The following is a 56452-nucleotide window of genomic DNA, read 5'->3' on the forward strand; positions in this document are numbered from 1 at the left end:
CTCGGCGTGCAGGTCGGCGACCAGGTCGAGCACGTCGAGCTGGTGGCGCAGGTCCAGGAAGGTGGTCGGCTCGTCGAGCAGCAGCAGGTCGGTCTCCTGGGCGAGCGCGAGCGCGATCCAGACCCGCTGGCGCTGCCCGCCGGAGAGCCGGTCGACCTGCCGGTCGCGCAGTTCGGCGGTGCCGGTGCGCGCCAGGGCCCCCTCGACGGCGGCCTGGTCGGCCTTGGACCACGGGCTGAGCATCCGCTGATGCGGGTAGCGCCCGAGTCGGACCAGCGCCTCGACGGTGACCGCCTCGGGCGTGACGGGCTGTTGCGGCAGCAGGCCCATGCGCTTGGCGAGCGTCCGGGCCGGCATCCGGTGGATGTCCGCGCCGTCGAGGGTGACGGTCCCGGCGGCCGGGTCGAGCAGCCGGACCAGCCCGCGCAGCAGGGTCGACTTGCCGCAGGCGTTCGGCCCGACGATGGCGGTGACGGCGTTGCCGGGCAGTTCGAGGTCGAGCCCGTCGACGATGGTCCGGTCGCCGTAGCGCAGGCCGAGGCCGTGGGCGGCGAGCCGGTTCGCGGTCACGGGGGTGGCGATGCCCTCGGGCGCGACGGCCGTGGTGGCACCGGCGGTGACGTCAGGGGCGACGGCCGAGCCGGCGGCGGGGTTCACGACGGAGGTCATCAGCTGCTCCTCTGGGGAAGCCGGCCCTGGCGGATCATCAGCACCAGGAGCCAGGGCGCGCCGAGGGTGGCGGTGACGGCACCGACCGGCAGGCCGTGGACGGGGATCACGTGGAGCACCAGGAGGTCGGCGGAGAGCAGGAGCACGGCGCCGGTGAGCGCGGTGAGGCCGAGCGTGCCGAGGGTGGGCGGCCCGGCGAGCAGCCGGACCAGGTGCGGGACGGCGAGCGCGACGAAGGCGACCGGCCCGGTGAGGGCGGCGGCCAGCGAGGCGAGGGTGATGGTGAGCAGCAGCAGCCAGAGCCGGTCGCGGGCCGGGTTGAGGCCGAGGCCGCCGGCCGAGTCGTCGCCGAGGTCGAGTACGGAGACCCGTCGCTGGCAGAGCAGGGTGGCGGCGGCGGTCAGCGCGATGGCGGTGCCGCCGATCCAGACCTCGGTCCAGTTGCGGCCGTAGAGCGAGCCGGTGGTCCACTGCAGCGCGGAGGAGGCCAGCTCGGCCGGGAACCGTACGATCATCAGGTTCACGGCGGCGGCGAGGCCCTGTTGCACCGCCAGACCGACCAGCACCAGCCGGGTGACGGCCATCTTCGAGCGCCAGGCGAAGCCGCCGAGCAGCAGCGCCGCGAGCAGCCCGCCGCCGACCGCAGCCAGCGGGATCAGCTGCTGGGAGGCGCCGGTGGCGAGCATCAGCACGGCGCCGAAGGAGGCGCCGCCGGTGATGCCGATGGTGTCGGGGGCGGCCAGCGGGTTGCGGAACAGCCGCTGCAGCATCGAGCCGGCCATCGCCAGCCCGGCGCCCGCGATCAGCGCGGAGACGACGCGGGGGGCCCGGAACTGCTGCACCACCAGGACGTCGCCGGGCTCGCCCTGCCCGAAGAGCGCGCGCAGCGCGTCCCAGACGGAGATGCTGACCTGCCCGGTGCCGAGCGCGATCCCGGTCAGCAGCACCAGCAGGGCGGCGGCCACCAGCGACCACAGGGCGGTGCGGGTGCGGCGGCGGGCGAGCGTCCGGGCGGGCCGGACGGCGGAGAGGTCGAGCGCGGTCACCGGGCCACCTTCCGGGCCAGGACCGCGAGCAGCGGCGCGCCGAGGAAGGCGGTCACGATGCCGACCTCGATCTCGGACGGGCGGACCACCAGCCGGCCGAGCACGTCGGCGGCGAGCAGCAGCAGCGGACCGGTGATCAGACAGCCGGGCAGCAACCAGCGGTGGTCGTTGCCCAGCAGCGGGCGGACCAGGTGCGGAGCGGCCAGTCCGATGAACGCCACCGGCCCGGCGACGGCCACCGCACCGCCCGCGAGCAGGACGACGGCCAGCCCGCCGACCACCCGGATCCGGGCTACCGGCACGCCCAGCGCCTGCGCGGTCTCGTCGCCGAGCGCCAGCGCGTTGAGCGCGGGCGAGACGGCCAGGGCGCCGATCAGGCCGAGTGCCAGGAAGGGCAGGACGGGGGTGAGGGTGTCCAGGTGCCGACCGGCGATCGAGCCGGCCAGCCAGAACCGGGCCTCGTCCAGCGTGCGGTGGCTGGCCAGCATCAGTGCGGAGGTCCAGGAGGTGAGCACCACGGTGAGCACGGTGCCGCCGAGTGCGAGCCGGACCGGGTCGAGGTCCCCGCCGCGCCGGGACATCGCGTAGGCGGCGACGGCGGCGACGGCGGCTCCCGCGAAGGCGAACCAGACGTACTCGACCGGCTGGGAGAGGCCCAGCGTGTAGATCGCGGCGACCACGGCGAGGCTCGCGCCGGCATTGATGCCGAGGGTGATCGGGGAGGCCAGCGGGTTGCGGGTGACGCCCTGGGCGACGGCCCCGGCGACGCCGAGCGCGGCCCCGACGGTCAGTCCGATGAGCGTGCGCGGGACCCGAAGGCCCGTCACCACGTCGGCGTCACCGCCGTGGGCGGCCCCGGTGAGGGCGTCGACGACGGTGGCCAACGGGATGGATCGGGAGCCCAGCGCAAGGCTCAGGGCGGCACACAGCACGAGCGCGCACAGGCCGGCGGCCAGCAGCAGGGGCCGCCGGACCGCCGAGGCACGAGGCGTCGCCGGGGCTGTGGGGGCCGGCGGGTCGGTTCTCAACACAAGTCGACATCTTAGGTTAGCTTTGCCTAAGTTCGTCAAGGTGGGTCTGGTTGGTCTGGCCTGTGCGCCGATGCGCGCACCGCGATGGTGGGTCGAGGCGTGGACCGGGGTGCTGCGGGTGGTCGCCGGGCGACCTGAGGCATTGTAAGGTGAGCCTCACCTTAATCGATCATACGGAATCGATCTCGGGAGTGTCGATGGTTCCCGGAACACCCCTGTCCGTCGTGCCCCACGACGCCCTGCCCGCCGCCGCACCCGCGCCATCCGTGGCATCTGCGGCATCTGCGGCACCTGCGGCACCTGCGTCATCCGCGCCATCTGCGGCATCCTCCGCGCTCGTCGGCGACTACCGGCGCCTGCTGGAGCTGTGCCCGGTACTGGAGCTCCGTCTGCTCGGCGCCGGCGAGCCCGCCCCGTCCAGCGCCGACGGCTGGTACTCCGGAGCCGAAATCGCCGCCGACGAACGGGCGCTGGCCGCCGTGCTGGCCGGCGAGGAGGCCCGCATCGCCGCCGAGCACGGCCGCGCCCCGCGACCGCACGTCACCGCCTCCCGGCTGCTCCACCACTACGTCTGGTCGGCCTGCCTGATCGTCGCCGGCCCCTGGCACCTCTCCCGGAGAGTCCCGGTCGTCGACCCCGGCGACCTCTGGCTGCACGCCCCCACCGGCGCACTCGCGCTGCGCCCGCGCGGGCACGTCACCCTCCCCGGCGACGACGAACTCCGCGCCGAACTACGGGCCGCCGTGGTCGCGCACGTCGGCCCGGTGCTCGCCGCGTTCGCCCGGCCCGCCCGGCGCCACGACCGCGCGCTCTGGGGCATGGTGACGGACGACCTCGCCTCCGCGCTCTGGTACCTCGGCCGGATGCTCGGCGCCGCGGACGCCACCGGCGCCGCCGCCGAGGAGGACGCCGCCGTCGCCGCGGCCGGGGCCGTCCTGCCCGGCGGCACCCAACCGCTCCCGGGCGCCGCCGACTTCCGCCGCCTGCACACCCCCGACGGGCGCGCCCACCACACCCGCACCCGGCTCGGCTGCTGCCTCTACTACGCGGTCAAGCCCGAGGCGCCCGCCTGCCTGACCTGCCCGCGGATCTCCGACGAGGAGCGGCTGCAGCGGCTCTGACGGTCAGTCCGTCGCCCGTCCACCGGTGGGCCGCACACTGCGGTTCGTTGTCAGTGGCATCGGCTATGGTCGCCGACATGATCGATGCCACCATGCGGGTCCGTATCGCCCGCCCTTCGCGCGACCTCGCGGCGGCCGAGCGCTTCTACGTCGGCGGCCTCGGTCTCGACGTGCTGTGGCGCACCACCGAGCGGGTGTCCGGCAAGCACGACCTGCTGATGGTCGGCCCGCCCGGCGGCTCCTGGCACTTCGAGCTGACGCACGACCCGGAGCATCCGCTGGAGCCCACCCCGACGGTGGACGACCTGTTCGTCGTCTACCTCGGCGCGCCGGCCGACGAGGCCCTGATCGCCCGGCTGGAGGCGGCCGGCGGCACCCGGGTCACGTCACACAACCCGTACTGGGACGAGTTCGGCGTGACGATAACCGACCCGGACGGCTACCGGCTGGTGCTCTGCTCCCGCAGCTGGGGCAACTGACCGCGCGTCGCTACCGACGAGGCGTCGCTCCTGCGACGCCGTCCTCCTGCGCACGGTCGGGCACTTCCAGCCCGGCCCCGCCACGCAGCACCGCCACGCCCCGGTCCAGGTCCACACCGAGGTGCGGCGGCGATCCGGCCTGCGCGTCGTCGCGCAGCGCCAGTTGCTCCTTCTTCTGCTCGACCTGTATCCGCTTGCCCGGGCTGAACAGCGCGTGCAGTTCCTCCAGCCCGCCGGCGCCCATCCCCACCCCGGGCCCGCGGTGCCGTGGACGCGGCGAGGCCTCGTCCCGGATCTGCAGCGCGGCCAACGCGACCAGCCCCAGTACCGCCGCCACCGCCGCCGCCACACCCACGATCACTCCCATGCCCGCTCAACGCCGCACCGCAGTCGGGGCGTTCCCGAAATGGCGGGGCGCGCCCACCGGGTACCCTGCGGCGAGACCGGAAGGAGCGCCCTCACCATGACCGTGCGCGGAACCCTCGTGGACATCCCGACGGCGGACGGAACCGCCGATGCCTACCTCGCCCACCCCGACGACGGCCGGGCCCACCCGGGCGTCATCGTCTACATGGACGCCTTCGGGCTCCGGCCGCACCTGGAGCGGATGGCCGACCGACTCGCCGAGGCCGGGTACACCGTGCTCGTCCCCAACGCCTACTACCGGAACGGCCGCGCCCCGGTCGTCGAACTGCCGGACCGCATCGACGTGGAGAACGCCGACGAACTCTTCGGCAGGATCATCCCGCTGCTCGCCACCCTCACCCCCGAGACGACCGCCCGCGACGCGGACGCCTACCTGCGCTGGCTCGCCGAGTCCCCGCTGGTCCAGGACGGGCCGGTCGGACTCACCGGCTACTGCCGCGGAGCGCTCCTCGCCCTGCGCACGGCCGCCAGCCACCCGGACCGGATCGCCCTCGCGGCCGGCTTCCACGGCGGCAACCTCGCCACCGAGCGCCCGGACAGCCCGCACCTGGGTGCCGACCGGATCACCGCCGAGCTGTACTTCGGCCACGCCGACCAGGACGAGTCGCTGCCGCCCGAGCAGATCGGCCGGCTCGCCGAGGCCCTCACCGCCGCCGGGGTCCGGTTCCGGGCGGAGGTCTACACCGGTGCCCAGCACGGCTACACCCAGGCCGACACCACCCGTTACGACGTGGTCGCCGACGCACGGCACTGGGAGGCGCTGCTCGGCCTGCTGAAGCGGGTCCTGCCGGCCTGAGCTCCGCCGTCCGCCGTCCGCCGTCCGCCCGTCCGTCTTCCAGCCGTACGGTTCGCTAGCCTGAGGAGTGAACCAGACGACTGAACCGGGGGGTTGGGCGTGCACATCGGAATGGGCAGGCGGGGAAGGCAGGCCGGGACGGGCCTGCGGGGCGTCCAGGAGGCCATCGTGTCGGCCTTCGCCGAGTACGTCCCAGGCGGGGTGCGACCGGGCGAACTCGACCGCGGCCGGCGGTCGTTGCGCTGGGTGGAGGCGGGCAGGGGCGGTGTGGCGCCCGTGGTCCTGATCGCGGGCTGCGGCACCTCCTCGCTCACCTGGGTGCCCGTCCTGCCCGAACTGTCCCGACACGGACGGGTGGTGGCGTACGACCGGGCCGGACTCGGCGCCAGCGAGCCGGAGCGCGCCGCAGAGCGCGGCAGCGGCCTCGCGACCGGCCCCACCCTGGAGGGGGAGATCGCGGACCTGGCCGCCCTCGTACGGCACCTGGACGCCGGCCCGGCCATCCTGGTCGGGCACAGTTGGGGCGGCCAGCTGGCCCAACTCCTCGCCTGGCAGCGGCCGGAGCTGGTAGCCGGCCTGGTGCTGGTGGACCCGGCGCACGAGGAGTTCCAGCCGCGGTCCATCCGGGTCGCCGAAGCCGCGCTGAACCGGCTCTGGCTGCTCCGGACCGCGCTGACGACCACCGCACCGGAACCGGGGCGCCCGCTCGCCCGGGCCGAGGCGGCCGTGATCGCGCACCCCCACCAGCGGCGGACCGTCCTCGCGGAGAACCGCCTGACGAACGTCACCGCCCCCGAGCTCCGGCGGCGCCGCGGCGCCTCGCGGCTGCCGGAGGTTCCGGTGGCCGTCCTGAGCGCGACCGAGGGGCTGCCCCGGGCGATGCGCTCCCGGTGGACCGCCCTGCAGTCGCAGATCGCGTCCGGTGCGCTCAGGGGGACGCACGGCACGGTGCGCGAGGCCGGCCACGCCGTCCACGCCGACCAGCCCGGGGCGGTCATCGCGGCCGTCCTGGAGGTGTCCGACCACGCCCGATACGCCCGGAAGGCCTGAGAGCCGCCCGGCCAACGCCCGGAGAGCACCTGGCGAACACCCGGCGGGCATCCGGTCGGTCTCTGGCAGTCGTGCTCAATTCCGTTTCGCATCCGGTCTGCTGAGGTCACGACACGCTCTGGCACACTGTGTGCCGACGACCCGTCGGGGCGGGTCATGACACACAGGGGGACTGGGGCATGAGCGGGGCGGGCACCGTGCTCGGCGGGCGGTACAGGCTGGTCGGGAAGATCGGCGGCGGCGCGATGGGCTCGGTCTGGCGGGCCGAGGACACCGTCCTGGCGCGGCAGGTCGCGGTCAAGATCCTGCGCTCGGAGCTGTTCGAGGACGGCACCGCCACCCAGCGTTTCCGTCGCGAGGCCCAGCTGGTCGCCGCGATCGACCACCCAGGGGTCGTGGACGTCCACGACTACGGCGAGAGCGGCGAGGACGGCGACGAGCGCTGCGCCTACATCGTCATGGAGCTGATCGAGGGCAGCCCGCTGGACCGGGTGCTCGCGAACTCCGGCCCCATGACCGTCGAGCGCACTCTTGAGCTGGTGGCCGGCGCCCTGGACGCGCTGCACGCCGCGCACCAGCGGGACATCGTGCACCGGGACATCAAGCCGTCCAACCTGATGGTGCGCACCGACGGCCGGGTGGCGATCACGGACTTCGGCATCGCCCGGGCGCTCGCCAGCACCAAGCTCACCGCGCCGTTCGCGATCATCGGCACCGCGCTCTACATGTCCCCGGAGCAGGCCGAGGGGGCCGCTCTCGGCCCCGCCACCGACCTGTACTCGATCGGCGTGGTCTGCTACGAACTGCTGGTCGGCGAGCCGCCGTACTCCGGCGAGGGGCCGCTGCAGATCGCGCTCAAGCACGTCAACCAGCCGGTGCCGGAACTGCCGGAGACCTTTCCGGCGGCGGTTCGGGCGCTGGTCGCGAGGGCGCTGGCCAAGAAGCCCGGGGAGCGGTTCGCGGACGCGGCCGAGATGGCGGCGGCGGCCCGTGCCGCGGTCGGGGGCGAGGACAGCGAGGGCAGCGAGTCCGGCGAGAGTGGGGAGAGCGCGGAGAAGCCCGCCGTCGATACCCGGACGATCGCCCTCCGGCCCGGTGCGACACCTGATGCGGCGCCCGGTGCCGCGCCCGGTGCGGCACCGGGCGGGCAAGCCGAGGGAGGAGACCCCGAGGCCGGGCCAGCCGCGGCCGGAGAGGCCGGAGGGGCCAAGGGGGACGAGGGAGCGGCGAAGGGCGAGGACGCGAAGGCCGGTGCCGTGGTCGTTCCCGCCGCGGGCGACGCCCTCGCACCCGTCGAGGTCGCGAAGGTGCTGCCGCAGGCGCAGACCGAGCCCGGCAGGGCCAAGTCCCGGCGCACCCTGCTGGTGCCCGTGATCATCCCCGTCATCATCTCGGTGGGGACGGCCACCGTCCTGCTGGTCGACCGTGGCCCGGGCGGTTCCGACGCTGCCGTGCCGCCCGCCGCCCAGCCGACCGTGGTGGTGACCGTTCCGGCGAACCCCGGCACCGGCTCCCCGGCGCCCGCAGCGACCACCGCGCCCGTCACCCCGGTGCCGACCGACACCCCGGCGGCCACCCCGAACGCCGACCAGCCGGCGCCCGGGGCCCCGAACCAGCAGCAGGCCCCTCTCCCGGCCCAGGGCCAGGCCCCGGGGCAGGGTGGAAGCGGCGGCGCCTCAGCAGGCAGTCGGAGCGGTGGCGCCGGCACGGGCACGAACTCCGGCGGCAGGGCGGCCGCCGGCGGGTCCACGGGCGGTCAGGCGAACCAGCCGGGCGGCGGTGCCGGCGGCAATCCGCCCAACCCGCCCGCCAACCAGAACCCGCAGCCTCCGGCGCCGGCCCCGGGCGGTGGCACCACCACGGCTCCGCAGAGCCCGAGCCGGCCCGCGTCCTGCGGCGGCAGCAGCTGGAGCACCATCGTCACGGCCAAGGACGGCCGCCCGATCGGGATGCGCAACGACAACCTGAACGGCGACAACCCGATCGTGCTCGGCGGCGCCTCGCAGTACGGCTGGGTGCGCTCGACCAACCCCGGTTCGTGGATCCTCTTCAACGCCTGCAACAACGGCGGCCCGCAGCTCGTCCAGACCCCGGACGGGAAGGTCGCGCTGAGCAGCGGGTTCAGCTACCTCACCAACTGGACCGTCCGCAACGGCAGTACCGCGGGCTCGGTCACGCTGGCCGACTACATGAACCAGGTCTGCATGACCAGCAACGGCCCGGGCAACGCGGTCACCATGGTCGCCTGCACCCCCGGCAACACGGACCAGGAGTGGCGGTTCCAGTGATGCGCCGGATGCATCAGATGCGTCAGGCCCGCCGGACCCGCCGGGGGATTTAGCAGGCGGCTGGTCGGTGGGCAAGGGGGTCGGGTGGCGGAACCTCGCCATCTGGTGTCAAGGGACCGTATGGAAACTTCTACACACTTGTAAAAGTCGATCGGCGGGCGGTCGGGCCGACGTCTCGTGACTGCGTTCGACAGTCGAACGACTGTCGTGCAGGCGGTCGGCTGTGGTTCGGGTGAAAACCAATCGCAGGATGGGGTGAATTGCCCTGATCCGACCGCCATTTGAACACCCTTTACCTGCTGGCGGGACCTGGCCAACTCCTGATGCAGACCTGTCATTTCATCTGCTGGATTGTCATGCTTTTGGTCACCCCCCAGCGGTAGCCCCCACCCCCACCCCTTGGTGGCGAGCCGCTCGACTGCACGGGGTTCTCAGCACGTCAGCGCCCGTTCCGCCCCACAGGTGCCGACCCGGCCCCCGGGACGCGGCGTGACCGCGCCCAGACGCGGTTTCCCGGAAGGACTCGTACGTGAAGCGAAAGCTCGCGGCTGTCGCCGTACTCTCGGCCACGGCCCTGCTGACCGGTGTGATCCAGGTGAGCACCGCCGCCCAGGCCGCCCCCACCCCCTCGCTGCAGGCCCAGGCCGGCCCGCAGCACGCCACCGTGCTCGCGCTGGCCGGCAACCAGGCCGGCCCGCTCGCCAAGGCGCTCGGCCTCGGCGACAAGGAACAACTCGTCGCCAAGGACGCCGTGGTGGACCAGGACGGCACTCGCCACCTGCGCTTCGAGCGCACCTACGCCGGCCTGCCGGTGATCGGCGGCGACCTGGTCGTCCACCAGAAGGCCGACGGCGCGGTGAAGTCGGTCTCCAAGGCCGTCTCCGCACGGATCGCCCTGCCGAGCCTGACCCCGAAGGTCCCGGCCGACCAGGCCGCCGCGCAGGCCACCGGCGCGGTCAAGGCCACTGTCGGCGTGACCGTCGACGCGGACGAGTCGCCGCTGGCCGACGTTCACCAGACCGGCAAGGCCGAGCTGGTGGTCTGGGCCACCGACGGCAGCCCGCGCCTGGCCTACCGCACCACCGTCGAAGGCGTGCGCGCCGACGGCACCCCGAGCAGCCAGGTCCTGCTCACCGACGCCGCCACCGGCCAGGTGCTCTCCACCCACGAGAAGGTGCAGACCGCGGCCGGCACCGGCAACGGCGTCTTCGTCGGCCAGGTCCCGCTGACCACCGCGCAGAGCGGCTCGCAGTACCAGCTCAAGGACGCCACCCGCGGCGGCCAGTCCACCACCGACATGAACCACGGCACCTCGGGCAGCGGCTCGCTGTTCGCCAACACCAGCAACAACTTCGGCGACGGCACCGCGGCCAACCGCGAATCTGCCGCCGTGGACGCCCAGTTCGGCGCCGCCACCACCTGGGACTTCTACAAGAGCACCTTCGGCCGCAGCGGCATCCGCAACGACGGCGTCGGCGCCCTCAGCCGGGTGCACTACGGCTCCAACTACGTGAACGCGTTCTGGAGCGACGACTGCTTCTGCATGTCGTACGGTGACGGCAGCGGCGACGCCGCACCGCTCACCGAGATCGACGTGGCCGGCCACGAGATGACCCACGGCGTCACCGCCGCCACCGCTGCCCTCAACTACTCGGGCGAGTCCGGCGGCCTCAACGAGGCCACCTCCGACATCATGGGCACGATGGTCGAGTGGTACGCCAACCTGCCCTCCAACCCGCCGAACTACTGGATCGGCGAGCTGGTCAACCTGCGCGGCGACGGCAGCCCGCTGCGCTACATGGACCAGCCCAGCAAGGACGGCCAGTCCGCCGACTACTGGGACGCCAACGTCGGCAACCTGGACGTCCACTACTCGTCCGGTGTGGCGAACCACTTCTTCTACCTGCTGTCCGAGGGCAGCGGCGCGAAGACCATCAACGGGTTCAGCTACAACAGCCCGACCTCCGACGGCTCGACCCTCGCCGGAATCGGCCGGGACAAGGCCGCGCAGATCTGGTACAAGGCGCTGACCACCTACTTCACCTCCACCACCGACTACGCGGGCGCCCGTGCGGCCACCCTCAGCGCGGCGGCGGACCTGTACGGCTCGGACAGCACGGAGTACAACGCGGTCGCCGCCACCTGGACGGCCGTCAACGTCAACTGAGCCGGTCCCGGGCCGACTCGGGGTCTGAGTCCTGGCCCGGGCCCGAAGGAGCATCCGATCGAAGCCCTGCCGGGCCGGGGGTGCCGGCCGGCAGGGCCACGGGGCGGGGACGACGGTGTGCGGACCACCGTCGCCCCCGCCCCTTCAGGTATCTGACGATGCGTCATGGTGTGCCGGGGTGCCATGCCCTCCCGTCACCCGCCCGGCGTCGCCGTCGTCAGGTCCTTCCGGGTCTCGTCCAGGATCAGGCCGGCCCCGGTGTAGCCGATGCCGAGCATCCACAGGTTGTCGTCCACCCGGAACACCCGCCCGCTGCGGACGGCGTCCAGGTTCTTCCACAGTGCGCCCTCGGTGATCTTCCCCTGGTCGGACTTGGCCGCGTCCCCGTACAGCGAGTAGAAGATGACGTCGGCCGCCGCCTGGTCCACCTGTTCCGGGCTGATCTCGATCGAGAATCCGGGCTTGTCCTGGTTGGCGGGCCGGCCGAGCCCGAGGTCCTTGAACAGTGAGCCGACGAAGGTGTCGTTGAGGTAGAGCCGGGTCGGCGCGCCCGCCAGGAAGCGGGCGGGCAGGGCGCCGGGATCCCTGCCCGCCCGGCCGCCCGGCTACGCCTCGGAACCGCCGTCGTCCGCCTCTGCCTCGGAGCCGTTCTCCCGTCGCTGGCGCAGCAGTTGGTCGTACTCGGCGTGCACCCGGCGGTCCATCGCGAGGGCGAACTGGGCGTCGGCGACGGTCCGGGCCAGCGGCCGCACCCGCATGATGCGTTCGGTGAGTCGGGCCGCCTCGCCGGGCGGCAGCGGGGTGTCGGCGGACAGCGCGCTGAGCAGGTGCTCGCTGACCACGTCGATGAAGATCTCGGCGATGGCGTCCACGTGTTCCCGGGTGCGCCGACTGGCGTCGAGTACCGCCGCGAGCGGGACGCCCTCGGCCACCAGCTCGGTGGTGGCGTCCATCAGCCGGCGGCTGACGTGGGTGATGCCGTCCTCCTCGACGGTGATGTAGCCCTGGGCGATCGACTCGGCGGTGTTCTCCTCGGTGAGCTGGTCCCCGAAGGCGGTCTTCAGTTCCTCCCAGTCCAGTCGCACCGGGGTCTCGTCCGACCAGGGTGCGACGATCGCCGCCTCCAGCCCGATCAGCTCGGCGACGTCCCGCCCGCTCTCCCCGGCGCCGATCAGCTCGGCGATGCCGCCCAGGGTGTGGCCGCGTTCCAGCAGCTCGCCGATCATCCGCAGCCGGGCCAGGTGCTCCTCGCCGTACCAGGCGATCCGGCCCTCCTTGCGGGGTGGTTGGAGCAGTTTGCGCTCGCGGTAGAAGCGCAGGGTGCGGGTGGTGATGCCGGCCGCTTCGGCCAGTTCCTCCACCCGGTACTCGCGTTTTCTGTCGCCCGCAGCAGCTCTGACCTTGTCCACGGCGATCAGCATAGGTCCGTCGGCGCGGAAGGCTCCCCGGAGCCGGAGCGGTCGTGCTTCTTCCATCCGGTGTCAGCAAGGGCTACCCTGCCAACCATGCCAGTGATTACTGGCGCGATTGGCAGGGTTCCGGGGCGAGGCCCCCGGAGAGCGCGACGAGCACCGCCCCACCCTCAGGAGGAGGCCGCATGGCATCCAGCAGCAAGCGCCCCCGCTCCGGCGCGTCCGGCGGGTCCGGTCCGTCCGGTCCGTCCGGTGCATCCGGCGCGTCCGGTGCGTCCGGTCTGTCCGGCGCCCCGGTCCCCGACGAGGCCGTACCGCACGTCCGGGTCGCGGTGATCGGCTCCGGCTTCGGCGGGCTCGGCGCCGCGGTCCGGCTGCGCCGCGCCGGGATCACCGACTTCGTGGTCCTGGAGCGCGCGGACTCCGTCGGCGGCACCTGGCGCGACAACAGCTATCCCGGCTGCGCCTGCGACGTGCCCTCGCACCTCTACTCCTTCTCCTTCGCGCCCAACCCCGAGTGGCCGCGCAGCTTCTCCGGCCAGCCGGACATCCGCGCCTACCTGGAGAAGGTCGCCACCGTCTTCGGCCTCCGCCCCCACCTGCGCTTCAACGCCGAGGTGCTGGAGGCGCGTTGGGAGAGCGAGGAGACCCGCTGGCGGCTCACCACCTCGGCCGGCCAGTGGACCGCCGACGCCGTCGTCTCAGCCGCCGGACCGCTCGCCGACCCGCAGATCCCCGACCTCCCGGGGCTGAGCGGCTTCCCCGGCAAGGTGTTCCACTCCTCCCGCTGGGACCACGAGTTCGACCTGGCCGGCAAGCGCGTCGCCGTGGTCGGCACCGGAGCCTCCGCCGCCCAGATCATCCCGTCGATCCAGCCCGAGGTCGGCAAGCTGACCGTCTTCCAGCGCACCCCGGCCTGGGTCCTGCCGCGCCGCGACCGCGAGATCAGCCAGTTGGAGAAGTGGTTGCACGGCCGCCTGCCGGTCACCGCGAAGATCCGCCGCGGCACCCTCTTCGCGCTGCGCGAGCTCCAGGTGGACGCCTTCGTCCGCCGCCCCGGACTGCTGCGCGTCATCCAGCAGCTCGCCGAACGCCACATCGCCCAGGGCATCCCGGACCCGGCACTGCGCGCCAAGCTCACCCCGGACTACCGGATCGGCTGCAAGCGCATCCTGCTCAGCAACACCTACTACCCGGCGCTCGCCGCGGCCAACGCCGAGGTCGTCTCCTCCGGCCTGCGCGAACTGCGCGGCTCCACACTGGTCGCGGCCGACGGCAGCGAGCACGAGGTGGACGCCATCGTCTTCGGCACCGGCTTCCACGTCACCGACATGCCCATCGGCGCCCGGGTGTTCGGCGCCGACGGCACCAGCCTGGCCGAGGTGTGGAAGGGCGGGATGGAGGCGCTGCGCGGCTCGACCGTGCGCGGCTTCCCGAACCTCTTCTTCGTCATCGGCCCCAACACCGGCCTGGGCAACAGCTCGATGATCCTGATGATCGAGTCCCAACTGAACTACATGATCGACGCGTTGACCACGCTCGCCTCGGTCGGCGCGACCGCCATGCAGCCGACCGCGCGCGCCCAGCGGCAGTGGAACCTCGAACTGCAGCACCGGATGGACCGCACCGTCTGGACCACCGGCGGCTGCCGCAGCTGGTACCTCGACCCGAGCGGCAAGAACACCGTGCTCTGGCCCGGCTCCACCACGGCGTTCCGCCGCGCCACCCGCAAGGTGGACCTCGGCGAGTACGAGCTGATCATGCGCACCGCCCCGACCGCCGCCCCGACCACCGCCCGGACCGTCCAGGAGGCCTCCGCATGAGTACCGTCCGCCTGCCAGCGGAATACGAACCTCCCACTCCGGTGGAGGAGTTGAGCGTCCGCTCGGCGGACGGCATCCGGCTGCACGTCGAGGTGCACGGCCAGCCCGGCGCGCCCACCGTCGTACTGGCGCACGGCTGGACCTGCTCGACCGCCTTCTGGGCCCCGGTGATCCGCGAACTCGCCGACCGCTACCGGGTGGTGGCGTACGACCAGCGCGGGCACGGGCACAGTGAGATCCCGCCGAGCCGGGCCCGCTATTCGACCCGGGCGCTCGCCGAGGACCTGTCCGCGGTACTCGCCCGGACCGTCCCGGCGGGGGAACGGACCGTCCTCGCCGGGCACAGCATGGGCGGGATGACCATCATGGCCGCCGGCGGCCGCCCCGAGGTGGCCGAGCGCACCGCCGCCGCCGTCCTGATCTCCACCGGGCCGGGCGACTTGGTGGCCGAGCTCACCGTCCTGCCCCCGGGCGTGCGCTCCCCGGGACTTCGCCGCTTCCTGCACCGGCAGCTGCTGCGCTCCCGGCTGCCGCTCGGCCCGGTCTCGCCGGTCAGCCGGGTGGCCCTCAAGTACGCCACCATGGGACCGAGTTCGCCCGCCGGCCAGGTCGAGGCGACCGCCCGGATCGTGCACGCCTGCCCGACCGCCGTCCGCGCCAACTGGGCCGCGGTGCTCGACCGGCTGGACGTCCACGCCGGGCTCGGCCGGCTCACCGTGCCCACGGCGGTCGTGGTCGGCACCGACGACCGGCTGACCCCGCCGGTGCACGCGCACCGGATGGTCGCCGAACTCAAGGACCCGCAGGGGCTGTTGCTGCTGCCCGGGGTCGGGCACATGTCGCCGCTGGAGCGCCCGGCGGAGGTCGCCGCCGAGATCCACCGGATGGCCGCCGAGCACCTGGTCGGTGCGGCTGCCGCTCCCGCTGCCGTGGCCGTTCCCGTCCCCGTCCCCGTTCCTGCTCCCGCCTCCGCTCCCGCTCCCGCCGAGTCCGTCGACCCCACCGACGAGAGGACCGCCGTCGCATGAACGCCATCCCGCCGTTGTCCGCGCAGGTCGTCGTCGTCACCGGGGCCGCCCGCGGGGTCGGTGCGTCCCTGGCCCGCAAGCTCGCCCGGCGCGGGGCGCAGGTCGCGCTGCTGGGGCTGGAGCCGGAGGAGCTGAAGGCCGTCGCCGCCCAGTGCGGCCCGGCTGCGACCAGCTGGGAGGTGGACGTCACCGACCTCGACGCGCTCCAGGACACCGCCCGCCGGATCAAGGAGCACTACGGGCGGATCGACACCGTGGTCGCCAACGCTGGCATCGCCATCGGCGGACCGCTGGCGGACAGCGACCACCGGGCGTTCAGCCGGGTCATCGAGGTCAACCTGCTCGGCAGCGTCGCCACCGCGCGGGCCTTCCTGCCGGCGCTCACCGAGAGCCGGGGCTACCTGCTGCAGATCGCCTCGCTCGCCGCGCTGACGCCCGCACCGTTGATGAGCGCGTACTGCGCCAGCAAGTCCGGGGTGGAGGCCTTCGCCCACTCGATCCGCGCCGAGGTCGCCTACCAGGGCGTCAAGGTCGGTGTCGGGTACCTGAGTTGGACCGACACCGACATGGTGCGCGGCGCCGACGAGGACGCCGTGCTGAAGCAGATGCGCGCCCGGCTGCCGTGGCCGGCGAACAAGACGTACCCGCTGGAACCCGCGGTGGACCGGATCGTCGCCGGGATCGCCCGCCGCTCGGCCCATGTGTACGCCCAGGCCTGGCTGCGCGGCATGCAGCCGGTCCGCTGGCTGCTGCCGAGCCTGATCGCGGTGGTCGGCTCCCGCGATGTCGCCCGGCTCGCCCCCCAGCTCGCCGCCACCGCCGCGAGCCGGCTGCGCGCGGTCGGCGCCGGGGGAGCCGCGGACACGGCGGCCCGGGGGAGCCGCAACGGTTCGGGCGGATGACGGCTGACGGCTGACAGGTGACGGATAACAGCTGACAGATGACAGATTTCGAAAACTGTCATCTGTCAGCTGTTCGTTGTCCGCCGCCCCCGCCCCCGCCGCCGCCCGTTTCGCCCCGCGCCCCCGCTACCCACCGCCCTCCGCCGCGATCCGCGCCAGCGTCTCCAGCGCCCGCGCCAGCACCGGCAGCGGCGGCGAGGCGAGCCCGACCCGGACGGCGGCCGGGGAGCGCCGCGGATCCACGGCGAAAGCCGTCGCGGGCGTGACCGAGATCCCGGCGCGTGCCGCCGCCGCGACGAAGGTCTCCGCCCGCCAGGCGCCCGGCAGTTCCCACCACAGGTAGTACGAGCAGGAGTCCGCCCGCAGTCGCTGCCCCGCCAGCACCTCGCGCGCCAGCAGCTGCCGGGCCGCCGCGTCGGCCCGCTTCGCCGCCTCGACCGCGGCCAGCGTGCCGTCCCCGATCCAGCGCACCGCCGCCTCCAGCGCGTATCCGCTCGGCGTCCACCCACCCGAGCGCAGCGCGCCCGCCACCCGCTCCCGCAGCGCGCCCGGGACGACCGCGAACCCGGTGGTCAGGCCCGGGGCGAGCCGCTTGGAGAGGCTGTCCACGAGCACCGTGCGCTCCGGTGCGAGTGCGGCCAGCGGTGCGAGCCCGGGCCGCAGGAAGGACCAGATGGCGTCCTCGATGACCGGCAGGTCGAGCTGCCGCAGCTCCTCCGCGAGCGCCGCCGCCCGTTCGGGCGGCAGGCTCACCCCGAGCGGGTTCTGCAGCCGCGGCTGTAGGTACACGGCGCGCAGCGGCGTCGCCCGGTGGGCGGCCGCGACGGCCCCGGACACCAGCCCGTACTCGTCCATCGCCAGCGGTACCAGCCCGATGCCCAGCCGTTCCGCCGCCGCCTTGACCACCGGGTAGGTGAGTGCCTCGACGCCCAGTCGCTGTCCGGGCGGCACCAGCGCGGAGAGCGCCCCGGCGATGGCCTGCCGCCCGTTGCCCGCGAAGAGCAGGTCCGCGGGGTCGACCTCCCACGGCCCGTGGAAGCCGCCCGCCGACCCCACGCCCGCCGATCCGACGCCCGCCGACCCGACGCCCGCCAGCCTCGCGAACGCCCGCCGTGCCGCCGCCGTCCCGGCGACGCCGACCGGCCGCAGCGCGTCCCCGAGCGCGTCCGTGCGCAGCAGCGGCGCCAGCCCGCCGGCGAGCAGCTCGGCCTGCCCGGGGACGGCGGGGTAGTTGAGCTCCAGGTCCACGGGCGCGGCGCCCGGTTCGGCGAGCGCGACCCGTCCGCCGTCCGTTCCGCGCCCGGCCCGGACGAAGGTCCCGCGGCCGACCTCCCCGACGGTGAGTCCGCGTCGGGCCAGCTCCCGGTAGACGCGCCCCGCCGTCGAGCCGGCGATGCGGTGTTCGCGGGCGAAGGCGCGCTGGGTGGGCAGCTGCTGGCCGGGTCGCAGCCGCCCGTCGGCGATGTCGGCGGCGATCCGGTCGGCGATCAGGCGGTAGTCGTCCACGGGCGGCAGGTCCTCCTCCAGACCCCAGCGGGCCAGATCCCAGCGGGCCAGACCCCGGCGCGCACATTGCACCGAGTGCAAAGTCATCATTGCATCGAGCCGACCCGCCGTCCTAGCCTCCCACCATGGACACGTTGACATCAGCCGTGAGCGGCCATGCCGTGCTCGGGATCGCCGCGGTGGCGCTGGGCATGGTGCTTTCGCCGGGGCCCAACATGATCTACCTGGTCTCGCGCTCGATCGCGCAGGGCCGTCGCGCCGGGTTGATCTCGCTGACCGGCGTGGCGACCGGCTTCCTGGTCTACCTCGTCGCGGTGACGGCGGGGGTGGCGGCGGTGTTCTCGGTGGTGCCCGCCCTCTACACCGCGATCAAGCTGGCCGGTGCCGGGTACCTGCTCTGGCTGGCCTGGAAGGCCGTCAAGCCGGGTGGCACGGCGGTCTTCGCCCCGCAGCAGCTGCCGCCGGACCCGCCGCGCCGGCTGTTCGCGATGGGCTTCCTGACCTGCCTGCTCAACCCCAAGATCGCCATCATGTACGTCTCGCTGCTGCCGCAGTTCGTGGCGCCGGAGCGCGGCCACGTCGCCGTGCAGAGCCTGGTGCTGGGCCTGACCCAGATCGCGATCGCGGTCACCGTCAACGGCCTGATCGCGATGAGCGCGGGCAGCATCGCCGCCTTCCTCAACCGCCGCCCCGGCTGGCTGCGGATCCAGCGCTACGCGATGGGCACCGTCCTCGCCGGCCTCGCCGTGCACATCGCCGCCGACCGCGCCAAGGCCGTGGCGGTCTAGGCCGTGTCGGTCTGGGCTGTGACGGTCTAAGGTCCGGGCCGAGCACCTGGATTTCACCGCTCGGGCGGGCGGTGTCCCGGTCCGGCACTACGAGTACGATCGATTCCCTGCATCCGCAGCCCGCTGAGCTGGGGTGTCGCACTGGGTGTGGGCTCGGGTGCGGGGAGTCGGTACGGTCGGGGGCATGACCACAGCCTTGATCACCGGCGCGACCGCCGGCATCGGTGCCGCGTTCGCCCGCCGGCTCGCCCGCAGCGGCTACCAGCTCGTCCTGGTGGCGCGGGACACCGAGCGTCTGGAGCGCGCCGCCGCGGACCTGCACGGGAAGTACGGAGTCGAGACGGAGGTGCTGACGGCCGACCTCTCGACCGACGAGGGCATCGGCGCGGTCGAGGCCCGCCTCGCCGACTCCGCCCGCCCCGTGGACCTCCTCGTCAACAACGCCGGTTTCGGCAACAAGGGCCAGTTCGGGACCGTCCCGCTCCAGGACGAGCTGGACATGCTGAAGGTGCACATCGAGGCGATCCTGCGGTTGACCACGGCCGCGCTGCCGGGGATGCGTGAGCGCCGCCGGGGTGCGATCGTCAATGTCGCCTCGGTGGCGGCCTTCCTGCCGCGCGGCACGTACGGGGCGAGCAAGGCCTGGGTGGTCAGCTTCACCCAGGGCGTGGCTCGCGAGCTCGGCGGTACGGGCGTGCGGATGATGGCGCTGTGCCCGGGCTTCACCCGGACCGAGTTCCACCAGCGGGCCGGCATGGGCACCGGCAACATCCCCTCCTGGTCCTGGCTCTCGGCCGAGCGGGTGGTGGACGAGGCGATGCGCGACCTGGCTCGCGGTCGGTCGTTGTCCGTGCCGGGCAAGCGCTACAAGGCCGCGGTGGCCATCGCCCGGGTGCTGCCGTCCGGCAAGCTCGGGGGCGTCTCCTCCAAGGCGGCGCGCACGTACGGGACCGACTGACCGCAGGGCGGTCGGTCGGTCGGCTGCCTGGGCGGTCGGTCGGTCGGCTGCCTGGGCGGTCGGTCGGTCGGCTGCCTGGGCGGTCGGTCGGCTGCCTGGGCAGGCGGTCGGGAATAGAGAGAATCTCACTATTAGCTTGTCTAACTATGAGCTATCCTCGCTATATTGACCCCCGCCCGACCGTCCTACCCAGGGAGGCCCGTTCTTGAGGCCCGCCGCCATCGACTGGACCCCGCCCGACCGCGCCGAGGGCGCCCCCCGCCCGCCGGCCCAGTGGCGGCGGATCCTCGCGCTCTTCCGCCCGTACCGCGGCCGCCTCACCACCGTCGGGCTGCTGGTCGCCGCCTCCGCCGTGGTCTCGGTGGTCTCGCCGTTCCTGCTGAAGGCCGTGCTGGACACCGCCATCCCGCAGGGCCGCACCGGGCTGCTCAGCCTGCTCGCGCTCGGGATGATCCTCACCGCCGTGGTGAACAGCATCTTCAACGTGCTGCAGACGCTGATCTCCACCACCGTCGGCCAGCGCGTGATGCACGACCTGCGCACCGCCGTCTACGGCCACCTGCAGCGCCAGTCGCTGGCCTTCTTCACCCGCACCCGCACCGGCGAGGTGCAGTCCCGGATCGCCAACGACATCGGCGGCATGCAGTCCACGGTGACCTCCACCGCGACCAGCCTGGTCTCCAACCTCACCGCGGTGGTCGCCTCCGTCGTCGCCATGGTCGCCCTCGACTGGCGGCTCACCGTCGTCTCGCTCCTCCTGCTCCCGCTGTTCGTCTGGATCAGCCGCCGGGTCGGCCAGGAGCGCAAGAAGATCACCACCGAGCGGCAGAAGCAGCTGGCCGCGATGAGCTCGGCGGTCCAGGAGTCGCTCTCGGTCAGCGGCATCCTGCTCGGCCGCACCATGGGCCGCTCCGACTCGCTCGCCCGCGAGTTCACCGGGCAGTCCGACCAGCTCGCCGACCTGGAGGTCCGGGCCAGCATGGCCGGGCGCTGGCGGATGAACACCATCCAGATCGTGATGGCCGCGATGCCCGCGCTGATCTACTGGGCGGCCGGGCTGACCTCCGCCGCGGGCGCGCCGATCGTCTCCGTCGGCACCCTCGTCGCCTTCGTGACCCTCCAGCAGGGCCTCTTCCGTCCGACCGTGAGCCTGCTCTCCACCGGCGTGGACGTGCAGACCTCCCTCGCGCTCTTCCAGCGCATCTTCGAGTACCTCGACCTGCCGGTGGAGATCGCCGAGCCGGCGGAACCGGTCACCCTGGCCGACGTCCGCGGCGAGGTCCGCTTCGAGCACGTCGACTTCCGCTACGACCCCGCGCAGGAACGCCCGACCCTCTCCGGGGTCGACCTCAAGGTCCCGGCCGGGACCTCACTGGCCGTGGTCGGCGAGACCGGCTCGGGCAAGACCACCCTCAGCTACCTCGTCCCGCGGCTGTACGACGTCACCGGCGGCCGGGTCACCCTGGACGGCGTGGACGTGCGCGAACTCTCCTTCGACACCCTGGCCCGCGCGGTCGGCGTGGTCTCTCAGGAGACCTACCTCTTCCACGCCTCGGTCGCCGAGAACCTGCGCTTCGCCAAGCCTGGCGCCACCGACGCCGAACTGGTCGAGGCCGCCCGGGCCGCGCAGGTCCACGACACCATCGCCGCCCTGCCGGACGGCTACGACACCCTGGTCGGCGAACGCGGCTACCGTTTCTCCGGCGGCGAGAAGCAGCGCCTCGCGCTCGCCCGGACGATCCTGCGCAACCCGCCCGTGCTCATCCTCGACGAGGCCACCAGCGCCCTGGACAACCGCACCGAACGCGCCGTCCAGCAGGCCGTGGACACCCTGGCCGCCGGCCGGACCACCATCACCATCGCGCACCGGCTCTCCACCGTCCGCGCCGCCGACCAGATCGCCGTCCTGGACCACGGCGAGGTGGTCGAACTCGGCACCCACGAGGAGCTGGTGGAGCTGGACGGCCGGTACGCGGCCCTGCTGCGCCGGGAGGCGCCGGAGGCGGCCGTCCTGTCGGAGGCGGCCCTCGGTCACGCGTGAACCCGCCGTGCGGGCCCGCCGTGCGGGCCCGTCGTCCGGACGAGCCGTACGGCCCCGTCGCATGGGCCCGTCGTACGGACGAGCCGTACGGCCCCGTCGGCGGTCAGGCCGCCTTCGGCACCTCGTTGTAGCTCTCCGCGACCTCCTGGCCCGAGAGCCGCTGGATCGCCGCCATCACCTCGTCGGTCACCTGCCGACGGGCCTTCAGCGAGCGGGCCTGCCCGTGCAGCTCGTCGAAGTGCAGCGGCTCGCCGAAGCGGACCGTCACCTTCTTGAGCCGCGGCACCCGCTTGCCCACCGGCAGGATCTGCTCGGGCCCCTCCAGCGCCACCGGCACCACCGGCACGCCCGCGGTCAGCGCGAGCCAGGCGACGCCCGTCTTGCCCCGGTAGAGCCGGCCGTCCAGCGAGCGGGTGCCCTCGGGGTAGATGCCGAAGGCCTTGCCGTCCTCCAGGATCTCCAGCGCCGACTCCAACGAGGCCTGGGCGGAGCGGTAGGTGCCGCGCTCGACCGGCACCGCGCCGATCGACTCGAAGAAGCCCTTGGAGAGGCGGCCCTTGACGCCGGTGCCGGTGAAGTACTCGGCCTTGGCGAGGAAGTGGACCCGACGCGGCGCGGTCAGCGGGATCACCACGCTGTCGATGAACGACAGGTGGTTGCTGGCGAGGATCACCCCGCCCTTGCGCGGTACGTTCTCGATGCCCTCGATGGCCGGGCGCCAAATACCCCGTGAAACCGGTTTCAGCACCAGCCTGGTGACGAGGTCGAGCACGTTTCCCTCCCTGGACGAACGACCGCCCGGGAGGTGCCCGGACAGCAATCAGATCCGCAGACTACGGCACCCACCCCCGCGCCCGTCCACTCCCGGCGGCCGTGGTGAACACCACGGCCGGGTAGGGTACGGCCGTCCGAACCGAGCACGACCCCGCAGTACCCAGGAGGGCACGATGGAGACCACCGAGGCGATCAAGGCCTTTTTCGACCGCTTCGACAAGGACGGCGACGGCAAGATCACCGCGGCCGAGTACGCGCTCGCCGCGAACGAGATGGGCGACCACGACGTCACCATCTCCATGGCCGAGGCGCTGATCCACACCATGGACACGGACCACGACGGCGTCCTGACCTTCGAGGAGTTCCTGGCCGCCCGCCGGCGCTGAGCCCGCGCCGACGGGGCCGGCGCCGTACCGGCGGCACCGGCCCCGTCCGCAGGTCGGCTCCCGTTCCCGTGCTGCGCCTGCTACTCCTGGGCCCGGCCTACCGCTTGCGTGCCCGGTCTACCGCTTCGCCACCGGGAACACCCGGCGCACCACCCGCTCCGCCGCCCCGCCGTCGTCCCAGACGCAGAACTTCGCCCGGAACCGCGCCCGCGCCCCCGGCGCCGGATCGCCCGCCAGCAGCGCCCGCGCCAGCTCCTCCGCGGTCTCCGTGACCGCGCCCGGCGGCTCCGCGAACAGGTCGAAGTAGACGCCGCGCTCCCGCTGGTACTCCTCCCAGTCCGGCGCGAAGACCACCACCGGCCGGTCCAGCACGGCGTAGTCGAACATCATCGACGAGTAGTCCGTCACCAGCACGTCCGCCGCGAGGTAGAGGTCCTCGACGGTCGGGTGCGCCGAGACGTCCACGATCCGCGCCGCCTCCCCGTCGGCCGTCAGGTCGCCCGGCCCCCCGGTGTGGAAGTAGTGCGTGCGCACCAGGAGCGTGAAGTCCGGGCCCAGCCGCCGGGCCAGCTCGGCCACGTCCAGCAGCGGCACGTAACCGCCCTTGCCACCGCGGTGGGTCGGCGCGTACAGCACGGCCCTGGTGCCCGGCTGCAGCCCGAACCGCTCGCGCATCGCGCGCACCTCGTCCGGGGCGGCGTCGGCGAGCCGGTCGTTGCGCGGGTAGCCGGTGTCCAGCATCTCGTACCGGCCGGGGAAGGCGCGGGAGAAGTGCTCACTGGTGTGCGGGTTGGGGGAGACCAGGAAGTCCCAGCGGTCGATGGCCTCCTGGAGCAGGTCGAAGTCCATCCCCTCCGCCGCCGAGGGGCGGTCGCGCAGGTCCATGCCCATGGCCTTGAGCGGGGTGCCGTGCTGGGTCTGGACGTGCACCGACCCGGGCCGCTTGACCATCGTGCGCGGGAAGTTGACGTTGTTGACGAAGTACTTGGCGGTCGCCATCGCCTTGAGGTAGGCGGGGGTGTTGACGATCACGTACGGCACCCCGGGCGGCAGCGTGGCGGCCTGCCCGCGGTTCTCCACCACCCACACGCCCCGGACCTGCGGCGCGAGTTCCTTCGCCTTCTCGTAGATCGCCGCCGGACTGCAGGCGTAACCCCGGTGCCAGTACGCGGCGTAGACCGCCAGGTGCTCGTCCAGCGGCAGCCGGCGGAAGGCGTTGTACGCGGTGAACCGGGCGCCGCTGCGCACCCCCTTCTTCACCGCGGGCGCCACCGCCCGTGCCCCGCGCTTGAGTTCGCGCGGCAGCCGGCCGGTGCGGCGCAGCTCGGCGTAGGCGATCCGGGCACCGCGCGCGGCCAGCCGGTACTGCACGCCGCGCACCCCGCCGGGGAAGCGGTAGCCGGCCGGGCGGTGGCGGTCGAAGTGCCGGGCGATCTGCTGGAAGAAGTCCTTGCGCCGGTCGGTCGGGACCAGGCCGGGGGTGTCGTAGACGTTGAGGGCCTGGCGCACCGTCCGGTCGAAGACCAGGGTGCGCAGCGACTCCGGGACGGGCCGGCCGGGGCGGTCGGCCCGGTCCGCGCGGTCCGTGTGGTTCGTGCGGTCCGTGCGGTCAGTGCGGTCGGTGCGGTCCAGGAAGTCGAAGATCGCGTCGTACTGGGCGAACACGTCCGCGTGCTTGGGGGAGGCGGTGGCGGTGATCGCGCCGTCCCGGCCGCGCCGGTAGAAGTAGCAGGGGCGGTCGAGGTAGCGCAGCCGTTCGGCGGTCAGTAGCGCGGGGTAGGTGACCGAGATGTCCTCGTAGTAGCCGCGGCCGAAGGAGACGCCGAGACCGTCCAGGAACTCGCGGCGGAACACCTTGTTCCACACCGACATCACGGTCTGGAACAGCGCCGGGTGCTCGGCCAGGGTGCAGCCCTCCTCCAGCGGGGAGCCGGTCAGCACGTGGCGCCAGGGGTTGGGCTCCGTCCCGCCGTCCGGGTAGACGTGGGTGAAGTCGGTGATCAGCACGTCGGCCGGGATCTCCCGGCGGCGCTCCTGCGCCAGCTCGTCGAGGATCACGCCGACCGTCCGCTCGGGCAGCCAGTCGTCGCTGTCCACGAACCAGACGTACTCGCCGCGCGCCTGCGGCAGGGCGGCGGTGCGGGCGCCGCCGAGGCCCTGGTTCTCGGTGAGGTGCATCACGCGCAACCGGGGGTCGCGGGCCGCGTACGCGTCCAGGATCGCGCCCGAGCCGTCGGGGGAGAGGTCGTCGACCGCGATCACCTCGAAGCGGGACTCCTGGGCGGGGGAGTCGCCGAGGATCGAGTCGAGGCAGCGCGGCAGGTACCGCTCCACGCCGTGGACCGGGAGCACGATGCTGAGGAGGAGGGACACGCTGGCCGAGTGTACCGATCCACCGGGCGCGACCTGCGCGGACGTCGGGGGCGGGGATTTGTGGGGCCCTGCAGGGGCTCGGTGAGGGCTCGGCGGGGGCTTGGCTGCGGCTCGGCAGGAGTGCGGCGGCGGCTCGGCGGGGGCCGCGTGAGGTGGACCGTCGCGTGGACGGACCCGGAACCGCCGGTGCCGAGCCCCTCACGGGGCGGCACCGGCAGTCAGGTGGCGGCCCGGCCGACCCTCTACGGCCGGCCGCCGTTCCGGGCACCGCGCGAGCCTGGCCACCGCAGCGTCGAGGCGGCCGGGCAGTGGCTCGCGGGAGCCGGAGTCCTTCATCAATCGAACACGCACCTGGGTGCGGTGCGGGCACCGGGCGCGTGCATCAGATATTGCTTGGAGCTTTCGCGGGAGTCAATCCCTCGAATGTGTTCACTTCATGAAGCCGGGGGTTTCGGTCGGGCGGAGGCCCTGAAGATCACTTTGTCGATCTGGCGGCTGTCCCCTTTATAGGGGGCGCTGCGCTGGGGCCGTTGCACTGTGCCCGCTGCGCTGGGGTCCGTTGCGTGACGTGTCCGCGGGGTCGGGCCGGGTGCCGCCGTGGCGCCCCCGTGCGCCGGGCGCGTGCCGCGCACCCGGGCGCCGGGCCCGCACCTCCTGGCCCCGCTGACGGATGGCCGGTCGTGCACCATCATTGATGCCTAGTCGTGATCGCCCGGGTGGCCCCTGGTGCATCGTCAGTTGACGCCGCACGGTACGGTGGCACAACACCAAGGACGGTTGCGCGAAGGCCGTCTGTCACGGATAGTCTTCGCCTCACGGCCCTGGCGCCTCGTAGGGGTGGGAAAACTGATGGAACACATGCAAGTGCGGACTCGGCCCCGTGTGCCGGCGATCCAGTGCGGTGTCGGCACGACCGGCCGCCGGATCGAGCGACACCTGGCCGTGCTCGGCGCGCCCGCACTCCCGGCGGTGGACACCGCCGAGGCGCTCGGGCTGATAAGGGAACTGACGCCGCGCGGCGCCGGGGCCCCGGCGACCCGTCGCCGACACACCAGGATCTCGCTGCTGACGCCGCTGCGTCGGCTGCGTCGGAGCCTCTTCGGCGGGCGCGGCTAGGGCTTCGCCCCAACCGCCGTCCCGGTCGGGACCAGACCCGGTGGACCATTCGGTCCGCCGGGTCATCGGTGTGTCCGGCGGCCGGTCCTGCCGCCGGCCCTGTCATCACTTTTGGGGGCCGTCGCCGAACCGTCGCGAGGCCCGAACCTTGCACCCTATGCCAGTTCGCCTGCCCGGCAAGCCGAGTCGGCGAGGCAGTACGCCGGGCCCCCTGGCCTGGGACAGGATGGCGCCATGGCGGACAACAACCACTCCATGCCGACCGGTCTGTTCCAGACCACCACCTTCGAGATCACCACGGGCAGCCGCGACGTCGCGCTCGACATCACCGACCGCTGCGCCGCGTTCCTCGACCAGCGTGCCGCCGGGCGCGACGGCCTGCTCAACGTCTTCGTCCCGCATGCCACCGCCGGAATCGCCGTGCTGGAGACCGGCTCCGGCAGCGACGACGACTTCCTCGCCACCCTGCGCGAACTGCTCCCGGCCGACGACCGCTGGCGCCACCGCCACGGCAGCCCCGGCCACGGCCGGGACCACGTGGTGCCCGGACTGGTCGCCCCGCACGCCACCCTGCCGGTGCTCGGCGGCCAACTGGCGCTCGGCGTCTGGCAGTCCGTGGTGCTGGTCGACACCAACGGGGACAACCCGCGTCGTACCGTCCGGCTGTCGTTCCTGGGCTGATTCCTGGTGCGGCCGATTCGCGGTGGACCGATTCCCGGCGGCCGATGCCTGGTGGCCGATGCCCGGTGGCTCCCGGTTACCGGCCGGCGTGCGCGGCCACGGCCGCCAGGTAGCGCTCGATCGCCAGGTGCTGGCAGAGCAGCGTGACCGGACGGCCCAGGCGTGCGTACCAGGCGGACAGTCGGGAGAACGCGGTGACCTCGAACCACACCTCGCCCTCGGCGTCCATCGACACCAGGAACGCCTCCTCGCCGCACTCCGGGTGCCCGGGCAGCGTCCCGTACGCGAACCCGATCCGGTCCGGCTCGTCCACCGTCCACACCACCCGGCAGGGGATCACCAGTCGGGGCCACCGGCTCCCCGGCAGGCTCAGCCGCAACAGCACCGTCTCGCCGTCCCGGGCCGGGCCGCCGGGGAAGACTGCGAAGCCGGTGCCCGACTGAGTGCCCCAGCCGAGCACGTAGCGCCCGGCCCGCTCCAGCACCTCCGGCCCGTGCCCGAGGTGCACCCGGCGCCGCAGGTGCGCGTACCCGTCCGGCAGCCGCCCGCCCCGGGTGGCCCCGACCTCGGCGTACGAGGGGGTGGTGGCGCGGGCGGCGAGGAGGCGCTGGTGGAGATCGGTAGCCATGCCGGTCACGGTAGCCGCCGGCCGGGGGCGCGTTGGCGGCGGGCCAGCGGCGTGCGGCGGCGTCCGGAGTCCGGCGTCCGTCGTCCGGCGGGCGGATCCCGGCGGGCAGTGCTCTGTGAACAGTGTTCAGCGAACAGATTTCAGATGACGGATTTCAGCGAACGTTTTCTGAAATCTGTTCGCTGAACGTTGTCACCTGTCGCGGCCGGTCAGCCGTCCAGCGAGATTGCGTTCTTGGCGCGCTCCACCGACTCCTCGGCGGCCGGTCCGCCCGGGTTCTCGGTCGCCAGGGCCTGGTTGAGCTCGACGAACGGGCGTAGCCGCTCCTCGTACGCGGTGAAGGCGGCCCGGTGGTCGCCGTCGGAGCGGGTGAGGGCGTCGGCGAGGGCATCGGCGAGGACGTGGGCGCCGACCAGGGCGAGGCTGGTGCCCTGGCCGGACAGTGGGGAGGCGCAGTAGCCCGCGTCCCCGAGCAGGACGACCCGGCCGTGCGACCAGCGGTCCATCCGTATCTGCGTCATCGTGTCGCAGTAGACGTCGGGTGCCTCGGCCAGCGCCTTCAGCAGCCTCGGGGTCTCCCAGCGCAGCGCCGCCATCCGCTCGGCGACGACCGCCCGCTGCGACTGCGGATCGCGTCGGCCCTCCGGCAGTGGCTCGCCCGCGAAGCCGAAGCTGATCCGCAACTCGGTGTTGTCGCGCACCGGGTAGACGCCGTAGCCGGCCTCACCGTCGCGCAGCCACAGTTGCCAGTCCTCCAAGCCGAGGAAGTTGTCCGCGCTGAAGATCGCCAGATGCATGCCGAGGTGGTGGGCGTAGCGCTCCTCGGGCCCGAAGGCGAGTCGGCGCACGGCCGAGTGCAGTCCGTCGGCGCCCACGACCAGGTCGTACCGGCGCGGTTCGGCGTGTTCGAAGGAGACCCGGACGCCGTCCTCATCCTGGTCGAGCGCGGTCACGCCGTCCCCGAACACGAAGCGGGCGCCCCTGCCCTCCGTGCCCCTGCGCTCCGTGCCCCCGCCCTCCGTGGCCCGGTCGTGCAGGATCCGGACGAGGTCGTCGCGCAGCAGCTCGATGTCGTCGCTGTCGAGCCGCCCGCTGCTGATGGTGCTCTCGGTGGAGCGGTAGAGCTCCTGGCCGTCGCCGTCCAGGACGGTCATGCCCCGCATCCGGGTGCGGTGGGCGCGGGCTCGCTCCAGCACGCCGAGCCGCTCGGCCACCTCCAGGGCGACGCCCCGGACGTCCACGGCCTGCCCGCCGCCGCGCAGCCCGGGGGCCCGCTCCACCACCGTGGGGGCGAAGCCCCGGCAGCCCAGCAGTGCGGCGAGCGCGGTGCCGGCGATGCCGCCGCCGGAGATGAGCACGGTCTTCATGGGTCGCTCCTCGCTGTCCGTCCGCGCGCGGTGTCGCGCGCTGGCTCGTACGCTGTACGCGGGTTGAATGTACGGCGTACGTGCAGGTCCGCCAAGTGCTGTTTCGGCGCTTCTGGCCTAGTACAGCAGGGTGTTCCGGCACGGCGCTCCTGGTAGCGTCTGAGCTAGTACAGTTCTGGCCGCCGCGGAAAGAGATCCGCGTCACACGAGGGAGCCGGCCGTATGACCGCGAGGCCCGAGTCCGTCCCGCCGTACCGGCGCATCGCCGACGAGATCGCCGGGCGGATCGCCGACGGCACGCTCGTGCCGGGCGAGCAGGTGCCCTCGACGCGGCGGATCGCCCGCGAGTGGAACGTGGCGCTGGCCACGGCCACCAAGGTGCTCACCACACTGCGGCTGGAGGGGCTGGTCGAGACCCGGCCCCGGGTGGGCACCGTGGTGGCCGCCATCGCCACGCCCGCCACCCCCGCCACCTCCGCAGCCCCGGCTACCGCGCCCGCGCCCGCGCCTGCCCCGCCCGTGCCTGCCCCGCCGCCGCAGACGTCCGTCGACCTCACCGCGGAGCGGATCGTCCGGGCCGCCATGGAGATCGCCGACCACGAGGGGCTCGCCGCGCTCTCCATGCGCAGCGTCGCGGCCCGGCTCGGCGTCGCCGCGATGTCCCCCTACCGGTACGTCCCGAGCAAGGACGACCTGGTGCTGCTGATGGCGGACGCGGCGTTCGGGGAGGAGGCGTACCCGGCCGAACCGCCGCGGGAGTGGCGGGCACGGCTGGAGCTCGGCGCGCACACGCTGTGGCGGATCTACCGGCGTCACCCGTGGCTCGCCCAGGTCGGCGCGCTCACCCGCCCGCTGATGCTGCCCGCCCTGCTGGACCACGCCGAGTGGGCGCTCGCCGCGCTCGACGGGCAGGGCCTCGACGCCGCGACCATGCTCGACCTGCACGTCCTGCTCTACAGCTACGTCCAGGGGATCGCCGTCCACCTGGAGCGGGAGGCCCAGGCCGAGGCGACCACCGGTCTCACCGAGGACCAGTGGATGGACCGTCAGGAGCCTGCCCTGGCTGCGATCGTCACCGGCGAGCGCCACCCCGTGTTCGCTCGGACGGCCGGCAGCCTCGGCGACGGCTACGACCTCGACCTGGACGCGCTGTTCGCCTTCGGGCTGAAGCCGTTGCTGGATGGTGTCGCCGCCATGATCGAGTCGGCCGGGAGCGCGAACGGAATTGAGGCCGGAGCCGGGGCGTTGTTGCGACGGGGCGAAGTGGCGGAGTAGGAAGGCGGCACGAGCGTGACGAACGAGTCCACGGTGGTCTGCGAGCTCACCCCCGACGGCGGTGGCGCCGAGGCCGCGCTGCGGCACGACCTGACGGCGGCCGGCCCGCGCGCCGACTGCGTGCTGTGCGGCGAGCCGACCGAGCTGCCCGCCGACCAGCCGGGCAGCACGCTCTGCCCGGTGTGCGCCTGGCAGCAGGCACAGCGGATCGCCTGCTCGGGCTGACCCCACCCCGGCGGGTGACCCGCGGCGACCCGCAGCAGTCCTCGGCGGCCCGCCGGCCGGCTACGCGTCCTCGCGTTCGGCCAGCGCCAGGGTCGAGCCGCGCCGGCCCTTGCGGACCAGCAGCTGGGCCGGGATGCGGGAGCGCAGGTCGGCGACGTGGCTGACGATGCCGACCGCGCGGTCCCGCTCGCGCAGGCCGTCGAGGACGTCCATCACCTCCTCCAGGGACTGCTCGTCCAGGCTGCCGAAGCCCTCGTCGATGAACAGGGTGTCGAGCGGCATCCCGCCAGCCTCGTCGGTCACCACGTCGGCCAGGCCGAGGGCGAGGGAGAGTGAGGCGAAGAAGCTCTCGCCGCCGGAGAGCGTCGAGGTGTCCCGTTCGGTGCCCGTCCAGGCGTCCACCACCCGCAGGGCCAGGCCCGAGCGCTTGTTGCCGCTGCCCCGGTCGTCGCTGTGCAGGAGGGTGTAGCGGCCGCCGGACATCCGGACCAGCCGGTCGCTGGCCGCCGCCGCGACCTGCTCCAGCCGGGCCGCCAGGACGTACGACTCCAGGCGCATCCGCAGCCGGTTCTCGGTGGAGGTGCCGGCGGCCAGTGCGGCGAGCCGGTTGATCCGCCCGTACCGGTCCAGCGCCGGGGCCAGCTCGGCGGCGAGCCCGGCGAGCTGCCGCCCGATCGCGGCCAGTGCCCCGCACCGCTCGTCGGCCGCCGCCCGGACGGCGTGCGCCTGCCCGAGCCGGTCGGTGGCCTCGCGCAGCGCGGCCGCGGCGGCGGACAGGTCGACCGGCGGACGGGCCGCGGCCTCGGCCAGCTCCGGCAGCGCCAGCTCGCGCCGGACGGCGGTGGTCTCCGCGCGGTGCCGCTCCAGCCGGGCCTCCAGCCGCTCGCGCTCCTCACGCGGCAGCAGCACGGCGAGTGCCGCCGCGGCGTCCGGGAAGCCCGCCGCGGCGGCGGCCTTGCCCAGCTCGTCCTCGGCCTCGTCGAGCCGGGCCGCCGCCTCCGTGCGGGCCCGGGCGGCTCCGGCCGCGGCGGCGACCTCCTCGGTGAGCCGGGCCAGGGCCGCGGCCCGGTCGGCGACCGAGGCCGCCTCGCCCCGGGCAGCCGCCACCCGGGCGGTCAGCGCCTCCCGCTCGGCGTCGAGCGCCTGCAGCCGGTCGGTGAGGACGGCGGTGCGCTCCTTGGCCTCGTGCAGTTCGTCACCACGGCGGGTGCGCTCCCGCGACAGCCGGGCGATCTCCTGCTCGACGCGGCCGAGCGCCTCGGCCGTGTGCCGGGCCTCCCGGTGCTCGCGTTCCAGCCCGGCGAGGGCCTGGGCGAGCACGTCCGTGGCGTCCGGACCGGCCGCTCCGGCGGCGGCCGCCTCGCGCACCCGCAGGGCGGTCAGCGCCTGGTCGGCCTCCGTCCAGGCCTGCTCGGCGGCGGCCTGGGCCCGGCGGGCCCGCTCCTCGTCCTCGGCGCCGACCCGGCTGCCGGGCGCCGCCTCCGCGGGCGCCGGGTGCTCGGGCGAGCCGCAGACCCGGCAGGCCTGGCCCGACCGCAGCTGCTCGGCCAGCTCGGCGGCCATGCCCGCCAGCCGTCGGTCCCGCAGGTCCAGACCGTGCTCGCGGGCGTCCAGGGCGGCGGCGCGCAGCTGCGTGACCCGTGGTTCGGCCGCCGAGATCTCGGCGCGCAGGCCGTCGCGCTCCCGGGCGGCGGCCAGGCGGGCGGCCGACTCGGCCCGCTGCCCGTCCAGTTGCTCGACCTTCGCGGTCGCGGCCCGGGCCTCGGAGTGCCGCTCCTCCAGGCGGGCCAGCTCGCCCTCGAACTCGGCCAGCCAGTCCTCGGCGTCCTCGGCCAGCTCCTCGGCGGCGCGCCGGTCCGCCGTCAAGGAGCGCTGCTCGCGGACGAGTTCGGCGCAGCGCCGCTCCTCCGCCCGGGCCGCCTCCAGCCGCACCACCCCGGCGCGCAGCCGCAGCTCGGCCTCGGCCAGCCCGGCGGCGTCGGCCCCGTCGAGCCCCCGGGCCTCCTCGCCGCGGGTGGCGGCCAGCGCCTCGCGGTGCCGGTGCTCCGCCGCCCGGGCGCGCCGGAAGGCCTCGGCCGCGCTCTCCCGCAGCCGCAGCGCGGACTCCACCCCGACCGCGTCCTGTGCGGCCGCCAGCCGCCGCCGGTCCTCCGCCGCCGCGGGCTCGAACCCGGCCAGCCGCTCGGCCCGGGCCAGGGCGTCCCGGTGCCGGCGCTGCCGCCCGGCCAGCTCCTCGGCGGCCTCGCGCCGCTGCTGGGCCGTGCGCTGCACGGCCTCGGCACCCGCCAACGCGGCCTCGGCGACGGCGAGCTGCTCGGCCGCGCCGCTGCGCAGCACCGCAGCCCAGCCGAGCACCCCGGCCGTCAGCCCGGCGTCGGCGTCCTCGGCCGGCACCCAGCCCTCGGCGGGCTCGGCATCAGGACCGGCCGCCTGCTCGGCCCTGCCGACGAGGTCGCGCAGCCGGCGCCGGCCGACCTGGACCGCCGCCTCCTGGGCGCGCCGCTGCTCGGCGAGCCAGTCCTCGACGTGCCGGTACCGCTCGGTGTCGAACAGCCGCCGCAGCAGCTTGCCGCGCTCCTCCGAGTCGGCCTTGAGGAAGCGGGCGAAGTCGCCCTGCGGCAGCAGCACCACCTGGCAGAACTGGTCCCGGTTCATGCCGATCAGCCGGTGGATCTCCTCCCCGGCCTCCTGGTGGGACTTGCTGAGCCCCCGCCAGCCCGGCGTGCCGTCGCCCGTGTCGTCGACCCACTCGCGCAGCAGGGTCTGCGCCCGTTCGACGGTGGTGCCGGCGCCGACCTTCTTCGGGCGCCGCTGCTCCGGCAGGCGGGTGACCTGGAGCCGCCGCCCGCCGAGGGTCAGCTCCAGCCGCACCTCGGTCAGCCGCTTCGGGTCGGCGTGGTCGCTGCGCAGCCGGGTGGACCGGCGGGTGCCCGGCGGCTCGCCGTAGAGGGCGAAGCAGACCGCGTCCAGCACGCTGCTCTTGCCCGCGCCCGTCGCCCCGCGCAGCAGGAACAGCCCGCCGGCGGCGAGCGCGTCGAAGTCCACCGTCTCGGAGCCCGCGAACGGGCCGAAGGCGGTGACGGTGAGCCGGTGCAGCCTCATCGGGGCAGGTCCGCCTTCCGGTCGGCGCTCTCCCGGACGTGCTCGAAGCCCTCGCGCAGCCAGCCCAGCTCGTCCGGCTCCGGCTCGGCCCCGGGGCGGACGTGCCGCAGGAAGCCCTCGGCGATCTCCAGGTCGGCCCGGCCGGTGACCCGCGCCGCGTACGAGCGGGACGGCTCGGCCTCGCTCTCCGCGGGGTCGAACAGCAGCTGGAGGGTGTGCGGGAAACGGCGGCGCAGCTTCTCCATCGGCTCGCTCGGCCGGGCCGCGTCGGTGAGCGTGGCCTGCACCCAGGACTGCTCGTGCTCGGCGTACTCCTCGTCGGTGAGCAGCGCGTCGAGGGTGCCGCGCAGAGTGGCGAGGCGGCGCGGCTCGGGGCAGGGGAGGCGCTCGGCGGCCACCGAGCCGTCGGCGGCGAGGTCGACCAGCCACATGGTCTTGCGCTGCTTCGCCTCGGAGAAGGAGTAGGCGAGCGGGGAGCCGCTGTAGCGCAGGTGCGGGGCGAGCGTCTGGCAGCCGTGCAGGTGGCCGAGCGCGGCGTAGTGCACCCCGTCGAACACCGAGGCGGGCACCGAGGCGACGCCGCCGACCGCGATGTCCCGCTCGCTGTCGCTCGGCGCGCCGCCGGTGACGAAGGCGTGCGCCAGCACCACCGCCCGGGTGCCGGCCGGGCGTGCCGCCAGGTCGGCCCGCACCTCGTCCATCGCCGCCCCGAGCACCGCCGCGTGCCCGCCCCTGGCCAGCCCGAACCGCTCGCGCACCAGCGTCGGCTCCAGGTACGGCAGCCCGTACACCGCCACCGGACCGTGCGCGTCCGCCAGCACCACCGGCTCGGCGCACTGGCCCGGATCCGTCCGCAGGTGGATCCCGGCCCGCCCGATCAGGCCCGCCCCGACCCCCAGCCGGCGGGCCGAGTCGTGGTTGCCGCTGATGAACACCGTCGGCACCCCGAGGTCCGCCAGCCGGTGCAGCACGTCGTCGAACATCGCGACCGCTTCCAGCCCCGGCAGCGCCCGGTCGTAGACGTCTCCGGCGACCAGCACGGCGTCCACGCCCTCGGCCCGGACCACGTCCACCAGGTGGTCCAGGAAGGCGCGCTGGGCGTCGTGCAGGCTCTCCCGGTGGAACGAGCGCCCGAGATGCCAGTCGGAGGTATGCAGCAGTCGCATGGTCCCCGACCCTAACCCGCACCACTGACAATCCCGCCCGGACCGGCTGAGGCATCCGTCCCACCGGCCCCGGGGGCGGGGGTCGCCGGGCGCGCCGCCGGGGCCCCGTGGCTCTCCGCGGCCACCGGTGTTCGATTACTCGGGGTGGATTGTCAGTGGCTCTGTGTATGTTCCTCGACGTCGGCGGCCCCGCGCTTCGGGGTGGCCGGCGTCGTCGGGTGTCGGGCGAGTGAGGAGCAGGAGGAGCCATGGCTGTGGTGCGGGCGCTGGTGCGCGAGGTGGTGGGTGCCGCGGGGCGGCGTCGGCGGGTGCTGGCGCTGTCCGGGCGGAGGCCGGGGGCGGGCGGCGGCGGAGCGCCGGCCGGCGGGTCCGGTGGGGCGGCGCCGCCCGCGGGGGGCCGGCCGCCGGGCGGGCGAGCGGGATCGGGTGGGGCGCGGGCGCGGCGCGGCGGGCGGGCCCGGGGAGCTCCGCCGCCGCAGCCGGTCGCGGTGGCGCTGGCCGTCGGGGCCGGGGACTTCGCCGGGCTGGCGCGGTACGGGCTGTTCGGCGAGCTCGGCCACCGGGACTACCTGCGGCGCGCGGAGGAGCAGCTGGCGGCCCTGTACCGGCAGGGGCTGGAGGTGCACCTGAGGGTCCTGGAGGCGCGCGACTTCGAGGACTACTGCGAGGCGCTCGGCCTCGACCCCAGGGAGCCTGCCGCCCGGGTCGCGTACGCGGGCGATCCCGAGCTGGCCGGGGAGCCGTTCGTCTACGCGGGGGAGCGGCTGGCCGAGCTGCTGCCGGTGTTGGTGGACGACCACCGGGCCCGCGTGCGGATGTCCGTGGCCTGCGCGGCACTGCTGGACGCCGTCGGCGACGACCCGGCCGGGCAGCGCCGGATGGCGACGGTGATGCGGTACGTGACGTCGGTGTACCTGGCGCTGGCCGAGGGCGCGGGGGAGGGCTGCCACCTGCTGACGCTGCGCTGCCACGGCCCCGAGGACGGTGAGGAGCTGACCTCGGCGGTGGACGTCTGTGTGGAGGAGGGGCGGCTGTACCCCGCGGGCCGGGACACCGAGGCGTTCTGCGTCACGCTGGCGGCGGGCGTGGCCTGCGGCGGTGCGGGGGCGCTGCTGCTGCACGGCGATCCGTCGGCGGGCGGCCGGGGCGGCCAGGGCGGCCCGCCGACGAGCGACGCGGCGGATCCCCCGGTCGGCGGCGCCCGGGCCCGGCCGGTCGTGCGCGGCTGGGCGCTGGCCGACGGGCGGCTGCGGCCGATGACCGCGCACGAGGTGTTCGACGAGCTGGCCGACGACGCCGCGCGTGGGCTGCCGTTCCCGCCGGGGGTGGATCCCCGGCCGGGGTTCCCCCTGCCCGGGTTCCCGGGCCCCCGGGAGGGGGGTGGGCCGCTGGGGTGAGCAGGGCGTCGGCCGCCTCCGCATCCGCCATGCGGCGCTGGGGACTGTTCATCGACCGCCTGTTCGGGGAAGATTCGGAGAAGATCAACAGCAGGAGCGCGGTTCCCCACGCCGCCGCTCCGGCCGCTCCGCTCCGTACCGCGCCCTGCAGGTCCTCTCCGCGCACCGCCGGTCCGGCGAGCCCGACAGCGAGAGGGGGACGCATGAGCGAGCGGAGCGAGCTCGGCGCCGGAGGGTGCGTGCGGACGGGCGCCGCTGCCGATGACTCGTCCGATGCCTCCGCCGAGCGCTGCGAGGCCGGAGCATGAGCCCGATCGAGTACAGCGCGGAGATCGCCGAACTGCTCGGGAAGGTGCGGCGGCGCCCCACGGCGGGCTGGCCGTGGCGGCCGGGCGAACAGGTGCCGGACGGGCTGCCGGTCAAGCAGTCCTGGGGGTGGCTGTTCGCCCCGGACGGGCGGGTGCTGACCCTGGTCAACCCCAGGGACGGGATCTGCTCGCTGCCCGGCGGCTCGTTGGAGCCGGAGGACGCCGGGGACCCGGCGGCCGCCCTGGCTCGGGAGGCCGCCGAGGAGGCGCAGGCGGTGATCGGCCGGCCGTACTACCTCGGCTACCTCTACGACCGGGTCGGTTCGGCGAACGGCGGGCACGAATGCGCCCGGGTCCGGATGGCGGCCGCGCTGCGGGCGGTCGGTCCGAGCGTGGCCGACCCGGCCTCGGGCCGGCACTACCGGCGGCTGCTGGTCGCGCCGGGGCTCGCCGTCGAGCTGCTCGGTTGGGGCGGGCCCGGGCTGCGCCAGGCACGGGCGGCGGTCGCCACCGCCGTCCGCTGGCTCGGCGTGCCCGCTGCCGCGAACGAGACGATCGAGGAGCTCCCGGTCGAGGGCTGCGTGATCTCCCCGGGCACCGTGTACCGGGGCCCGGGCGGCGGTCACCCGTTCTGAGGGAGGCTCACTCCGAGGCCACCCGCACCTGCGGCCGCCGCGGCCACCTCGCGCTCGCCGAGGTCCGTGCGTGCCCTTTGCGGTCCTCGCGCGCCCGTCGTCGCGCTCTGGCACCCGTCGTCGACGCGCGTTGAAACTGGCCCAAGGGGGGGCCGGAGCTTAACTCCTGGTTGAAGTTGCCCTGAACCTCCGGAAGTTGCCGGTCTACGCGCGCAGTACTACGCGCGTCAAAACGCACCCGCGCTGACCAGTACGAACTCACCGACTGTCGGCGGCAGTTCACTTCTCCGTTATCGGACGGTCCGTCAATATCTTTGGCATGAGCGCTTCCGGGTTCACCTACCGCCTGGTATTTCTTCTGTGACCCCCCGCCAGCCCCACCTGGAGGTGTGATGATCCGCCCTGCCCGTGCCCTGTCCATTGCCGCGATTGCGGCAGGTCTGACCATGACGACGCTCTTCGCCGCCTCGTCCGCCAGCGCCGCCGGTGTCAACTACGTAGCCCTCGGGGACTCGTACTCCTCCGGTGTCGGCGCCGGCAGCTACCTGAACGACGGCAGCAACTGCAAACGCAGCACCAACGCGTACCCGTACCTCTGGAAGAACGCGCACTCGCCGTCCTCCTTCAAGTTCGTCGCCTGTACGGGCGCCCGAACTGGTGACATCCTCAACAGCCAGATCTCCGCCCTGGACTCCAGCACCACGCTGGTCAGCATCTCGGTCGGCGGCAACGACGCGGGCTTCGCCAGCACCATGCAGACCTGTGTCCTGAGCTCCGACGACGACTGCATCAACGCCGTCAACACCGCCAAGAACTACGCGCTCAACACCCTGCCCGGCCAGCTGGACAACGTGTACTCGGCCATCAAGGCCAAGGCCCCCAACGCCCACGTCGTGGTGATGGGCTACCCGCGCATCTACAAGATCGGCGGCGACTGCATCTTCGGCATCGGCGACACCAAGCGCACCGCCATCAACGGTGCCGCCGACACCCTGGACGGCGTCCTCGCCAAGCGCGCCGCCAACGCCGGCTTCGCCTTCGGCGACGTCCGCAGCATCTTCACCGGCCACGAGATCTGCGGCAACCTCACCACCTGGCTCAACAGCACCACCCTGCCGGTCGACGAGAGCTACCACCCGAAGGCCGTCGGCCAGTCCGGTGGCTACCTCCCGGTCTTCTCGCAGTCGTAACGCCCGTCCGGCGGCCCGTCGGCATCCGACACCGCCGCACCGCCGCACCGCCGCACCGCGAGTGCCGCCGCCCCCTCCAGAGGCGCGAGGAGGGGGCGGCGGCACCGGTGTTTCAGCTTCCGTTCGCGGCAGGCTCGGCTGTGGAGGGCTTGGTCGAACCCGGCTTGGCCGGTCCGGGCTTGGCCGGGCCTGGCCCGGTCGGCGGGAAGGGGATGCCCGCCAGGACCGGCAGCAGCTCCGCCTCCTCGTAGTCGAGGTGCGCCTCCAGCTCGGCCGACATCCGGTCCAGCTCGGCCCGGAGCCGCTCCGGTTCGGTGACCGCGATTCCGGCCAGCTGCTCCACCAGCTGCTCCTTGATCAGCCCGATGGCCCGGTGCTGCTCGTCGAGCCGCGCCAGCACGTCGGCCAGCGCCGGGTGGTTGCGCGCAAGGGCGGGGAAGATCGCCGCGTCCTCGCCGATGTGATGGTGCATCAGCCCGTCGCAGAACGCCAGGCAGTGCTGCCGCAGCTGCAGCCCGAGCCCGGCCGGTCGGCCGGGAACGTGGGTGTGCGCCTCCTCCCGTACGTGGCGCAGCTGGGCGCGCAGCCAGGTGTGCGCCTCCAGCAGCTTGTCGGCGAGGGTGCGCACCACGGGCGCCGGGCCGCCGGCCGGGGGCTCGGGCCGTTCCAGGACGACGACCGGCAACTCGCGTTCGGTCTGCGCCTGGTAGTCGCCGTACCCCGGCGCCGCCCGGACGACGGCGGCGAACAGCCGCTCCCGGCGGGCGCCTTCGGCGGGGACGGCGATCACGTCGAAGGCCTCGGTGCCGAGTTCGACCCGGACCACCGGGTGGGCCAACAGGTTGCGGTACCACTGCGGGTGCTCCGGCGCCCCGGCGGCCGAGGCGACGACCAGGATCAGCCCCTCCGCCCGGACGTACCCGAGCGGCACGGTGTGCGGCCGCCCGGACCGGGCCCCGGTGGTGGTCAGCAACAGCAGGTCGCCGCCCTCGAACGGGCCGCCGACCCGCCCGCCGTTGGCGCGGAACTCCTCGATGACATTCAGGTTGAAAGACATGGGCATGCGTGTGTGGTGAGTCTCCGGAAGATGTGGGGAGTCGCGGCCACACGCGGTGACGGTCAGGGGTGGCGCATCACGCGCACGGACACCCACGGACACCGCGGTGACCGCCTGGCGTCAGATCAGGGCAGCGGAGAGAGTGCTCATCGCGTTGTCCCTTCGGAAGGTGCTCGCTCGGCTGCCGGCCGGCCCACTACTCTGTGGCCGACGCCGCGCTGCACGCCCCCATTACAGCCACGCCGCGGGCGCGCTGTCAACGAGCAAGATCACTCACGACTCGCTCACTCGCCACTTACCCACCACCGGAGACAGGAGCGGGGAACGGCCGTGGAACGCGCGGTCGACCTGGACGAGGCCGCCGAGCGGATCGCCGCCCGCACCAGCTGACCGGCTCGGCTCCCGGCGCTGCGGCGACGGGCCGCCGCTCCCCCCGGAGGCGGCGGCGCATCGGGTCCGTGACGGCCGGTGTCGTGGCGCGGTGGGTCAGCGCAGGTAGTCGGCCAGGCCGGCCGGCTTGAGCCCGGCGGCGTCGGCGGCGGCCAGGGCGCGCTGGAGGTCGGTGGCCAGGGTGTCGGTCCAGTGCATCAGGACGACGTCGCCGGGCTGCAGCAGGCCCGGGTGCCAGATGGTGGAGGCGCCCCAGCTGAAGTCCGCGTCGGCGGTGAGCACGGTGCGGATGCCGCAGTTGGCGGCGGCCTGCAGGGTGTCGGCGTTCCAGGCGAAGAACGGCGGACGGAAGACCACCGGCGCGGTGCCGAAGATGCGGGTCAGGGAGTCGCGGGCGTCGCAGATCTCGACCTGCTGCTGGTCCGCCGGGAGCTTGCTGAGGTCGGAGTGGGAGACGCTGTGGTCCTGGATCGAGGAGCCGGGCACGGCGGTGACCCGCCGGAAGAACGCCGGGTCGGTGCCGGCCGGCATCGGCAGCGGGAAGGCGGTGATCGGCAGCCGGTGGTCGGCGATGAACTGCTCCGCCTCGGGGGTGCGCTGCCACCCGTCGTCCACGGTGAAGAAGGCGACCTTGTCGGTGGTCGGGACGGCGCCCGCCGCCACGGCCGGGGCGGGTGTGGGGCCGTCCACTCGGACGTCGTTCACCGAGAACGGGCCCTGCTGGTACCAGCCGTGCACGTACAGCCGGATGCTGCGCGCGTTCGGGCCGGTGGTGAAGCGGGTGGTCAGCCGCTGCCAGCCGCCTTGGGTGCTCTCCGTCCAGGCGGGTGCGACGTCCCTGCCGGTGCCGGTGGCGCCGAGGTGGACGAAGCTGCCGCGCACCCAGGCGGAGGCGGTGTAGGTGGTGCCGGGCTGGACGGAGACGGTCTGCGCGCATTCGCCGGTGGAGTCGGCGTCGGCCGGGGTGACGGTCAGTGCGGAGGCGCCGGAGTGCGGGGCGGCGGTGGTGACGGCGGCCTCGGCCGGCCCGCCGGTGCAGCTCCAGCCGGGGATGCTGCCCCAGTCCGCGAGGTTCGGCGCGGGCACCTCGAAGCCGGGGTTGGTCGCCAGGTTGACGGTCGCAGCGGTCGCAGCGGTCGGGCCGGCCGGAGGCGCCGCGCCGGTCGCCCCGGACGGCGTGCCCGCAGGGGTGTCGGCGGAGGCCGTGGGTACGGCGAGGGCGGTGAGCAGCGCGACGGAGGCGGCCAGTGCGGACAGGCGCGTGGACATCGACACGTGAGGACTCCAGCGTGTGGGGGAGGCGCCCGTGGGGAGGGCGGGAACGGAATCCGGGCCGTGGAGCCGGGGCGCTCCCGGAGGGGCGGGAGCGGAAGGGGGAGCGGAAGGCGGGAGCGGAAGGGGGTGATGGCGCGCCGCACGCGGACCGAAGAGCAACAATGGACTGGACCAATACGCCCGTCAAGGGAACGGAAGGTGAACCGGATCGCCATCGCCCAAGCGCGGCAAGGGACAAGACGGATCGTCAAAACCCGTACCGGACAAACCGATCGGGAAGCCCCGGCGGAGGTCAGCTGAGGTAGAGCTCCTCGATGTCCTCCGCGTAGTACTCCACGGCCGCCGCCCGTCGCAGCTTGAGCGAGGGTGTCAGCAGGCCCTGCTCCTGGCTGAACTCCCGTGGCAGCAGCCGGAACGCGCGGATGGACTCGGCCCGGGACACCGCCGTGTTCGCCGCCGCCACCGCGCGCTGGATCTCGACGTGCAGCTCCTCGTCGGCGAGCACCGCCCACGGGTCCAGCTGCTCCCGCCTGCGGGTCTTCAACCAGTGCGCCAGCGCCGCCGGGTCGAGCGTGATCAGGGCGGCGACGTACGGGCGGTCGTCGCCCACCACCAGGCACTGGGAGACCAGCGGATGCGCCTCGACCCGCTCCTCCAGCGCCGCCGGGGCGAGATTCTTGCCGCTGCTGGTGACGATCAGGTCCTTCTTGCGGCCGGTGATGGTCAGGTAGCCGTCCTCGTCCAGCCGCCCCAGGTCGCCCGTGGCGAACCAGCCGTCGACCAGTGACTCGGCGGTGCACCGCGGGTGGTTGAGGTAGCCGTCGAAGACCGAGCCGCCGCGCACCCACACCTCGCCGTCGTCGGCGATCGCCACCGAGGCGCCCGGCACCGGCTGCCCGACCGTGCCGAGCTTCTGCCGTCCGGCCGGGTTGGCGGTGATCGCGGCGGTGGTCTCGGTCAGCCCGTAGCCCTCGTACAGCTGCAGGCCGGCGCCGCTGAAGAACAGGCCCAACTCGCGGCGCAGCGTGGAACCGCCGCACATCACGCTGCGCACCCGGCCGCCGAACACCGCGCGCAGCCTCGGGTAGACGGTCCGTTCGTACGCCAGGTGGCGCAGCCGCAGTGCGGCGCCGGGCCCGGGGCCGCGCCCGAAGGCCTTCTGCTCCCGGGCGGCGGCCCAGTCCACGGCCACCTGCCGGGCCTGCTCGAAGAGTTCGCCGCGCCCGGCGTCCTCGGCGGCCCGCCGGGCCTGCCGGAAGATCTTCTCGAAGACGTACGGGACGGCGTGCAGGAAGGTCGGCCGGAAGCTCTCCAGCGCGGGCAGCAGCGCGTCGGTGGAGACGTCGGGGACGTGGCCGATCCGGAAGCCGCCGCGGATCGCCGCGATCTGCACGGCCCGCCCGTACACGTGGGCGAGCGGCAGGAACAGCAGGGTGCTGGGCCGGCCGCCGCCGGTGTCCCGCAGGGCCTCGCCCCAGCCGGCGAGCAGGGCGTCGGCTTCGGCGGCCAGGTTGGCGTGGGTGATCAGGCAGCCCTTGGGGCGGCCGGTGGTGCCGGAGGTGTAGACGACGGTGGCGATGTTCTGGGCGGCGACGCCGAGGCGCTGGCGGTGCACCAGGGAGTCGGGCACGCCCCGGCCGTCCTCGGTGATCGCGGCGACGCAGTCGCGGTCCAGTTGCCAGATGCCGGCGAGGTCGGGTAGCGCGTCGCAGACCGCGCCGACCGTCATCGCGGCGTCCTCGTCCTCGACCAGGCAGGCCACCGCCTGGGTCTCGGCGAGGATCCAGCGCACCTGCTCGGGGGCGGCCGTCGGGTAGACCGGGACGGTGATCGCGCCGATCGACCAGAGCGCGTAGTCGAAGAGAGTCCACTCGTAGCGGGTGCGGGACATCAGGGCGACCCGGTCGCCGTAGCGCACGCCGTGGGTGAGCAGGCCCTTGGCCAGGGCGAGCACCTCATTCCGGAACTCCAGGGCGGTGACGTCCTGCCACCGTCCGTCGTCCGTGCGCCGGGACACCTGGACCAGGCCGGGGGTGCGGTCGGCGGTGTCGTAGAGGGAGTCGGCGAGTCCACCGGCGGCCTCGGGCACGACCGCGGCGGGAGTGGTGAACTCGCGCACGGTCCTCCCCAGTTCGGTGCCGGTTGTCCGGGTGGAGCGAAACTATCGGATCGCTCCGCAACTGCCCAGGGTTGTGACGGTGACGCGACGAGATCGGCACAGGTCCGCGCGGATGGTGCCGCGGCCGGCTTCTGACGTGTGCAGGGCAGGTGGGGAAGTGGATTGGTTCGCCCCTCGAACGAGTGGTCAGGGCGTAGTAGAGTCGCGCAGACCTGTGGCCGGGAGCCCCCTCCGAACCCTCCTCACCGTCCCCCAGCGCGTCCCACCGCTCCCACGGCTCCCGCCGCCGCGCCCACCCTCCCCGTCCGCGCCTGGCACTTCCCGACCGAGGACTCCATGCGTCTGCGCAGCAGCTCGATCCGCGCGAAGATCATCGCGCTGCTCCTGGTGCCCATCGTGGCGCTCACCGCCCTGTGGGTGTACGCGACGATCGCCACCACCGGGGACGCATGGAACCAGCTGGGGATCAGCCGTACGTACAAGGAGTTCGCCGGCCCGGTCGACCAGTACTCCATCGACCTGCAGAACGAGCGCCGCGCCGCCGTCCAGCGGCTGGCCGACCCGCGCTCGCCCGTCGCCCGGGACGTCTACGAGCACGCCAAGACCCTCACGGACCGCAGCCTCGCCGTGCTGCGGCAGAGGAAGGACGACTCCGGCAGCAAGCTCTCCGCCGCGCAGCGCGGCCGCTTCGTGCAGATCCTCGCCGCCGCCGACCAGATCGGCCCGCTGCGCGCCCAGGTCGGCCGCGCCGCGCTGAACTGGGAGTTCGCGCTGGACCAGTACAGCGACCTGGTCAAGCCGGTGTTCGGCTTCCGCTCCGCCTACGTCGCCCGGCAGAGCGGCCAACTCCCGCGCCAGGGCACCATCCTGATCGAGCTGGTGCGCGCCCGCGAGTACCTGTCGCAGGAGGACGCCGCGATGGAGGGCCTGCGCACCGGCGTCGCCAAGCCCACCGCCGAGCAGTTCCAGATCGCCCTGGACGCCCTGCACAACCAGCAGGCGCTGTTCACCGTCTACATCGCCGAACTGGAGCCAGCCGACCAGTACGACTACATCGCCCTGCGCGGCGGTGAGGCCTGGGGTGCGCTGGCCCGCGCCGAGGCGGACTTCGTCGGCGCCGGCGGTCCCGAGCGGGTCGTCCAGGCCCTCAACAGCGACTCCTGGCGGGAGACCGCCGACCGGGCGCTCGGCGACCTCTCGTCGATCAACAGCCGGATCTCCGCCGGGCTCGACGAGAGCGCCCGGTCCGCCGCGATCGCGATGCTCTGGCGCGGCGGCATCGCCGGGGCGGTCGGCCTGGTCGCGGTCGTGCTCTCGGTGATGATCTCGTTCCGGATCGGCCGGGGACTGGTCCGCGAGCTGATCGGCCTGCGCAACGCGGCCGACGAGCTGGCCGGCACCCGGCTGCCCTCCGTCATGCTGCGGCTGCGCCGCGGCGAACCGGTGGACGTGGCCACCGAGGCGCCCGGACTGCACTTCGGGGACGCCGAGATCGGCCAGGTCGGCCAGGCCTTCAACGCGGTGCAGCGGGCCGCCGTCGAGGCCGCCGTCGAGCAGGCCGAACTGCGCCGCGGCGTCTCGGCCGTCTTCGTCAACCTGGCCCGGCGCAGCCAGGTGCTGCTGCACCGGCAGCTCACCCTGCTCGACACCATGGAACGCCGCACCGAGGACCCGGCGGAGCTGGAGGACCTCTTCAAGGTCGACCACCTCACCACCCGCATGCGCCGTCACGCCGAGGGCCTGATCATCCTGGCCGGCGGCTCGCCCGGGCGCGCCTGGCGCAAGCCGGTCCGGATGGTGGACGTGGTCCGGGCGGCGGTCGGCGAGGTCGAGGACTACGCCCGGGTGACCGTCCGGCCGTTCCCCGGCACCGGCCTGCTCGGCAGCGCCGTCGCGGACGTCACCCACCTGATCGCCGAACTGGTCGAGAACGCCGCGGTGTTCTCCCCGCCGAGCACCCAGGTCACCGTCCAGGGCGAGGTGGTGGCGCACGGCTTCGCGCTGGAGATCGACGACCGGGGGCTCGGGCTGAGCGAGCAGCTGCTCGCCGAGATCAACGAACGCCTCGCCGTGGAGCAGGAGTTCGACCTCGCCGACACCGACCGGCTGGGCCTGTTCGTGGTCAGCCGGCTGGCCCGGCGGCACGGCGTCCGGGTGCACCTGCGGCCCTCCCCGTACGGCGGGACGACGGCGGTGGTGCTGATTCCCCGCGAGCTGCTCGCGGAGGCGCCGGACGGGCTGCCGGAGCCGTCCGCGGCCGGTCGGCGGGCGGCGGCCGGTGGCCGGCGCGGGCAGCGGGACCTGGTCGCGGTGCCGGGGTCTGGGACGGGGGGTGCCTCAGGGACGCCGGCCAGGGTTGCGTCCGGGGCCTCCGCCGGGGCCGCTGCCGGGGCCTCCGGCGGGACGTCCCTCGGGGCGTCGGCCGCTTCGGAGTCCGACGGCACTGGTGGTCGGCACCGGGACCGGGGGACGGGTGGGCCCCGGCCCTCCGCGCCGGAACCGGATCGTACGGCGGGCGGTCTGCCGCGCCGGGCCTCGCGGACCAAGGGCGGGCCGGTCCTGGTCCCCGCGCCCGGGACGGACGCCGAGGACGCGCCGGGGACGGGGCGGCACCGGCGGGAGGACGTGGTGGTGGCTGCCGCCGCCGAGGCCGTCGCGGCGGCCGAAGCCGCGGCCGGTTCCGCGGCCGGTTCCACGGCCGGCTCCGGGGCCAGCGCCGGGACCGCTTCCGGGGCCGTCGGAGCTGCCGAGGCTCCGCCGACGGACGCCGCGCCCGTGGACGCCGCAGCCCGGACGGCGGGCGGCCTGCCACGGCGGGTCCGGCAAGCGAACCTGGCACCGCAGCTGAAGGAGCAGCTCACCGAGCAGCTGAAGGAACGACTCCGTGGCGGGAGTGGGCCGGACGGACGGGTCGGGGAGGACACCGCCGGGGGAGCGCGCGCAGCTCGCGACGCCGCCCGGCAGACCCGGGAGGTCCGGGAGCGCTCGCCCGAGGAGGCCCGGGCCACCTTCGCCTCGTTCCAGCGCGGCTTCACCAGGGGGCGCGGTGCCACCGCCCCGGCCGACCGGCCCGTCCAGGGCGGCGGCCGGCCCACCGCCGTACCCGCCTGGCAGCCGCCGGACCAGTCCCGTCGGGCGATCAGCCCGGCACCCTCCCCGGCGGCGCTGCCCGCGCCCTCGGACACCGGGCGGGCGCCGCTCGCCCGCCGGCTGCCGCCCGGACAACCGGTCCGCCGGAACCCTGACCCCGGATCACCCGTATCACCTGTCGTACCGGCACCATCTGCACGACCGGCACCGCCCGCTCGACCCGCACCACCCGCTCAACCCGCACCTTCAGCGGAAGGAACTGATTCATGACCACTTCGACGCAGCCGTCCGGGGACCTCAACTGGCTCCTGGACGACCTGGTGGGGCGCGTCGCAGCCCTGCGGCACGCGGTGATCCTGTCCAGCGACGGCCTGGCCACCGGCGCCTCCCGCGACCTCGACCGCGAGGACGCCGAGCACCTGGCCGCCGTCGCGGCCGGGTTCCACAGCCTGGCCAAGGGGGCCGGCGGGCACTTCAAGGTCGGCGGCGTCCGGCAGACCATGGTCGAGCTGGACGAGGCGTTCCTGTTCATCACGGCCGCCGGTGACGGCAGCTGCCTCGCCGTGCTGAGCGACGCCGAGGCCGACATCGGCCAGATCGCCTACGAGATGGCCCTGCTGGTCAAGCGGGTCGGCGAGCACCTGGCCGCCGAGCCGCGAACCGAAACCGCCCCGCCGGGGAGATGAGCGGGCCGATGGCGGATCCGAAGGCGGACGTGCCGGACGGCCCGGAGGTGCCGGTGGGCACGGACGGGCCGTCCGGCGCGGGGTCGTCACCGGACAGGGACACATCGGCAGGCCCGGGCGCTGCCCACGATGTGGACGCTTCGGCGGACGCGGAGCGGGAGGCCCCGGACGGGACCGGACCCGAGGTCGACCTGTTCCGGCCGCGCACCCCGGTCGACGACCGCTGGTTCGACGACGAGGCCGGCCCGGTGGTGCGGCTCTTCTCGATGACCCGCGGCCGCACCCGGCCGGTCGAGGAAGGGCTGTTCGACCTGATCTCGCTGGTCACCGCCGCCGAGCCCGGGGCGGCCGCGGGGGCCGTGCCCGCGCACGTCCTCGACCCGGAGCACCAGACGCTGCTGGCCCTGTGCCGCCGCGAACCGCTCTCCGTCGCCGAGCTCGGCTCCTACACCGACCTGCCGGTCAGCGTGGTGCGGGTGCTGCTCGGCGACCTCTACGACGCCGAGCTGATCAGCGTCACCCGACCCGTTCCGCTCGCCGAGCTGCCGGACGAGCGCCTGCTGCGAGACGTGATCAATGGACTCCGTGCGCTCTGACCACCACCCCCGCCCGGACGGTGCCGGCTCCCGCCCGGACGGTGCCGGCTCCCGCCCGGCGAACGCCAACGACCCACGCTGGCGCGGTGGTCCGGCCGTCGCGGTGAAGATCCTGGTCGCGGGAGGGTTCGGCGCGGGCAAGACCACCCTGGTCGGCTCGGTCAGCGAGATCCGGCCGCTGCGCACCGAGGAGGAGCTCAGCGAGCTGGGCCGCCCGGTGGACGACACCTCGGGCGTGGAGGCGAAGCGCACCACCACCGTGGCGATGGACTTCGGCCGGATCGACCTGCGGCCCGGCCTCGCGCTGTACCTGTTCGGGACGCCCGGGCAGGACCGGTTCTGGTTTGTCTGGGACGAGTTGGCCCGCGGCGCGCTCGGCGCCCTGGTGCTCGCCGACACCCGGCGGCTGGCCGACTGCTTCCCGTCGGTCGACTTCTTCGAGCAGCGCGGCATCCCGTTCGTGGTCGCGGTGAACTGCTTCGAGGGCACCGACCGGTTCTCGCCGGACGAGGTCCGCGACGCGCTCGACCTCGACCCGGACATCCCGGTGCTGCTCTGCGACGCGCGGCTGCGGGAGGACGGGAAGGACCTGCTCGTCGCGTTGGTCGAGCATGCCGCGGCCCGCCGCCAACACGCCCTCGCCCGGGCCTGATTGCACCCGGCGAGTGGCCCCTGATCCGGCCTGATCAGGGGCCGGGCGGCACCGGTACGGGCCTGCGTTCCGTCCATCGTTCCGCTCGCCGTTCCAGCCGTCGTCTCATTCTGTCGTCCGCATTCCGGACGGTCGGCGCACGGAAGGTTGCCTAGACAGGCCCGGCCGTGGAAGGCTCTGTGGACGAGGGCCACCCGACCGTGTCGTCGGGAGCGGAGGTTTCACGCAGAAGGCTCGCGCGGATGTCTCGCGCGGATGTTCTCGCGCAGAACGAGGGGGAGGGCAGCAGGATGACCGTCGGCCAGCGACGCATCACCACCGCCGTGTCCGGATCCCTCATGCCCGGTCGCGTCACCCCGGGTCCTGCCGCCGCGGTGCTCACCGTCCGCCGCTACATCGACCACGCGCTGATCTGTAGCGCGTGTTGTCGCTGACCGGCCTGCCCCGTCCCGGTACGTCCCCGGCGCTCCCGGCCCACCCGGCCGCCGCCTGACGCACCGCCACCCGTCGACCAGGCCGTAGCGGACACCGCCGTCCGGCGTGCCCGCGGCCGACCAACCGGACCCGCCCAGCGGAGAGAGCACCAGTGAACATCGTCTGCCCCAGACCTGCCCCCGGCGCCGCCGGCCGTACCCGAACGACCGGGCCGGCCCCAGCGATGTGCGCGGGTGGCGGACGGACCGGACGGTGGAACGGGCCCGCGAGCCGTGCCGTGGACAGCCGACGGGGTCGCCCCGACCTCGAACCGTTCTGGCCGTCCCGACAGCCGCACCTGTTCGATCAGACGTGTCCGGGCTCGCCCAGCGCGTCCCGGCTCTCCGCCCGCTGACCCGGTTCGGTCCGGTCCAGCCACGGCAGTACGCCCGGTCGACGCGCAGACGACTCCACCCCGTCCGTCACGCGCGAAATGAGCGGCACACCATGTCTTCTTCTTCCACGGCCACCCTGCCCCTGCCCACCGCGACGCCGCACCTGCGCGCGGTCCGCTCGGTTCCCTCCGGCCCCTCCGTCTCGCCCCTGCCCACCGGTCCCGCCACCGTCCCGGGTACGCCCGGCCCGGTCGGGACCGCGGGACCGTCCGTCCCGCCGGCGTCGGGGGCCGAGCGATGGCCCGGGGCGCCGGTCCGCCCGTCCCACGCCGGACCGGCCCGTCCGCCGGCCGCTCCGACGGGCCTCGCGTCGCAACCGGGTTCGGCCGCTCCGCAGGCGCCGCAGGCGCTGCTCGCCGCGCTGCCGGAGGGGGCGACCGTCGTCGCCGCCCTGCCGCAGGGCGTGCTCCCGCAGGGGCTGCTCGCCCAGTACGGCACGCAGTTCGCCGGCGCGACCGGCAGCCCGATGGTCGGGTACCTGGTGCTGGTGCCCGCCGAGACCGCGGCGGCGGTCGGCCCGGGCCTGCCCGGCGCGCCCGTCGTGTCCGCCGCTTCGGCGGCGCCCGGGGCGGGTGTCCGCCCGGTGCGTCCGACCGGGCGCGGCATCAGCGTCGACACCGAGCGGCGCAACGCCTACGTCGACGGGCGGCTGCTCGACCTCACCTACCTGGAGTTCGAACTGTTGGCCCACCTCACCGAGCACCCGCAGCGGGTGCACACCCGGGACCACCTGGTTTCCGCGGTCTGGGGCTACGGCCACGTCGGGGACGGTCGGACGGTCGACGTGCACGTCGCCCGACTGCGCCGCAAGCTCGGACCGGCCTACCGCGACACGATCGTGACGGTCCGTCGGGTCGGCTACAAGTACACCCCGGCGGCCGTCTGACGGCGTCGGCCGATCGCTTGAGCGTGGGTGGCGGACCGCCCGGACCTTCGAGTCGGACGGGCGGTCCGCCGCTTCACGTTTCCCGACCGCACCAGTCTTGACCGCCCGTCAGCAAACAGCTGACAGATGACAGATTTCGAAATCTGTCATCTGTCATCTGTCAGCTGTTATCTGTCAGCTGTCACCCGCCGCCCGGAGCGGGGCTCCAGGGCCGCTCAGCGGCTCAGCCGGTCGATCTCCGCCAGCTCCTCCGCCGTCAGCGGTCCACCGGCCAGCGCGTCGAGGTTCTGGTCCAGCTGGGCCACGCTGCTCGCGCCGATGATCACCGAGACCACGCGCGGATCCCGCAGCACCCAGCTCAGCGCCAGCTGCGCCAGCGTCTGCCCGCGCCCCTCGGCGATCTTGTTCAGCGCCCGCAGCTGCTCCAGCTTCGGCCCGGTCAGCGCCTCCTCCTTGAGGAACTTCCCGACCGACATCCGCGAGCCCGCCGGCACGTCGCCCGCGAGGTAGCGGTCCGTCAGCAGGCCCTGAGCCAGCGGCGAGTAGGCGATGAGGCTGGTCTGGGTGTCGCCCACCGCGTCCAGCACGCCGCGCTCCTCCACGGACCGGTTGAGGATCGAGTACGCCGACTGGTTCATCAGCACCGGCGTCCCCAGCTCCCGCAGGATCGCCACCGCCTCCCGGTGCTGCTCCGCCGGGTAGTTGGAGATGGCGGCGTACAGTGCCCGGCCCGAGCGCACCGCGCTGTCCAGCGCCCCCATCGTCTCCTCGATCGGGGTGTCCGGGTCGTAGCGGTGCGAGTAGAAGACGTCGACGTAGTCCAGCCCCATCCGGTCCAGCGACTGGTCGAGGCTGGCCAGCAGGTACTTGCGGCTGCCGCCGTTGCCGTACGGGCCGGGCCACATGTCCCAGCCGGCCTTGGTCGCGATGAACAGCTCGTCCCGGTACGGCCGGAAGTCCTGGGCGAACAGGTAGCCGAAGTTGCGCTCGGCGCTGCCGTACGGCGGGCCGTAGTTGTTCGCCAGGTCGAAGTGCGTGACGCCCCGGTCGAAGGCCCGGCGCAGCACCGCCCGCTGCACTTCCAGCGGTTGGGCGTCACCGAAGTTGTGCCAGAGGCCGAGCGAGACGGCGGGCAGCTGGACGCCACTGCGGCCGGCCTTCCGGTAGGTCATGGAGGCATAGCGGTCATCCGCGGCGAGGTAGCTCATGCCGGACATCTTGTCAGTCGGCCCCGGCCGATCAAGCCCCTGCCCCGTATCTGACGTGCGACCAGCGCCCGGTCCACCGACCTCGCCGCCCGCCCGCGCAACGCGCCGTGCACCCCCTGCGCGCCGTGCACCCCTGACGTGGCGTCACGCCGACGACCGTCCGTGACGTGACGCGCGCCACCGATCGCGCCGGAATGCCGCTCGGTGGCGCGGGGGATGACGAACGGTCGAGGGGCCGTGGCCGCCGGGGGGCGGCGCACGGCCCTCAATCGTCGGGCCGGAATGCGGAACGCCACTAGCCTTCTGTACCTACTGGTATGTACAGTGATCCACATGAGCACCCAGGACCGCCTCATCGAGAGCACCCAGGCCCTCCTCTGGGAGCGCGGCTACGTCGGCACCAGCCCGAAGGCCATCCAGCAGCGCTCCGGGGTCGGCCAGGGCAGCATGTACCACCACTTCACCGGCAAGCCCGACCTCGCCGCCGCCGCCCTGCGCCGCAGCGCCGAGGAGATGCGGGGCATCGCCGAGGCCGACCTCGCCGCCCCCGGCACCGCGTACGACCGCATCGCCGCGTACCTGCACCGCGACCGCGACGTCCTGCGCGGCTGCCGGATCGGACGGATGGCCCAGGACCCGGACGTGGTCGCCGACCCGCAGCTGCGCGCCCCCGTCGAGGAGACCTTCGACTGGCTGCGCGGCCGGATCGCCGATCTGGTCGCCGAGGGCCAGTCCGAGGGCGAGTTCGCTCCCGGCCTCGACCCGGCCGACACCGCCGCCGCCGTGGTCGCCGTCGTCCAGGGCGGCTACGTCCTGGCCCGTGCCGCGGACAGTGCCGAACCGTTCGACCGGGCCGTCCGCGGAGCCCTCGGGCTGCTCGCCGCGCACCGAGCCGCCTGACCGGCGCCGCATCGCCCCCACCCGACCCGAGGAGCCCGTCGTGCACGCCATGCAGTACGAGATCACCCTCCCCGCCGACTACGACATGGGCATCATCCGCAAACGCGTCGCCGACAAGGGCCACCTGCTGGACGCCCACCCCGGCCTCGGCCTCAAGGCGTACCTGATCCGCGAGCGCGGCCGGCAGGGATCGCCGGTCAACCAGTACGCGCCGTTCTACCTCTGGCGCACCACGGAGGGCATGAACGGCTTCCTCTGGGGCCCGGGCTTCCGCGGTCTGAGCGCCGACTTCGGCCGCCCCACCGTCCGCCACTGGCTCGGCGCGGGCCTGGCGGGCGGCGCGGGCCCGGCGGGTGGTGTGGGCCCGGCGGGTGGTGTGGGCCCGGCCGGCGGCGCGGGCGGGACGGATGCCGCGGCCCCGACCACCGCCACCCGCGAGACCGTACGGCTGCCGGAGGCCGCCGACCCGGCCGAGGCCGTCGAGCGGGCGCTGGCCGAGCTCCCCACGCACCCGGCCCTGCACACCGCAGCCGTCGCGGTGGACCCGAGCCGTTGGGAACTGCTCCGCTTCGCCCTCTGGCACGGCCCGGCCCCCGAGGACGTCCCCGGCGCCCGGTACCAGGTGCTGCACCTCTCCCGCCCCGAACTCGACCGGCTGCCGTCCGGCCGCCACTGGTGAAAGGTTCCTCCGCCCCGATGACTGCGACTCCGACGACTCCGACCCCGATGACTCCGACCCCGCCGACCGCCGCCCCGCCGACCCCCGCCCAGCTGGTGCCCGCCGACCTGGCCCCGGCCACGCTCGACCGCGAAGCCGGCTACGCCCTGCTCGCCGACCTCGCCGGACCGGTCGCCGTCACCACCCTCGGCGGCCTGGACGCTCTCGCCCCCGGCTTCCCCGACTGGATCGTCACCAGCCTCTTCGGCGGCACCTACCAGCGCGCCGGCCTCGCCCTGCGGGACCGGCAGATCGCCAACCTGGCCGCCCTCACCGCCCTCGGCGGCGTGGAGCCGCAGCTCGCCGACCACGTCCGCAACAGCTTGCGGATCGGCATGACGAGGGAGGAGATCACCGAGGTCCTCGTCCACCTCGCCCCCTACGTCGGCGTCCCCAAGACCCTGGCCGGCCTGCGCGTCGCGGCCACGACCTTCGCCGAAGCGTCCGAAGCCCCTGAGGCCCCCGAAACCCCCGAGGCCCCCGAGGCCCCCGAGGAGCAGGCGTGACCCGCACCGTCCGGACCGTCCGCACCGTCCTCGGCGACCTCGACCCCGCCGACCTCGGGGTCACCGACTCCCACGACCACCTCTTCATCCGCAGCCCGCTGCTCCCCAGCCAGGAACTGGACGACCCGGCCGCCGCCGAGGACGTCCTGCGCGCCTACGCCGCCGCCGGCGGCCGATCGTTCGTCCAGTGGACCCCGTACGGCATGGGCCGTGGCGCGGCCTCCCTCGCCGCGCTCTCCCGCACGACCGGCGTCCACATCGTCGCCGCCACCGGCGCGCACCAGGCGGTGCACTACCCGCCGGGCACCGACCCCGCCCCCGACGACCTCGCCGAACGCTTCGTCGCCGAACTCACCACCGGCCTGCCGGGCGCATCCGGGGGAACCCGTGCCGGGCTGATCAAGGTCGCCGACGACCCGGGCCGCAGCACCGCGCACACCCACCGGACGATGGCCGCGGCCGCCGCGGCGCACCACGCCACGGGCGCCCCGATCGCCGTCCACCTCGAACCCGACGGCGATCCGCACGAAGTCCTCCACCGGCTCGGCAGCCGCGACGGAGTCCGGCAGGACCGGATCATCCTCGGGCACCTCACCCGCTTCCCCGACCGTGCCACGTGCCGCAGCCTCGCCGCCGAGGGCGTCCACCTCGCCCTGGACAGCCCCTCCCGGGCCGGCCACCCCACCGACCTCCAGGCCTTCGACGTGATCGCCGACCTGGTCGAGGCGGGCCACGCCACCCAGCTGCTGCTGGGCGCCGACACCACCACCCGGACCGCCCGGCAGGCCGGCGGCCCGACCCGACTGCTCACCGACCTCGCCCCGCGCCTGGCCCGCACCTTCGGCCCCGAGCTGCCCGAGCTGCTCCTCACCACCAACCCCGCCGCCGCCTTCGCCGCCGACTGGCGCATGCCCTGACCACACCGCTCCCGAGCCCGCCGTCCCACTCCCGAGCCCCCCGAGCCCGCCGACCCGCCCCCGTGACCGCCCCGCTCCTGTGGCCGACGCCTCCCACCCGGGTTTGAATCCGAGTAGCCCTCCCGCCGGATGAGGGGCGCCCCCAGAGAGGCGGACCCGATGATGCCCGCAGCCCCGACCGCCCCGTGGCTCGCGCCCGCCCGGCTCGCCGTCGCGGTGCTCGTCGCCGTCGCCCTCTGCTTCTCCGGCTACCACGCGGCGGCCGGCGCCGCCGGGGTGCTGAACTTCTTCAGCTACTTCACCGACCTCGCCGCCATCGCCGCGATCGCCGTCCTGGGCTACGGCGGCTGGGCGGGCCTGACTAGCCGCAGCCCGGTGCCGGACGCGGTGCGCGGGGCCGTGGTGCTCTACCTGGCGATCACCGGGCTCGTCTACGGGACGGCGCTGGCGGCGTACCCGGAGCAGCTGGCGATCCCGTGGGTGGACGAGGTGCTGAACCGGGCGCTGCCGCTCCTCGCGCTCGCCGACTGGCTGATCGACCCGCCCGCCCGGCGCATCCGCCCGCTCACGGTGCTCGGCTGGCTGGCCCTCCCGCTGCTCTACCTGGCGTACGCGCTGCTGCGCGGCCGGGCCGCCGACTGGTACCCGTACCCGTTCCTCGACCCGAGCCTGCACGGCGGCTACCGCCGGGTGGCCGGCGCCTGCGTCCTGACGGCGGCGGCCTTCCTGCTGGTCGGATCCGCCGTGGCCGCGGCGGGCAACGCCCTCGCCGCCCGGCGCGACGCCCGGTCCGGCGCGGTCCCCAGGGGCCGCCACGCCCGCGCCGGAACGAGCTGACAGCCCCGGAACGAGCTGACAGCCCCGGAACCGAGCCGACGGCTCCGGACCCGAGCTGACGGCCCCGGACCCGCCCCCTCGGCGCGCGCTGCCTGCGCGAGCTCACGGCGGGGCTGCGGCTCTGGGAGCGGGTGCCCGAACCCTCAGCTTTCTCCCAGCTACCGCTAGGGTTGATCCTCGCGCCCCGGTGGGGGGAACCGGGGTGACCTCCTCGGATGTCCCAGCGGTGGGGGCTGGAGTTCGAGGCGTGGGAGCAAGCAGGACATGGGTCTGACGAGCCACAAGGTGTTGGCGCTGACCGTATTGATCGCCGTCGTGATGATGGTCGGCACGGTCTGGCTGTGGCCCAGACTCGCCGGGAAGAGCTGGCAGTCGGTGCTCGGCCGGATCGGTGCGCTGCTCGCCACCCAGCTGGCGGTGCTCGCCGCGCTCGGCCTGGTGGCGAACAACTACTTCGCCTTCTACAGCAGTTGGGACGACCTGCTGGGCGTCGGGGACACCGGCCCGGTGGTGATCCACAACAAGGCGGACGCCTCCGGCCGCCTGCTGGTGGAGACGATCGGCCACGCCTCGGTCAAGGGCGGCGGCGCGATGGGCCGCGAGCCCGGCCAGTCCGGCGAGATCCGCAAGGTCCGGATCGACGGCGCGGTCAGCCGGCTGTCCACCGAGGGTTACGTCTACCTGCCGCCGCAGTACTTCCAGCCGGAGTACGCGCAGAAGCAGTTCCCGGCCGTGATCGTCAGCACCGGCTTCCCAGGAATCGCCGAGAACCTGATCACCCGCTTCAACTACCCGGGTGCGGCGCTCAAGCTGCTGCAGGAGGGCCGGATGCAGCCGACCGTCATGGTCCTGGTGCGTCCCTCGCCCGCCCTGCCGCAGGACACCGAGTGCGAGGACATCCCGAACGGCCCGCAGTCGGACACGTACTTCACCAAGGACGTGCCCTCGGCGATCCAGGCCAGCTTCCGGGTCTCCTCCGACCCGCAGGCCTGGGCCTTCATGGGCAACTCGACGGGCGGCTACTGCGCGCTCAAGCTGGCCATGCGCCACCCGGACGTCTTCCCGACCGCCGTGGCTCTCTCCGCCTACTACGACGCCGCCGACGACCCGACCACCGGCGACCTCTTCGGCGGCAGCAAGCAGCGCCGGGACGAGGCCAACCTGATGTGGCGGCTGAAGAACCTGCCGCAGCCGAAGGTGTCCGTGCTGCTGGCCGGGACCAAGAAGGGCGACGGCAGCTACCGCCAGGAGACCGAGGCCTTCGTCGACGCGGTGCAGAGCCCGATGAAGGTCTCGTACAGCATGCTGGAGAACGGCGGCCACAACTTCGAGACCTGGAGCGCGCTGCTGCCGTCCTCGCTGGAGTGGCTCTCCCAGCACCTCAAGGTGCCGAACCAGACCGTCTGAGCGCGCCCGGGCCCGCCCGAGAGCCCCGTTCGGCGGCTCAGGCCACCTGCTCCAGCGTCCCGGTGTGCAGCTCGCCGACCCGGCCGCCCTCGCCCTCGAAGGTCCAGAAGGCCCGCACCGTCAGCTTGCCGAGGTCCATCACATGGCTGACGGTGATCCCGCTCTGCTCCGTCCAGCTGACGAAG

General features: G+C 74.0%; 50 protein-coding genes (2 of these 50 running past the window's edge). 32 read left to right on the top strand and 18 right to left on the bottom strand.

The window, feature by feature from the left end; translation table 11 throughout:
- The 3 genes in view from OP86_RS00255 to OP86_RS00265 are tightly spaced (each overlapping or abutting the next) and all read right to left on the bottom strand, a layout consistent with a single transcriptional unit that may run on beyond the window.
- Window positions 1-669 carry the 5' portion of an ABC transporter ATP-binding protein gene (locus OP86_RS00255; protein WP_078588321.1) on the bottom strand. It extends 285 nt beyond the left edge of the window, so the window shows 669 of its 954 coding nt (coding positions 1-669); it begins with the start codon at window positions 667-669; its stop codon lies off the left edge, out of view.
- Complete coding sequence (locus tag OP86_RS00260) at window positions 669-1715, bottom strand: FecCD family ABC transporter permease (protein ID WP_030254449.1); 1047 nt, start codon at window positions 1713-1715, stop codon at window positions 669-671. The genes OP86_RS00255 and OP86_RS00260 overlap by 1 nt, the downstream gene beginning before the upstream one ends.
- Window positions 1712-2677, bottom strand: a complete 966-nt coding sequence (locus OP86_RS00265) for a FecCD family ABC transporter permease (protein WP_234434737.1) — start codon at window positions 2675-2677, stop codon at window positions 1712-1714. The genes OP86_RS00260 and OP86_RS00265 overlap by 4 nt, the downstream gene beginning before the upstream one ends.
- A gap of 335 nt (window positions 2678-3012) precedes the next feature.
- Here OP86_RS00265 and OP86_RS00270 point away from each other — a divergent pair, with 335 nt between their 5' ends.
- Together OP86_RS00270 and OP86_RS00275 are read left to right on the top strand one after the other, a co-directional pair.
- Window positions 3013-3867 (top strand): (2Fe-2S)-binding protein, encoded by an 855-nt coding sequence (locus OP86_RS00270; protein ID WP_030254446.1) that lies wholly within the window; start codon window positions 3013-3015, stop codon window positions 3865-3867.
- Window positions 3868-3944: 77 nt separating this feature from the next.
- Complete coding sequence (locus tag OP86_RS00275) at window positions 3945-4346, top strand: VOC family protein (protein ID WP_030056354.1); 402 nt, start codon at window positions 3945-3947, stop codon at window positions 4344-4346.
- 10 nt (window positions 4347-4356) lie between these two features.
- Here OP86_RS00275 and OP86_RS00280 read toward each other — a convergent pair whose 3' ends face one another.
- Window positions 4357-4713 carry a DUF6191 domain-containing protein gene (locus tag OP86_RS00280; protein ID WP_051829493.1) on the bottom strand — a complete coding sequence of 119 codons (357 nt, stop codon included), beginning with the start codon at window positions 4711-4713 and terminating at the stop codon, window positions 4357-4359.
- A 96-nt stretch (window positions 4714-4809) separates the two neighbouring features.
- Between OP86_RS00280 and OP86_RS00285 the strand changes: the two genes are divergently transcribed.
- The 4 genes from OP86_RS00285 to OP86_RS00300 all read left to right on the top strand — a co-directional run bounded on the left by OP86_RS00285 (window position 4810) and on the right by OP86_RS00300 (window position 11073).
- Window positions 4810-5568, top strand: a complete 759-nt coding sequence (locus OP86_RS00285) for a dienelactone hydrolase family protein (protein ID WP_030056356.1) — start codon at window positions 4810-4812, stop codon at window positions 5566-5568.
- A gap of 168 nt (window positions 5569-5736) precedes the next feature.
- Window positions 5737-6618, top strand: coding sequence for an alpha/beta fold hydrolase (locus tag OP86_RS33190; protein ID WP_051829494.1), 882 nt, complete (start codon window positions 5737-5739; stop codon window positions 6616-6618).
- Window positions 6619-6797: 179 nt separating this feature from the next.
- Window positions 6798-8906 (top strand): protein kinase domain-containing protein, encoded by a 2109-nt coding sequence (locus OP86_RS00295; protein ID WP_051829495.1) that lies wholly within the window; start codon window positions 6798-6800, stop codon window positions 8904-8906.
- Between the two features lie 529 nt (window positions 8907-9435).
- Entirely contained in the window at window positions 9436-11073 is a 1638-nt protein-coding gene (locus OP86_RS00300) for a M4 family metallopeptidase (RefSeq protein ID WP_030254443.1), read from the top strand.
- Between the two features lie 194 nt (window positions 11074-11267).
- Here the strand turns inward: OP86_RS00300 and OP86_RS34415 are convergent, their stop codons facing one another.
- Window positions 11268-11645 (bottom strand): ABC transporter substrate-binding protein, encoded by a 378-nt coding sequence (locus OP86_RS34415; protein ID WP_078588318.1) that lies wholly within the window; start codon window positions 11643-11645, stop codon window positions 11268-11270.
- A gap of 33 nt (window positions 11646-11678) precedes the next feature.
- On the bottom strand, window positions 11679-12494 hold the full coding sequence (locus OP86_RS00310; protein WP_051829496.1) for a MerR family transcriptional regulator: 816 nt from the start codon (window positions 12492-12494) through the stop codon (window positions 11679-11681).
- Window positions 12495-12670: 176 nt separating this feature from the next.
- Between OP86_RS00310 and OP86_RS00315 the strand changes: the two genes are divergently transcribed.
- Genes OP86_RS00315 through OP86_RS00325 form a run of 3 tightly spaced genes read left to right on the top strand, consistent with a single transcriptional unit; the run spans window position 12671 to window position 16238 of the window.
- On the top strand, window positions 12671-14308 hold the full coding sequence (locus OP86_RS00315) for a flavin-containing monooxygenase (RefSeq protein WP_078588317.1): 1638 nt from the start codon (window positions 12671-12673) through the stop codon (window positions 14306-14308).
- Complete coding sequence (locus OP86_RS00320; RefSeq protein WP_051829497.1) at window positions 14305-15336, top strand: alpha/beta fold hydrolase; 1032 nt, start codon at window positions 14305-14307, stop codon at window positions 15334-15336. The genes OP86_RS00315 and OP86_RS00320 overlap by 4 nt, the downstream gene beginning before the upstream one ends.
- The gene (locus tag OP86_RS00325) at window positions 15333-16238 is read left to right on the top strand and encodes an SDR family oxidoreductase (protein ID WP_030056365.1); all 906 of its coding nucleotides are present in this window, start codon (window positions 15333-15335) and stop codon (window positions 16236-16238) included. Before OP86_RS00320 ends, OP86_RS00325 begins: the two co-directional genes overlap by 4 nt.
- 126 nt (window positions 16239-16364) lie before the next feature.
- Here OP86_RS00325 and OP86_RS00330 read toward each other — a convergent pair whose 3' ends face one another.
- Complete coding sequence (locus OP86_RS00330; protein WP_030254435.1) at window positions 16365-17744, bottom strand: aminotransferase-like domain-containing protein; 1380 nt, start codon at window positions 17742-17744, stop codon at window positions 16365-16367.
- Window positions 17745-17869: 125 nt separating this feature from the next.
- On the opposite strand from OP86_RS00330, the gene OP86_RS00335 reads away from it, so the two are divergent.
- The 3 genes from OP86_RS00335 to OP86_RS00345 all read left to right on the top strand — a co-directional run bounded on the left by OP86_RS00335 (window position 17870) and on the right by OP86_RS00345 (window position 21531).
- Window positions 17870-18532 (top strand): LysE family translocator, encoded by a 663-nt coding sequence (locus OP86_RS00335; protein WP_030056368.1) that lies wholly within the window; start codon window positions 17870-17872, stop codon window positions 18530-18532.
- Window positions 18533-18716: 184 nt separating this feature from the next.
- On the top strand, window positions 18717-19490 hold the full coding sequence (locus OP86_RS00340) for an SDR family NAD(P)-dependent oxidoreductase (protein ID WP_030254433.1): 774 nt from the start codon (window positions 18717-18719) through the stop codon (window positions 19488-19490).
- A 205-nt stretch (window positions 19491-19695) separates the two neighbouring features.
- A complete protein-coding gene (locus OP86_RS00345) occupies window positions 19696-21531 on the top strand; it encodes an ABC transporter ATP-binding protein (RefSeq protein WP_030056370.1) in 1836 nt (611 codons plus the stop codon).
- A 103-nt stretch (window positions 21532-21634) separates the two neighbouring features.
- On the opposite strand, the gene OP86_RS00350 is transcribed toward OP86_RS00345, so the two are convergent.
- Complete coding sequence (locus tag OP86_RS00350) at window positions 21635-22303, bottom strand: lysophospholipid acyltransferase family protein (protein WP_030056371.1); 669 nt, start codon at window positions 22301-22303, stop codon at window positions 21635-21637.
- A gap of 175 nt (window positions 22304-22478) precedes the next feature.
- On the opposite strand from OP86_RS00350, the gene OP86_RS00355 reads away from it, so the two are divergent.
- A complete protein-coding gene (locus OP86_RS00355; protein WP_030056372.1) occupies window positions 22479-22691 on the top strand; it encodes an EF-hand domain-containing protein in 213 nt (70 codons plus the stop codon).
- Window positions 22692-22808: 117 nt separating this feature from the next.
- On the opposite strand, the gene OP86_RS00360 is transcribed toward OP86_RS00355, so the two are convergent.
- Window positions 22809-25064, bottom strand: coding sequence for a bifunctional glycosyltransferase/CDP-glycerol:glycerophosphate glycerophosphotransferase (locus tag OP86_RS00360; protein WP_030056373.1), 2256 nt, complete (start codon window positions 25062-25064; stop codon window positions 22809-22811).
- 849 nt (window positions 25065-25913) lie between these two features.
- Between OP86_RS00360 and OP86_RS00365 the strand changes: the two genes are divergently transcribed.
- Window positions 25914-26180 (top strand): hypothetical protein, encoded by a 267-nt coding sequence (locus tag OP86_RS00365; protein ID WP_030056374.1) that lies wholly within the window; start codon window positions 25914-25916, stop codon window positions 26178-26180.
- Between the two features lie 234 nt (window positions 26181-26414).
- Window positions 26415-26861 (top strand): YjbQ family protein, encoded by a 447-nt coding sequence (locus OP86_RS00370; RefSeq protein ID WP_234434724.1) that lies wholly within the window; start codon window positions 26415-26417, stop codon window positions 26859-26861.
- Between the two features lie 76 nt (window positions 26862-26937).
- On the opposite strand, the gene OP86_RS00375 is transcribed toward OP86_RS00370, so the two are convergent.
- Window positions 26938-27489 carry a DUF1990 domain-containing protein gene (locus OP86_RS00375; protein ID WP_033330435.1) on the bottom strand — a complete coding sequence of 184 codons (552 nt, stop codon included), beginning with the start codon at window positions 27487-27489 and terminating at the stop codon, window positions 26938-26940.
- A 209-nt stretch (window positions 27490-27698) separates the two neighbouring features.
- A complete protein-coding gene (locus OP86_RS00380) occupies window positions 27699-28856 on the bottom strand; it encodes an FAD-dependent monooxygenase (protein WP_030056377.1) in 1158 nt (385 codons plus the stop codon).
- Between the two features lie 222 nt (window positions 28857-29078).
- On the opposite strand from OP86_RS00380, the gene OP86_RS00385 reads away from it, so the two are divergent.
- Both OP86_RS00385 and OP86_RS00390 read left to right on the top strand, forming a co-directional pair.
- Window positions 29079-30131 (top strand): TetR/AcrR family transcriptional regulator C-terminal domain-containing protein, encoded by a 1053-nt coding sequence (locus OP86_RS00385; RefSeq protein WP_051829498.1) that lies wholly within the window; start codon window positions 29079-29081, stop codon window positions 30129-30131.
- A 15-nt stretch (window positions 30132-30146) separates the two neighbouring features.
- A complete protein-coding gene (locus tag OP86_RS00390; RefSeq protein ID WP_033330438.1) occupies window positions 30147-30356 on the top strand; it encodes a hypothetical protein in 210 nt (69 codons plus the stop codon).
- Between the two features lie 60 nt (window positions 30357-30416).
- Here OP86_RS00390 and OP86_RS00395 read toward each other — a convergent pair whose 3' ends face one another.
- Window positions 30417-33458 (bottom strand): AAA family ATPase, encoded by a 3042-nt coding sequence (locus OP86_RS00395; protein ID WP_030254427.1) that lies wholly within the window; start codon window positions 33456-33458, stop codon window positions 30417-30419.
- The gene (locus OP86_RS00400) at window positions 33455-34624 is read right to left on the bottom strand and encodes an exonuclease SbcCD subunit D (RefSeq protein ID WP_030254425.1); all 1170 of its coding nucleotides are present in this window, start codon (window positions 34622-34624) and stop codon (window positions 33455-33457) included. Before OP86_RS00400 ends, OP86_RS00395 begins: the two co-directional genes overlap by 4 nt.
- Window positions 34625-34872: 248 nt before the next feature.
- Here OP86_RS00400 and OP86_RS00405 point away from each other — a divergent pair, with 248 nt between their 5' ends.
- The 3 genes from OP86_RS00405 (at window position 34873) to OP86_RS00415 (ending at window position 38154) form a co-directional block, all read left to right on the top strand.
- A complete protein-coding gene (locus tag OP86_RS00405) occupies window positions 34873-36021 on the top strand; it encodes a hypothetical protein (RefSeq protein WP_157849624.1) in 1149 nt (382 codons plus the stop codon).
- 304 nt (window positions 36022-36325) lie between these two features.
- Window positions 36326-36964, top strand: coding sequence for a hypothetical protein (locus tag OP86_RS00410; protein WP_063832258.1), 639 nt, complete (start codon window positions 36326-36328; stop codon window positions 36962-36964).
- 446 nt (window positions 36965-37410) lie between these two features.
- On the top strand, window positions 37411-38154 hold the full coding sequence (locus OP86_RS00415) for an SGNH/GDSL hydrolase family protein (protein ID WP_234434723.1): 744 nt from the start codon (window positions 37411-37413) through the stop codon (window positions 38152-38154).
- 112 nt (window positions 38155-38266) lie between these two features.
- Here the strand turns inward: OP86_RS00415 and OP86_RS00420 are convergent, their stop codons facing one another.
- The 3 genes from OP86_RS00420 to OP86_RS00430 all read right to left on the bottom strand — a co-directional run bounded on the left by OP86_RS00420 (window position 38267) and on the right by OP86_RS00430 (window position 42995).
- Window positions 38267-39217 (bottom strand): nitroreductase/quinone reductase family protein, encoded by a 951-nt coding sequence (locus OP86_RS00420; protein WP_078588316.1) that lies wholly within the window; start codon window positions 39215-39217, stop codon window positions 38267-38269.
- A gap of 480 nt (window positions 39218-39697) precedes the next feature.
- Window positions 39698-40870: a polysaccharide deacetylase family protein gene (locus OP86_RS33200; RefSeq protein WP_051829499.1), complete on the bottom strand. Its 1173-nt coding sequence runs from the start codon at window positions 40868-40870 to the stop codon at window positions 39698-39700.
- A 298-nt stretch (window positions 40871-41168) separates the two neighbouring features.
- The gene (locus tag OP86_RS00430) at window positions 41169-42995 is read right to left on the bottom strand and encodes an AMP-dependent synthetase/ligase (protein ID WP_030254403.1); all 1827 of its coding nucleotides are present in this window, start codon (window positions 42993-42995) and stop codon (window positions 41169-41171) included.
- 336 nt (window positions 42996-43331) lie between these two features.
- On the opposite strand from OP86_RS00430, the gene OP86_RS38610 reads away from it, so the two are divergent.
- From OP86_RS38610 to OP86_RS00460, 6 genes are all read left to right on the top strand, one after another.
- Entirely contained in the window at window positions 43332-46355 is a 3024-nt protein-coding gene (locus OP86_RS38610) for a sensor histidine kinase (protein WP_051829500.1), read from the top strand.
- Entirely contained in the window at window positions 46352-46771 is a 420-nt protein-coding gene (locus tag OP86_RS00440; protein ID WP_030056392.1) for a roadblock/LC7 domain-containing protein, read from the top strand. The genes OP86_RS38610 and OP86_RS00440 overlap by 4 nt, the downstream gene beginning before the upstream one ends.
- Window positions 46772-46779: 8 nt before the next feature.
- On the top strand, window positions 46780-47367 hold the full coding sequence (locus OP86_RS38970) for a DUF742 domain-containing protein (RefSeq protein ID WP_078588315.1): 588 nt from the start codon (window positions 46780-46782) through the stop codon (window positions 47365-47367).
- A gap of 103 nt (window positions 47368-47470) precedes the next feature.
- Entirely contained in the window at window positions 47471-48019 is a 549-nt protein-coding gene (locus OP86_RS00450) for a GTP-binding protein (protein ID WP_030056394.1), read from the top strand.
- A 290-nt stretch (window positions 48020-48309) separates the two neighbouring features.
- Complete coding sequence (locus OP86_RS00455; protein ID WP_157849625.1) at window positions 48310-48453, top strand: hypothetical protein; 144 nt, start codon at window positions 48310-48312, stop codon at window positions 48451-48453.
- Between the two features lie 583 nt (window positions 48454-49036).
- Entirely contained in the window at window positions 49037-49774 is a 738-nt protein-coding gene (locus tag OP86_RS00460; protein ID WP_418952575.1) for a winged helix-turn-helix domain-containing protein, read from the top strand.
- A gap of 215 nt (window positions 49775-49989) precedes the next feature.
- Here OP86_RS00460 and OP86_RS00465 read toward each other — a convergent pair whose 3' ends face one another.
- The gene (locus tag OP86_RS00465) at window positions 49990-50982 is read right to left on the bottom strand and encodes an aldo/keto reductase (protein ID WP_030254391.1); all 993 of its coding nucleotides are present in this window, start codon (window positions 50980-50982) and stop codon (window positions 49990-49992) included.
- Window positions 50983-51315: 333 nt separating this feature from the next.
- Between OP86_RS00465 and OP86_RS00470 the strand changes: the two genes are divergently transcribed.
- The 6 genes from OP86_RS00470 to OP86_RS00495 all read left to right on the top strand — a co-directional run bounded on the left by OP86_RS00470 (window position 51316) and on the right by OP86_RS00495 (window position 56267).
- Window positions 51316-51882 carry a TetR/AcrR family transcriptional regulator gene (locus OP86_RS00470; RefSeq protein ID WP_030056399.1) on the top strand — a complete coding sequence of 189 codons (567 nt, stop codon included), beginning with the start codon at window positions 51316-51318 and terminating at the stop codon, window positions 51880-51882.
- Window positions 51883-51922: 40 nt separating this feature from the next.
- On the top strand, window positions 51923-52561 hold the full coding sequence (locus OP86_RS00475; RefSeq protein ID WP_030254388.1) for a DUF4865 family protein: 639 nt from the start codon (window positions 51923-51925) through the stop codon (window positions 52559-52561).
- A gap of 47 nt (window positions 52562-52608) precedes the next feature.
- Window positions 52609-53106, top strand: a complete 498-nt coding sequence (locus tag OP86_RS33205; RefSeq protein ID WP_078588312.1) for a carboxymuconolactone decarboxylase family protein — start codon at window positions 52609-52611, stop codon at window positions 53104-53106.
- Window positions 53103-54023: a phosphotriesterase family protein gene (locus tag OP86_RS00485; protein WP_030056403.1), complete on the top strand. Its 921-nt coding sequence runs from the start codon at window positions 53103-53105 to the stop codon at window positions 54021-54023. Before OP86_RS33205 ends, OP86_RS00485 begins: the two co-directional genes overlap by 4 nt.
- Before the next feature lie 159 nt (window positions 54024-54182).
- Window positions 54183-54860, top strand: coding sequence for a Pr6Pr family membrane protein (locus OP86_RS33210; RefSeq protein ID WP_051829501.1), 678 nt, complete (start codon window positions 54183-54185; stop codon window positions 54858-54860).
- 264 nt (window positions 54861-55124) lie between these two features.
- The gene (locus tag OP86_RS00495) at window positions 55125-56267 is read left to right on the top strand and encodes an alpha/beta hydrolase (RefSeq protein WP_030254378.1); all 1143 of its coding nucleotides are present in this window, start codon (window positions 55125-55127) and stop codon (window positions 56265-56267) included.
- 37 nt (window positions 56268-56304) lie between these two features.
- On the opposite strand, the gene OP86_RS00500 is transcribed toward OP86_RS00495, so the two are convergent.
- Window positions 56305-56452, bottom strand: partial view of a MoaF-related domain-containing protein gene (locus OP86_RS00500; protein WP_030056408.1) — the 3' end only. It continues 182 nt past the right edge of the window; 148 of the gene's 330 nt are visible here — the last part of the coding sequence; the start codon falls outside the window, past its right edge; the stop codon is at window positions 56305-56307.

Origin of the sequence: Streptomyces novaecaesareae (assembly GCF_000716875.1) — a bacterium.
Lineage (GTDB): Bacteria > Actinomycetota > Actinomycetes > Streptomycetales > Streptomycetaceae > Kitasatospora > Kitasatospora novaecaesareae.

What these genes read in the sequence shown, in the direction of transcription:
- OP86_RS00275 (WP_030056354.1), top strand. Translation starts at nt 3,945, where the DNA reads ATGATCGATGCCACCATGCGGGTCCGTATCGCCCGCCCTTCGCGCGAC.
- OP86_RS00280 (WP_051829493.1), bottom strand. Translation starts at nt 4,713, where the DNA reads ATGGGAGTGATCGTGGGTGTGGCGGCGGCGGTGGCGGCGGTACTGGGG.
- OP86_RS00285 (WP_030056356.1), top strand. Translation starts at nt 4,810, where the DNA reads ATGACCGTGCGCGGAACCCTCGTGGACATCCCGACGGCGGACGGAACC.
- OP86_RS00295 (WP_051829495.1), top strand. Translation starts at nt 6,798, where the DNA reads ATGAGCGGGGCGGGCACCGTGCTCGGCGGGCGGTACAGGCTGGTCGGG.
- OP86_RS00310 (WP_051829496.1), bottom strand. Translation starts at nt 12,494, where the DNA reads ATGCTGATCGCCGTGGACAAGGTCAGAGCTGCTGCGGGCGACAGAAAA.
- OP86_RS00315 (WP_078588317.1), top strand. Translation starts at nt 12,671, where the DNA reads ATGGCATCCAGCAGCAAGCGCCCCCGCTCCGGCGCGTCCGGCGGGTCC.
- OP86_RS00320 (WP_051829497.1), top strand. Translation starts at nt 14,305, where the DNA reads ATGAGTACCGTCCGCCTGCCAGCGGAATACGAACCTCCCACTCCGGTG.
- OP86_RS00325 (WP_030056365.1), top strand. Translation starts at nt 15,333, where the DNA reads ATGAACGCCATCCCGCCGTTGTCCGCGCAGGTCGTCGTCGTCACCGGG.
- OP86_RS00335 (WP_030056368.1), top strand. Translation starts at nt 17,870, where the DNA reads ATGGACACGTTGACATCAGCCGTGAGCGGCCATGCCGTGCTCGGGATC.
- OP86_RS00340 (WP_030254433.1), top strand. Translation starts at nt 18,717, where the DNA reads ATGACCACAGCCTTGATCACCGGCGCGACCGCCGGCATCGGTGCCGCG.
- OP86_RS00355 (WP_030056372.1), top strand. Translation starts at nt 22,479, where the DNA reads ATGGAGACCACCGAGGCGATCAAGGCCTTTTTCGACCGCTTCGACAAG.
- OP86_RS00365 (WP_030056374.1), top strand. Translation starts at nt 25,914, where the DNA reads ATGGAACACATGCAAGTGCGGACTCGGCCCCGTGTGCCGGCGATCCAG.
- OP86_RS00370 (WP_234434724.1), top strand. Translation starts at nt 26,415, where the DNA reads ATGGCGGACAACAACCACTCCATGCCGACCGGTCTGTTCCAGACCACC.
- OP86_RS00375 (WP_033330435.1), bottom strand. Translation starts at nt 27,489, where the DNA reads ATGGCTACCGATCTCCACCAGCGCCTCCTCGCCGCCCGCGCCACCACC.
- OP86_RS00380 (WP_030056377.1), bottom strand. Translation starts at nt 28,856, where the DNA reads ATGAAGACCGTGCTCATCTCCGGCGGCGGCATCGCCGGCACCGCGCTC.
- OP86_RS00385 (WP_051829498.1), top strand. Translation starts at nt 29,079, where the DNA reads ATGACCGCGAGGCCCGAGTCCGTCCCGCCGTACCGGCGCATCGCCGAC.
- OP86_RS00395 (WP_030254427.1), bottom strand. Translation starts at nt 33,458, where the DNA reads ATGAGGCTGCACCGGCTCACCGTCACCGCCTTCGGCCCGTTCGCGGGC.
- OP86_RS00400 (WP_030254425.1), bottom strand. Translation starts at nt 34,624, where the DNA reads ATGCGACTGCTGCATACCTCCGACTGGCATCTCGGGCGCTCGTTCCAC.
- OP86_RS00405 (WP_157849624.1), top strand. Translation starts at nt 34,873, where the DNA reads ATGGCTGTGGTGCGGGCGCTGGTGCGCGAGGTGGTGGGTGCCGCGGGG.
- OP86_RS00410 (WP_063832258.1), top strand. Translation starts at nt 36,326, where the DNA reads ATGAGCCCGATCGAGTACAGCGCGGAGATCGCCGAACTGCTCGGGAAG.
- OP86_RS00415 (WP_234434723.1), top strand. Translation starts at nt 37,411, where the DNA reads ATGACGACGCTCTTCGCCGCCTCGTCCGCCAGCGCCGCCGGTGTCAAC.
- OP86_RS00420 (WP_078588316.1), bottom strand. Translation starts at nt 39,217, where the DNA reads ATGCCCATGTCTTTCAACCTGAATGTCATCGAGGAGTTCCGCGCCAAC.
- OP86_RS33200 (WP_051829499.1), bottom strand. Translation starts at nt 40,870, where the DNA reads ATGTCCACGCGCCTGTCCGCACTGGCCGCCTCCGTCGCGCTGCTCACC.
- OP86_RS38610 (WP_051829500.1), top strand. Translation starts at nt 43,332, where the DNA reads ATGCGTCTGCGCAGCAGCTCGATCCGCGCGAAGATCATCGCGCTGCTC.
- OP86_RS00440 (WP_030056392.1), top strand. Translation starts at nt 46,352, where the DNA reads ATGACCACTTCGACGCAGCCGTCCGGGGACCTCAACTGGCTCCTGGAC.
- OP86_RS38970 (WP_078588315.1), top strand. Translation starts at nt 46,780, where the DNA reads ATGGCGGATCCGAAGGCGGACGTGCCGGACGGCCCGGAGGTGCCGGTG.
- OP86_RS00455 (WP_157849625.1), top strand. Translation starts at nt 48,310, where the DNA reads ATGACCGTCGGCCAGCGACGCATCACCACCGCCGTGTCCGGATCCCTC.
- OP86_RS00465 (WP_030254391.1), bottom strand. Translation starts at nt 50,982, where the DNA reads ATGAGCTACCTCGCCGCGGATGACCGCTATGCCTCCATGACCTACCGG.
- OP86_RS00470 (WP_030056399.1), top strand. Translation starts at nt 51,316, where the DNA reads ATGAGCACCCAGGACCGCCTCATCGAGAGCACCCAGGCCCTCCTCTGG.
- OP86_RS33205 (WP_078588312.1), top strand. Translation starts at nt 52,609, where the DNA reads ATGACTCCGACCCCGCCGACCGCCGCCCCGCCGACCCCCGCCCAGCTG.
- OP86_RS33210 (WP_051829501.1), top strand. Translation starts at nt 54,183, where the DNA reads ATGATGCCCGCAGCCCCGACCGCCCCGTGGCTCGCGCCCGCCCGGCTC.
- OP86_RS00495 (WP_030254378.1), top strand. Translation starts at nt 55,125, where the DNA reads ATGGGTCTGACGAGCCACAAGGTGTTGGCGCTGACCGTATTGATCGCC.